The organism is Oceanobacillus alkalisoli (assembly GCF_022213125.1).
Lineage (GTDB): Bacteria > Bacillota > Bacilli > Bacillales > Amphibacillaceae > Oceanobacillus > Oceanobacillus alkalisoli.
Map to the genome: position 1 here is coordinate 57,672 of NZ_JAKNRA010000008.1, position 57,671 is coordinate 115,342.

At 40.8% G+C, this 57,671-nt stretch carries 51 protein-coding genes, 1 pseudogene and 2 riboswitches (1 of these 54 only partly in view); of the genes and pseudogenes, 4 read left to right on the forward strand and 48 right to left on the reverse strand.

Going from position 1 to position 57,671, the window contains the following annotated elements:
* Positions 1-116 precede the first annotated feature (116 nt).
* The 31 genes from L3V42_RS11185 to L3V42_RS11335 form a co-directional block, all read right to left on the reverse strand.
* Positions 117-464, reverse strand: a complete 348-nt coding sequence (locus L3V42_RS11185; protein ID WP_235764052.1) for a hypothetical protein — start codon at positions 462-464, stop codon at positions 117-119.
* Between the two features lie 78 nt (positions 465-542).
* Positions 543-983, reverse strand: a complete 441-nt coding sequence (locus L3V42_RS11190; RefSeq protein ID WP_235764051.1) for a hypothetical protein — start codon at positions 981-983, stop codon at positions 543-545.
* Positions 984-1,194: 211 nt separating this feature from the next.
* Positions 1,195-2,454 (reverse strand): WG repeat-containing protein, encoded by a 1,260-nt coding sequence (locus L3V42_RS11195; RefSeq protein WP_238472003.1) that lies wholly within the window; start codon positions 2,452-2,454, stop codon positions 1,195-1,197.
* 182 nt (positions 2,455-2,636) lie between these two features.
* Positions 2,637-3,497, reverse strand: a complete 861-nt coding sequence (locus tag L3V42_RS11200; RefSeq protein ID WP_238472004.1) for a hypothetical protein — start codon at positions 3,495-3,497, stop codon at positions 2,637-2,639.
* 121 nt (positions 3,498-3,618) lie between these two features.
* Positions 3,619-4,581: a helix-turn-helix transcriptional regulator gene (locus L3V42_RS11205; protein ID WP_235764048.1), complete on the reverse strand. Its 963-nt coding sequence runs from the start codon at positions 4,579-4,581 to the stop codon at positions 3,619-3,621.
* 316 nt (positions 4,582-4,897) lie between these two features.
* Positions 4,898-5,449 (reverse strand): HD domain-containing protein, encoded by a 552-nt coding sequence (locus L3V42_RS11210; RefSeq protein ID WP_238472005.1) that lies wholly within the window; start codon positions 5,447-5,449, stop codon positions 4,898-4,900.
* Between the two features lie 1,118 nt (positions 5,450-6,567).
* Complete coding sequence (gene rlmD, locus L3V42_RS11215; protein ID WP_238472006.1) at positions 6,568-7,935, reverse strand: 23S rRNA (uracil(1939)-C(5))-methyltransferase RlmD; 1,368 nt, start codon at positions 7,933-7,935, stop codon at positions 6,568-6,570.
* Between the two features lies 1 nt (position 7,936).
* Complete coding sequence (locus tag L3V42_RS11220) at positions 7,937-8,860, reverse strand: diacylglycerol kinase (RefSeq protein ID WP_235764045.1); 924 nt, start codon at positions 8,858-8,860, stop codon at positions 7,937-7,939.
* 474 nt (positions 8,861-9,334) lie between these two features.
* Complete coding sequence (gene gatB, locus L3V42_RS11225; RefSeq protein ID WP_238472007.1) at positions 9,335-10,765, reverse strand: Asp-tRNA(Asn)/Glu-tRNA(Gln) amidotransferase subunit GatB; 1,431 nt, start codon at positions 10,763-10,765, stop codon at positions 9,335-9,337.
* Positions 10,762-12,228: an Asp-tRNA(Asn)/Glu-tRNA(Gln) amidotransferase subunit GatA gene (gene gatA, locus L3V42_RS11230; RefSeq protein ID WP_238472008.1), complete on the reverse strand. Its 1,467-nt coding sequence runs from the start codon at positions 12,226-12,228 to the stop codon at positions 10,762-10,764. Before gatA ends, gatB begins: the two co-directional genes overlap by 4 nt.
* A 25-nt stretch (positions 12,229-12,253) precedes the next feature.
* Positions 12,254-12,553 (reverse strand): Asp-tRNA(Asn)/Glu-tRNA(Gln) amidotransferase subunit GatC, encoded by a 300-nt coding sequence (gatC, locus tag L3V42_RS11235; protein WP_235764042.1) that lies wholly within the window; start codon positions 12,551-12,553, stop codon positions 12,254-12,256.
* A 243-nt stretch (positions 12,554-12,796) separates the two neighbouring features.
* A complete protein-coding gene (locus L3V42_RS11240) occupies positions 12,797-12,934 on the reverse strand; it encodes a hypothetical protein (protein ID WP_235764041.1) in 138 nt (45 codons plus the stop codon).
* Between the two features lie 14 nt (positions 12,935-12,948).
* Positions 12,949-14,217: a helix-turn-helix domain-containing protein gene (locus tag L3V42_RS11245; protein WP_238472009.1), complete on the reverse strand. Its 1,269-nt coding sequence runs from the start codon at positions 14,215-14,217 to the stop codon at positions 12,949-12,951.
* Between the two features lie 207 nt (positions 14,218-14,424).
* Entirely contained in the window at positions 14,425-15,972 is a 1,548-nt protein-coding gene (gene pruA / locus L3V42_RS11250) for an L-glutamate gamma-semialdehyde dehydrogenase (RefSeq protein WP_238472010.1), read from the reverse strand.
* 380 nt (positions 15,973-16,352) lie between these two features.
* Positions 16,353-17,483: a CamS family sex pheromone protein gene (locus tag L3V42_RS11255; RefSeq protein WP_238472011.1), complete on the reverse strand. Its 1,131-nt coding sequence runs from the start codon at positions 17,481-17,483 to the stop codon at positions 16,353-16,355.
* Positions 17,484-17,500: 17 nt separating this feature from the next.
* The gene (gene ligA / locus L3V42_RS11260) at positions 17,501-19,504 is read right to left on the reverse strand and encodes an NAD-dependent DNA ligase LigA (RefSeq protein ID WP_238472012.1); all 2,004 of its coding nucleotides are present in this window, start codon (positions 19,502-19,504) and stop codon (positions 17,501-17,503) included.
* A gap of 14 nt (positions 19,505-19,518) precedes the next feature.
* Complete coding sequence (gene pcrA / locus L3V42_RS11265) at positions 19,519-21,735, reverse strand: DNA helicase PcrA (protein WP_238472013.1); 2,217 nt, start codon at positions 21,733-21,735, stop codon at positions 19,519-19,521.
* A gap of 12 nt (positions 21,736-21,747) precedes the next feature.
* A complete protein-coding gene (gene pcrB / locus L3V42_RS11270; protein WP_255771136.1) occupies positions 21,748-22,449 on the reverse strand; it encodes a heptaprenylglyceryl phosphate synthase in 702 nt (233 codons plus the stop codon).
* A 147-nt stretch (positions 22,450-22,596) separates the two neighbouring features.
* Positions 22,597-22,896 (reverse strand): YerC/YecD family TrpR-related protein, encoded by a 300-nt coding sequence (locus L3V42_RS11275; protein ID WP_235764035.1) that lies wholly within the window; start codon positions 22,894-22,896, stop codon positions 22,597-22,599.
* A gap of 48 nt (positions 22,897-22,944) precedes the next feature.
* Positions 22,945-23,997, reverse strand: a complete 1,053-nt coding sequence (locus tag L3V42_RS11280) for a DUF3048 domain-containing protein (protein WP_369412888.1) — start codon at positions 23,995-23,997, stop codon at positions 22,945-22,947.
* Positions 23,998-24,593: 596 nt separating this feature from the next.
* Entirely contained in the window at positions 24,594-25,841 is a 1,248-nt protein-coding gene (purD, locus tag L3V42_RS11285; RefSeq protein ID WP_238472014.1) for a phosphoribosylamine--glycine ligase, read from the reverse strand.
* A gap of 29 nt (positions 25,842-25,870) precedes the next feature.
* Positions 25,871-27,403 carry a bifunctional phosphoribosylaminoimidazolecarboxamide formyltransferase/IMP cyclohydrolase gene (gene purH / locus L3V42_RS11290; protein ID WP_238472015.1) on the reverse strand — a complete coding sequence of 511 codons (1,533 nt, stop codon included), beginning with the start codon at positions 27,401-27,403 and terminating at the stop codon, positions 25,871-25,873.
* Between the two features lie 9 nt (positions 27,404-27,412).
* Positions 27,413-27,976: a phosphoribosylglycinamide formyltransferase gene (gene purN / locus L3V42_RS11295; protein WP_235762128.1), complete on the reverse strand. Its 564-nt coding sequence runs from the start codon at positions 27,974-27,976 to the stop codon at positions 27,413-27,415.
* Positions 27,973-28,992: a phosphoribosylformylglycinamidine cyclo-ligase gene (purM, locus tag L3V42_RS11300; RefSeq protein ID WP_238472016.1), complete on the reverse strand. Its 1,020-nt coding sequence runs from the start codon at positions 28,990-28,992 to the stop codon at positions 27,973-27,975. The genes purN and purM overlap by 4 nt, the downstream gene beginning before the upstream one ends.
* A gap of 307 nt (positions 28,993-29,299) precedes the next feature.
* Entirely contained in the window at positions 29,300-30,667 is a 1,368-nt protein-coding gene (gene purF / locus L3V42_RS11305) for an amidophosphoribosyltransferase (RefSeq protein ID WP_238472017.1), read from the reverse strand.
* A gap of 15 nt (positions 30,668-30,682) precedes the next feature.
* Positions 30,683-32,905, reverse strand: coding sequence for a phosphoribosylformylglycinamidine synthase subunit PurL (gene purL, locus L3V42_RS11310; RefSeq protein WP_238472018.1), 2,223 nt, complete (start codon positions 32,903-32,905; stop codon positions 30,683-30,685).
* A 25-nt stretch (positions 32,906-32,930) separates the two neighbouring features.
* Positions 32,931-34,061, reverse strand: a complete 1,131-nt coding sequence (gene purK / locus L3V42_RS11315) for a 5-(carboxyamino)imidazole ribonucleotide synthase (RefSeq protein WP_238472019.1) — start codon at positions 34,059-34,061, stop codon at positions 32,931-32,933.
* Positions 34,048-34,539, reverse strand: a complete 492-nt coding sequence (gene purE, locus L3V42_RS11320; RefSeq protein WP_235762133.1) for a 5-(carboxyamino)imidazole ribonucleotide mutase — start codon at positions 34,537-34,539, stop codon at positions 34,048-34,050. The genes purK and purE overlap by 14 nt, the downstream gene beginning before the upstream one ends.
* Before the next feature lie 105 nt (positions 34,540-34,644).
* Positions 34,645-34,747, reverse strand: a riboswitch (purine riboswitch).
* 554 nt (positions 34,748-35,301) lie between these two features.
* Positions 35,302-35,892, reverse strand: coding sequence for a DUF2179 domain-containing protein (locus L3V42_RS11325; protein WP_238472020.1), 591 nt, complete (start codon positions 35,890-35,892; stop codon positions 35,302-35,304).
* 36 nt (positions 35,893-35,928) lie between these two features.
* Positions 35,929-36,213 carry a DUF3219 family protein gene (locus L3V42_RS11330; RefSeq protein WP_235762135.1) on the reverse strand — a complete coding sequence of 95 codons (285 nt, stop codon included), beginning with the start codon at positions 36,211-36,213 and terminating at the stop codon, positions 35,929-35,931.
* A gap of 17 nt (positions 36,214-36,230) precedes the next feature.
* Positions 36,231-36,941 (reverse strand): MOSC domain-containing protein, encoded by a 711-nt coding sequence (locus tag L3V42_RS11335; RefSeq protein ID WP_238472021.1) that lies wholly within the window; start codon positions 36,939-36,941, stop codon positions 36,231-36,233.
* Between the two features lie 87 nt (positions 36,942-37,028).
* Here L3V42_RS11335 and msrA point away from each other — a divergent pair, with 87 nt between their 5' ends.
* Positions 37,029-37,565: a peptide-methionine (S)-S-oxide reductase MsrA gene (msrA, locus tag L3V42_RS11340; RefSeq protein WP_238472022.1), complete on the forward strand. Its 537-nt coding sequence runs from the start codon at positions 37,029-37,031 to the stop codon at positions 37,563-37,565.
* Positions 37,566-37,592: 27 nt separating this feature from the next.
* Here msrA and L3V42_RS11345 read toward each other — a convergent pair whose 3' ends face one another.
* From L3V42_RS11345 to L3V42_RS11360, 4 genes are all read right to left on the reverse strand, one after another.
* A complete protein-coding gene (locus tag L3V42_RS11345; protein WP_238472023.1) occupies positions 37,593-38,318 on the reverse strand; it encodes a gamma-glutamyl-gamma-aminobutyrate hydrolase family protein in 726 nt (241 codons plus the stop codon).
* A 224-nt stretch (positions 38,319-38,542) separates the two neighbouring features.
* A complete protein-coding gene (locus L3V42_RS11350; protein WP_238472024.1) occupies positions 38,543-39,847 on the reverse strand; it encodes an NCS2 family permease in 1,305 nt (434 codons plus the stop codon).
* Between the two features lie 212 nt (positions 39,848-40,059).
* A riboswitch (purine riboswitch) is annotated at positions 40,060-40,160 on the reverse strand.
* A gap of 237 nt (positions 40,161-40,397) precedes the next feature.
* Positions 40,398-41,336: a glycine betaine ABC transporter substrate-binding protein gene (locus tag L3V42_RS11355; RefSeq protein ID WP_238472025.1), complete on the reverse strand. Its 939-nt coding sequence runs from the start codon at positions 41,334-41,336 to the stop codon at positions 40,398-40,400.
* Between the two features lie 195 nt (positions 41,337-41,531).
* Complete coding sequence (locus L3V42_RS11360) at positions 41,532-42,335, reverse strand: ABC transporter ATP-binding protein (protein ID WP_238472026.1); 804 nt, start codon at positions 42,333-42,335, stop codon at positions 41,532-41,534.
* 271 nt (positions 42,336-42,606) lie between these two features.
* Between L3V42_RS11360 and L3V42_RS11365 the strand changes: the two are divergent.
* Positions 42,607-43,071: pseudogene (locus tag L3V42_RS11365) on the forward strand (DMT family transporter).
* 488 nt (positions 43,072-43,559) lie between these two features.
* Here the strand turns inward: L3V42_RS11365 and L3V42_RS11370 are convergent.
* On the reverse strand, positions 43,560-43,865 hold the full coding sequence (locus L3V42_RS11370) for a type II toxin-antitoxin system RelE/ParE family toxin (protein ID WP_238472027.1): 306 nt from the start codon (positions 43,863-43,865) through the stop codon (positions 43,560-43,562).
* Positions 43,858-44,142, reverse strand: a complete 285-nt coding sequence (locus L3V42_RS18320) for a type II toxin-antitoxin system Phd/YefM family antitoxin (protein ID WP_235762143.1) — start codon at positions 44,140-44,142, stop codon at positions 43,858-43,860. Before L3V42_RS18320 ends, L3V42_RS11370 begins: the two co-directional genes overlap by 8 nt.
* A 215-nt stretch (positions 44,143-44,357) precedes the next feature.
* Here L3V42_RS18320 and L3V42_RS11385 point away from each other — a divergent pair, with 215 nt between their 5' ends.
* Together L3V42_RS11385 and L3V42_RS11390 are read left to right on the forward strand one after the other, a co-directional pair.
* The gene (locus tag L3V42_RS11385; RefSeq protein WP_238472028.1) at positions 44,358-45,236 is read left to right on the forward strand and encodes a fumarylacetoacetate hydrolase family protein; all 879 of its coding nucleotides are present in this window, start codon (positions 44,358-44,360) and stop codon (positions 45,234-45,236) included.
* A gap of 20 nt (positions 45,237-45,256) precedes the next feature.
* The gene (locus L3V42_RS11390; protein ID WP_238472057.1) at positions 45,257-45,952 is read left to right on the forward strand and encodes an HAD family hydrolase; all 696 of its coding nucleotides are present in this window, start codon (positions 45,257-45,259) and stop codon (positions 45,950-45,952) included.
* A gap of 173 nt (positions 45,953-46,125) precedes the next feature.
* Here L3V42_RS11390 and L3V42_RS11395 read toward each other — a convergent pair whose 3' ends face one another.
* The 11 genes from L3V42_RS11395 to L3V42_RS11445 all read right to left on the reverse strand — a co-directional run.
* Positions 46,126-47,313: a NupC/NupG family nucleoside CNT transporter gene (locus L3V42_RS11395; RefSeq protein ID WP_238472029.1), complete on the reverse strand. Its 1,188-nt coding sequence runs from the start codon at positions 47,311-47,313 to the stop codon at positions 46,126-46,128.
* A 170-nt stretch (positions 47,314-47,483) separates the two neighbouring features.
* A complete protein-coding gene (locus L3V42_RS11400; RefSeq protein WP_310739798.1) occupies positions 47,484-48,203 on the reverse strand; it encodes a GntR family transcriptional regulator in 720 nt (239 codons plus the stop codon).
* Between the two features lie 505 nt (positions 48,204-48,708).
* Complete coding sequence (locus tag L3V42_RS11405) at positions 48,709-50,004, reverse strand: NCS2 family permease (RefSeq protein ID WP_235762146.1); 1,296 nt, start codon at positions 50,002-50,004, stop codon at positions 48,709-48,711.
* 56 nt (positions 50,005-50,060) lie between these two features.
* Positions 50,061-50,711, reverse strand: a complete 651-nt coding sequence (deoC, locus tag L3V42_RS11410) for a deoxyribose-phosphate aldolase (protein WP_238472030.1) — start codon at positions 50,709-50,711, stop codon at positions 50,061-50,063.
* A 77-nt stretch (positions 50,712-50,788) separates the two neighbouring features.
* Positions 50,789-51,613: a purine-nucleoside phosphorylase gene (locus L3V42_RS11415; protein ID WP_235762148.1), complete on the reverse strand. Its 825-nt coding sequence runs from the start codon at positions 51,611-51,613 to the stop codon at positions 50,789-50,791.
* An 11-nt stretch (positions 51,614-51,624) separates the two neighbouring features.
* Positions 51,625-52,806, reverse strand: a complete 1,182-nt coding sequence (gene deoB, locus L3V42_RS11420; RefSeq protein ID WP_238472031.1) for a phosphopentomutase — start codon at positions 52,804-52,806, stop codon at positions 51,625-51,627.
* Positions 52,807-52,850: 44 nt separating this feature from the next.
* Positions 52,851-54,155 carry a pyrimidine-nucleoside phosphorylase gene (locus L3V42_RS11425; RefSeq protein WP_238472032.1) on the reverse strand — a complete coding sequence of 435 codons (1,305 nt, stop codon included), beginning with the start codon at positions 54,153-54,155 and terminating at the stop codon, positions 52,851-52,853.
* 249 nt (positions 54,156-54,404) lie between these two features.
* A complete protein-coding gene (locus L3V42_RS11430; protein WP_238472033.1) occupies positions 54,405-54,596 on the reverse strand; it encodes a hypothetical protein in 192 nt (63 codons plus the stop codon).
* A 13-nt stretch (positions 54,597-54,609) separates the two neighbouring features.
* Positions 54,610-55,809 carry a CynX/NimT family MFS transporter gene (locus L3V42_RS11435; protein ID WP_238472034.1) on the reverse strand — a complete coding sequence of 400 codons (1,200 nt, stop codon included), beginning with the start codon at positions 55,807-55,809 and terminating at the stop codon, positions 54,610-54,612.
* Positions 55,810-55,848: 39 nt separating this feature from the next.
* Positions 55,849-56,976 carry a trans-sulfuration enzyme family protein gene (locus L3V42_RS11440; protein WP_238472035.1) on the reverse strand — a complete coding sequence of 376 codons (1,128 nt, stop codon included), beginning with the start codon at positions 56,974-56,976 and terminating at the stop codon, positions 55,849-55,851.
* Positions 56,977-57,455: 479 nt separating this feature from the next.
* Positions 57,456-57,671, reverse strand: the 3' portion of a protein-coding gene (locus tag L3V42_RS11445) for a QueT transporter family protein (RefSeq protein ID WP_235762154.1). Its footprint extends 291 nt past the window's final position; 216 of the gene's 507 nt are visible here — the last part of the coding sequence; its start codon lies beyond the right edge, outside the window — the gene reads right to left on this strand; the stop codon is at positions 57,456-57,458.

A 57,671-nucleotide genomic window follows, 5' to 3' on the forward strand; every position in this document is an offset into this window, starting at 1 on the left:
TCATAACCTCCTTAAGTAATAGCGCTTATATATAAAACGGGATAATTTATGGGTAATTATGACTTTCTGGGAATTTTCCCCCTACCTTTGAGGTCCGATACTTCATTGCACCCACCTCAAAGTTTATAATATCTTCCACTCTTCTCTTCCTCTTCAATAATGCTCATCAATTTTTCTTTGTATGCTGGTTTCAGGATATATTTAATGAAGTGTTCTAAGTCTACAACTTCTGCAGCTAACTCTCTCATCACCTTATTCGCGGCATCTCGATACTCACCAGATAATCCTGTATGTAACATGAATTCTCCCAAGTCGTTTTCATAGATATTAGAACTAAGTGTAATCTCCACTTTCTTTTTTCCATCCATTATGAACAATACTGGTTCAATACTCATATTTCCTGGATATATGATCACTTCAATATCTTCTACCTGTCCGAATTTACAGAAGTAGAAGTTTGACATCTCTATCATCTCCGTGTTGTTTACTTCACTTCTTGCCTGATACCTCTTTTCTTACTGAACCAATTTTATAGAATCATATTAAACCTGATTTTTTAAGTAATCATATATCTCTTCAGCCGGCCACATACATTCTTCTATGGTAAACTCTGTATTAAAGGACCGAGTAAATTCCTTAGCTATAATATCTGCAATTTCTTTCTTTGACATGTCATGCTCGATTTTTTCTGCTATTCTGCTAGATTCTCCATCATATTCATCATATGGTGCGTCAACGCCTGGACATAAAACATATGGATCAAAGCCGTCAATCGCCATTTTCACCTTTGCTTCTAAGGATACCTTTTCAACAAAAGGGCCACCATAAGGCATACGTGATGATGACAGGAATTCTTTGTATTCTTCACGATCCATTTCATCGATCATCTCTCCTGCTTTACGCTCTGCTTCCTCAACATCTTCTACCTCTACTACGATTTTTTTCTCCAATCTCATCCTTACTAATACTTCAACTTTTTTCATAGTCATTCCTCCCGCTATGTAAATGTCAAGCTTTTTCTTCATATCCTAAAGATAAAGCTAGAGTATTCTATGATCTCCTTTTGAATAAAAGGAGATTTTCTTATTTATCTTAACTTCTCTACACATTTGATTATATAATAAGTAATGGGTCATATTTGGCGCATAAGAATCTTATTCCTATATTTTTAAGTTAATTTTCTTACATAACTTTTCAATCAATCCGATCATAATTATATTTTCCTAGTTTTCCATCATTCAGGGCATCATCCAATGTATTTTCAACATCTGCAGATTTTAGATGTGGTTGAAGGGGCCATAATAACTTAACATAATTATCATGTACATCTAATACTCTTACATCAGCTCTTAGTTCTTCATTTATAAATTTATATATCCCTTTCTTATCCATACTATTAAAGTATATTTCAACCTCATGTAGTTTTTCTGCGTAATAATCTTCCTCATCTGCTTTGACTTTACAACTTCTTGTACACTCATCTTTCCCTCGTTTTTCACTGATATCTCTTATTTCTTCTTTTTTCTCTGCTAATGCTAGTCCATTCTTAAATCTACTTACGTTAGAGAATCTGTAACTCAGTAGTTGGTTGATAAATTCTATTAATTTGTTGTCTATTATTTCATCCCGGTCATTTATGTAAAAATCGACTAAATTGTTCTCTGCCAATGGATGATATGATTTTACAGCTGCTACATTAAATTCCGAAAATTCCGATACTCCTTTGTATATATTGGCTATTATCTCATTACCTTCATCATCTATGTATCCCCATAAACCATTCCGCAAAAATGGATGTAACTTTGAATTTGGTGAAATGATAACCTTGTCATAGTTCAACCCTGTGATAATTTCTCCCTGGGAATTTATCAATGCCTCTTTTTCATTCACTCTAAATTTAGTAATCTTACTATCTCCCTTAAATTCCGCTAATTCACATCCATGTTTCAAGATAAGTACCGGCATACTTGTTGCATCCATCAGACCATACCTTCCATCAAATTCCTGCGTTTTGGCAAGTCCAGACGCAGCAAATCCACTTGCATATTTGAATGTGTGGTCGACTGCTTTATTTCCATCTTCGTGTATGAATATATACTCTCCATTTCTCGATACTGCTGCAAATCCAAATCTAAAGGTAGATCCAGATTCATAGATTGGATGTATGACAAAGTTATCGTGCTTGTCAATATACCCTCCTAAGCCATTTTGACGTAGAACAAAAGCTAATCCATTCTCAGAAAATGGAAAGACTTTTTTATACTTTAAAGGGATGACCAATTTACCAGTCTCATCTATATAGCCATATTTACCATCCCTTCCCACTTGGCATAGACCATTACTTGGATAATATATTGTATCAACTTCTATTTCTGGTTCGATTACTATTTTTCCTGCTGTATTGATGATACATACTTTTCCATGTTTAGCTTTTAACATGTTGTCTTTATCCATAAGTTTACTCTCTCCTAGTCTATCGTAGATTCGTATGATCATGGTCCCTCTATAGCATTCAGTACAATGAAACACCCTGAATTCACAGATTCATGAAGAATTCAGGGCTTTTTATATATCCTTCTATTTTATGTATGATTCTAGTAATACTAGCAAGGAGAAATGATCCCCTTCAATTTCAATTAACGTTCTTCAGTTGTGAAAGCTTCTTTCAGCTCTTCTGCTAATGCTGTAGATTTTGGTGTTCCTGAATAATGGCTTATATTTACGATCCTGAACTCCTTATCCAAGCCACTTCTTCTCAAGAAATCATTAACAATATTTTGCGTTGGATTTTTCCCCATGACTATTAACGTGTGCGTTTTACCACCTAATAGGTCTAGCTCATTCTTTAGGATTTCACCGAATAATTTACAGAAGTTGTTATAGAACTCTTCTCCTTGAGTTTTGTCGTAATTTAATTTATCTATTGCTTTATTCATTGCTTTTTTAATATCAGGTCCATAACTCGTTGGGAATCCTTTTATAAAGTCTGTCATATAAGTTCCACTCACTGCCTGATTATAGAACTCTTTATCGTCTTCATTTTGCATCAGAGCATTTTTATATTTTATTGGACTTGGAATCGGTTGACGTCTTTCACCTGACTTAATACTGCGTACTTGAAACATTTCAAAGTGCTCTAATGTTTCAGTACCTTCGGCCGCTTTTAAGTCGATGCCCTTTGCTCCAGCATTCACACCTAACAAGACAAACCCTGATCTTAATGTGGCGCCTTCAGCTTGTAGCTTATCCCAATCTTGTAACACCTCTATATTTGCTGCGGCCTCCTCATGAGCTTTCTTTTTCGTTTGGTCGATCCAATAGGCAAAGCTACTATAGTTAGCAAAGCTACCACCTTCTTCTGGCTCTAAGGATAATACCTTTTGAAAGGGAATTGCCTTGATTTCACTTTCTGTTAAGTATTTTCTTGCAATCGTTGCGAAGTTTAATCCAGTTTCTTTTAATGCTTGATATTGTTCTTTTGTAATTATGTTGTTCATATTATGATCCCCTTTTATATATATTTTTACTTTCATACATCATTTATTCTTAATCGTCTTAACTACCTTACATTATTCACTATACATAAAGTTATGTGTCAAATAACTCCCATAAGAGATATTATTCATATTTTTTCAAGATATCTTTAAGTCCTTGCTTCAATTTTCCTCTTAAACTAAGAGGTTCTACAATTTCTACTAAATGACCATATTGTAATGCCCAGTAATAAGTTGCATTTTCATTTGCTCTCACACGTATCATTATTTCATTTTCGTCCTTTTCACTGATTGTATAATCCGTTCCATACCAATCGATGAAAATACCGATATGTTCTTTCTTCATTTTTATTTTTATTGGCACACTTTCACCGCTAAACATATAGATATGTTCATTCATATATTTAGCTAAATCAAAGTTTTGCCTTTCTCCAATAATGTTTCTTAGTGGATTGATAGGCTTTACTAATATTTCTACTTCTGATATTCTATCTATTCGCCTGCTCTCTAATCGATCTCCTCTCCCCGCATAACAGATGACATAATATCTAGAATTAGAGTTGACGATATAATACGGATGAATGATTTCTGTGCGAACATTTTCTAATTCTGCATGTTCATTAAATCGGCATACCGTAATTTTAATCTGTTTCCTCTTTTCAATTGCTTCGTCGATCTCGTCTAATACAGGATACAGATTCTCGTTACTTGTTCTACTAAGGCTTTGTACATAATGTATATTGCGATTCTTATTTTTTAAACTTACAGGGGATAGAGATTTTAATTTTTCTATGATGGCTTTTGCTTCTTCTGCTCGTATGTATGGGGCAAATAATATACTATCGATGAGGATTCTTAATTCATCATCCTTGAATTTATTCTTCTTGTAAATTCCTCGCTCTCCCTCAATATATCCACAATATCTCAGGGAAGCAATACGTTTACCAAGGGTTTTTCTCGTTACTTCTATATTATAATTTCTTTCTAATAGATTTAATATATCTTGTTGATAGATCTTTTTGTCCTCATTAGCATATTCAGACAATATTTCCAATATATACAGTACTAACAAATCTTTATCATACATATTCTGTAATACTCCCTTCTACTTATAGTTTTGTGGACGACTTAATGAATTTCATAATACGTATTCAATGCATCACCATCACCATATGTAGTTGAGTTGGTTCGTTCCCAACTACATATGGTGATGGGAAAGCCGACTTTGGTAATTATGAAATTCATTCGACTATATAATCATAAGACATTTAAGAAGATATATCTAGGTTTTATTACCCGGTCGATTAGTAGTGAATACTTAAAATCCAGTGGCAATATAGATAGACATACTATTATAGTAGGATCCTTCCAGTTGGGTGTTGTTACTGTGAAGCTTCACAAGTTTATCTAATTTCAAAAACTTTTTTAATGAGGTCTTTATATTCTCTATATTCTTTTGTTCCTCTAACTTGATATAATGATTCTGCAATGGATTTGTAATACCAATGTTGTAATTCTCTCCCGGCATTAAATTTTTCCCAAAGTTTTTCTTTTTCAATTTCATAGTCTTTGGATATAGATCTCATATTTGACAATTTATCAGCAAGTGTAGCAATTTCAATGTCTTTTGATTTATTTGTCTTTAAGCGGTTTAGTGTATTTTGTTTTCTATCCATCCATTTTTTAGACTTATCTTCACTCTGACTTCGAACTAAATTTGCAATGTTTTCATTAAATACTTCTTTAAGTGTTTCATAAGATACATAGGCATCCTCTATCGTGTCATGTAGTATTGAAGCGGACACTACATCACTATCAACTCTACCATTTTCGTTCGTCAAATTTGCTGCAATTGTTCCTGCCTCAAGACAGTGCAATATATATGGGATGTCTGTTCCCTTTCTCGTTTGATTCACGTGACAAGCTGTAGCAAACTGAATTGCTCGATTGATCATATACCCATCTCCTTTTTAATTTGAAGTCAGTTTATTGAAATCTGACTACATATTATAGACTACCACATTCTATGGGTAACTTTATACACATAATATTTTTCTTTCTTGTTGTACAAGGAGAAATTGCTCATAAGTTACTTATAATTAATTAATCAATTCTATATTCTAATAGCAACATACAAGATAGCTCTATTTTAGTAGAATAAAAAACCTTCCCTCACTTGGTTTGTTAGACTATTTAATTGTTCCGTGCTGTTTGAGTTGACTCGACAATATATCCCTTGTCGTTTCTCACTTTAAATAGTTCTTGGTGGAATGAAATGGACTTTTCTACTTTCAGATATCTTCTTATCCTCCAGGAATCATATTGTAAATAATACATTTAGACTAATTATAATAGATGCACTTTCGCAATGTTAATTTGTCTAAATCTAACATGATTTCCTCCATCTATCTATCTTGTCAATTCCCCTACTGAAAATCTATTCTATCAAGTCAACCCATATTTTAGGCATTTAAACCCCAACAACAAAAGGGGTTCCACCCGTTTACTTACTTAAATAACCGTAGGAGAAACCCTGTAAACTTTATTCTATCAATACTTCAACTCTTCTTATTCATCTTACTGTACAACCATAATAAACCCCTGCTTTTTTCCGCCCCTCCAACCCGCATTCCACCGTTTGAGTTATAATAAAGTTTTGCTACGGAACCCCTATTTTCACACTTTCTCGGTTCAAAAATGACCGTTTTTCGGGCCTTTTTCGGCTGTTTTTCATAGTTTTTGGAGAGTTATAATATAGTTTTGGGAATGGATTGAAGAAAAGTAATGGACATAAGAGATGAAGAACAAAGAGGAATTATTGGATAAGTATTGATTTGTTATTGAATTAGTATTGAATCGGATATTGGACAAAGCTAGTAATATCAATGGTTAGGTACAGAACTGTATTGAAAAGTTATTGGAAAAAGACATGAAAAAACTCGGGCTCCTGGTGAGGAAAACCCGAATTTTTGATGAGTTTTAAATTGAAAAAGCAAATGTTTATTCTTACAGAATTGGTGGTGAAGTTAGCAAGAGTTTATTATGACTGCCAATTGTTTTTTTAATTAGACACTTACCTAGACATCAATGCTACGCACTCCACATGCGGCGTATTCGGAAACATATCAACCGGCTGCACTTCAATTGTACGATACCCACCATCTTCTAATATTCGAAGATCCCGCGCTAATGTCGAAGGATTACAAGATACATACACAATCCGCTTCGGTTCCATTTCGATCATCGCTTCAAGAAACTCCGGTGCACAGCCTTTTCGTGGCGGATCCACAACAATCACATCTGGATCTAAACCTTCACGTTTCCATTCCGGCATAACCTTCTCTGCTTGTCCAACGACAAATTCTACGTTATCCATGTCGTTTAGTTTTGCGTTTGCTTTTGCATCCTGAATTGCTTCCGGAACAACTTCCACTCCATATACTTTCTTTGCCTTTTGTGCTAAGAATAATGAAATCGTACCGATACCACAATATGCATCAATCACGACATCATTCTCATCGATCTTGGCATATTCCAAAGCTTTATCATAAAGTACTTTAGTTTGTACAGGATTCACTTGATAAAATGATTTTGCTGAAATGGCAAACGTCAGGTCGCCAATTTTATCATGGATATATTCTTCTCCCCATAACACTTTCGTTTTCTTACCAAGAATAAGGTTCGTGCGTTGCTCGTTAATATTTTGCACGATGGATTTGATATTGGGAAATTTCTCCGTCAGTTCCTGAATCAACATTTCTTTACCCGGAAGTTTATTTGATTTGGTGACTAAAACAAGCATTATTTCTTTTGTTGCATAACCGGTCCGGAGCATGATATGGCGCAAGACTCCGCGGTGGTTTTCCTCGTCATATGCTTCGATCCCAATCCGGTTTGCGATATTTTTCACTTCCGGAAGAATCTCATTAATTTCCTCGGCCTGGCTGCTGCACGTATCTAAATCTTCAACGATCCGATGACTTCGCTTTTGATAATAACCGGTAATAAGTTTTCCGTCTTTTTCTCCAACCGGAATTTGCACTTTGTTTCGGTAATGAAATGGGTTGTCCATCCCGATAATTGGATGAACCAGCACATGTTCCAGATGTCCAATCTTCTTCATGACATTCTGTACTTGATTCTGCTTCATTTGCAGTTGGAGGTTATAGCTCATATGTTGCAACTGGCAACCACCACAATGCACATGACAAGTAGGATCAACCCTTTCTTCACTTGTACTCTTCAGCTCAATCAATTTACCGAACCCGAAATTTTTATTCACTTTGATTACTTTCACGACTGCTTCTTCTCCAGGTAGACCATTCGGGACAAATAATGGATAGCCCCCTACCTTCCCAACACCATTTCCTTCATGTGTCAGGTCTTCAAAAGTTAATGTTACGTATTCATTTTTCTTTACAGGAGCTTGTGATTTTGCCATGTTAATCTTCCTTTAAACCTTCAATTTGTTGGTGGATAAATATTTCGGGGACGATGATTTCAATATGCTTGTTCAAATTGACAAATTCACCTGGCAGCAGACCGCCATATTCTCCGTCAATATTCAACTGCATTTTCTCTGATGGAGTGACTTTAATCCGTTTTGATTTCGCATAAATGATATTATCGTTATTCAAATGCGCGCCCCTGAGTGCAAGGCTTGCGATATGAATGAACTCCGCTAAATTCACTTTCTTTAAAATAAGCATATCGAAATAGCCATCATCAAGTTTCGCGTCTGGTGCAAGCTTTTCAAAGCCTCCAACCGAGTTCGAATTGGATATTAGAAATAACATAATATCTTCATCGAGAACATTACCATCATACTCGATTCTTGCCCTTGCCGGTTTCAAGGACGGGAGCATTTCAATTCCTTTAATATAATAAGCAAGCTGGCCGAGGACGGTTTTCAACTTGATTGGAACATCATAGGTGAGCTCGGTTAACCGGCCGCCACCTGCGATATTGATGAAATATTGGTCATTCACTTTACCGATATCAAGATCTATTGTCTCGTCAGCAACAATTATTTCAAGTGCTTTTTTAATATCCCGGGGGATATTCAACGCCCTTGCAAAGTCATTCGTCGTACCCGCTGGAATGATGCCGAGCTTTGGACGGTATGATTGTTCTGCAATCCCATTGATAACTTCATTAATCGTCCCGTCACCTCCTGCTGCAATAAGGAGATCATATTCTCGCTCGACCGCACGCCTCGCTTCTTCCATCGCATCGTTCTCGCCTGTCGTCGCATGGGCAGATGTTTCATAGCCCGCGATTTCCAATGTTTCTAGGATGAGTGGCAATTCTTTCTTAACTGCCTCCTTCCCTGAAGTTGGATTATATATCACACGCGCTCTTTTCATTCGTATTCCTCCCTGTTTAGCATAAGGGCCACTGTCATTGTAAACTCTATTCTCCATCATAATCCTTTTTACTGAAATTTAAAAGTAGGAGCTTATATCCAGTAAATTTAAGCCTTGCATTTTTATAAAAGCCAAGTTCTAAATCAGTTATTCCTTTTTTGTCTAATAGAATACTTCTATTAGACAGTTTTACGGAACTAGTTCATTTTTTGTCCGCTAGAGTGCTCCTATGGGACAAGTTCACACGATCAGCTAAATTGTTGTCCGATAGAACGCTTCTATGAGACAAGTTCACGGCATTAGCTAAATTGTTGTCCGATAGAGACTCTCTACTAGACAGGTTTCACAGTGTCGGCTATTCTTTTATCTAATAACCCACTTTCACCAAGTATAATAGCCAGAACAACATGTAATATTTTTTATACAGAGAAAAAGGGAACCCTGTTGTTACAAGGTTCCCCGTTTATGTTCATCTTAACGTTTCTCTAATTCTTCTTTCAATATCTTGTTCACCATCGGCGGGTTCGCTTGACCTTTCGTCGCTTTCATCGTCTGACCAACGAGGAATCCGAGTGCACGGTCTTTCCCGTTCTTGAAGTCGATGATGGACTGTTCATTCTCATCAAGCACTCCATTGATAATTTCTTGCAGCTTCACAGGGTCTGAGAGTTGGACGAGACCTTTGTCTTGAACAACCTTCTCTGGGTCACCGCCTTTTTCCACAATCTCTGCAAATACTTTCTTCGCGATTTTAGAGGAAATCGTTCCATCCTCAATCAGCTTGATTAATGTTGCAAGAGATGTCGGTGTGATGGCAAGATCATGAAGCTCCTTCAAATGCTTGTTCATATAAGCGGAGACTTCACCCATGAGCCAGTTGGAAGCTTGTTTGATGTCTGCGCCTTCTGCTATTGCTGCTTCAAAGAAATCAGCCATTTCCTTTGAGCTTGTAAGTACGCCAGCATCATACGCGGAAAGTTCAAGTTCTTTTACGTAACGTTCTCTCCGTGCATCTGGAAGCTCAGGGATTTCACGCTTGATTCGCTCCATCCATGCGTCATCAACATATAAACTGACAAGGTCCGGTTCTGGGAAGTAACGATAATCGTCTGCTGCTTCTTTCACACGCATCAGAATCGTTTCTTTTGTCTTTTCGTCATAACGGCGGGTTTCTTGTTCAATTACACCACCGGAAAGCAATACCTTCTCTTGGCGTTTCTCTTCAAATTCAAGTCCTTTTTGAACAAATGAAAAGGAGTTCAAGTTTTTCAGTTCAGCCTTTGTTCCGAACTTCTCTTGACCGATTGGGCGTAAGGAAATGTTTGCATCGCAACGTAAGGAACCTTCCTCCATCTTCACATCCGAAACACCTGTGTACTGGATGATATTCTTTAATTTCTCCAGGTAAGCATATGCTTCTTCCGGTGTACGCATATCAGGCTCAGAGACAATTTCAATTAACGGGGTACCTGCACGGTTGAAGTCGACATAAGAATAGCCGTCATCTCCGTGGGTTAATTTACCAGCATCCTCTTCCATATGGATACGGGTAATTCCAATGCGTTTCTTTTTCCCGTCGACTTCGATTTCAATCCAGCCATTCCGGCCAATTGGATTTTCGTCCTGAGTGATCTGATAAGCTTTCGGGTTATCTGGATAGAAATAGTTTTTACGGTCAAATGTCATGTTTGTTGTGATTTCACAATTCAGGGCCATTGCCGCCTTCATCGCGAAATTCACCGCTTCTTCATTCAGTACAGGAAGTGTTCCCGGATAAGCCAAGTCAATCGGGTTTACGTTCGCGTTTGGCTGATTTCCGAAAGCATTGACACTTGGGCTGAAGATTTTAGATTTTGTTTTTAATTCAACGTGTACTTCTAAACCAATAATCGTTTCAAAATTCATTTAGCCGCACCTCCAATGTCGGGGCGTTGTTTATGAAAGTCTGTCGCTTGCTCGAATGCATGAGCAGCTCGGTAAACATTCGCTTCATCAAAATGTTTACCGATGATTTGCAGTCCAATCGGCAATCCTTCACTTGAGAATCCGCACGGAACAGAAATTGCCGGAACACCTGCAAGGTTTACAGGGATGGTTAAAATATCATTTGCATAAATTGTCAGCGGATCATTTATTTCTTCGCCCAATTTGAAGGCAGTTGTTGGTGCAGTCGGTCCGAGGATTACATCATATTCTTCAAAAATTTTATCGAAATCATTTTTGATTAACGTACGCACCTTTTGTGCTTTCTTATAGTAAGCATCGTAATAGCCGGAGCTAAGTGCAAACGTACCGAGCATAATTCGGCGTTTTACTTCTTCACCAAAACCTTCACTTCTAGAACGCTTGTACATATCAATCATGTCTTCTACATTTTCTGCACGCACACCATATCGGACACCGTCAAAGCGAGCAAGACTTGCGGACGCTTCTGCTGATGCGAGTATATAGTAAGTGGATAATGCGTATTTCGAATGTGGTAAGGATACCTCTTCACAAGTCGCTCCGAGGGATTCGTACTTTTCAACGGCTGCTTTAACAGCATCATTAACTTCCTGCGTGACACCCTCACCAAGATATTCTTTTGGCACAGCGATTTTAAGACCCTTAACATCGTTCGTTAAAGCATCCGTAAATTCAGGTACTTCAAGATTTGCACTTGTCGAGTCTTTCTCATCATGTCCGGCAATTACTTCCAGTACCCGGGCATTGTCCTCAACTGTACGAGTAATCGGGCCAATTTGATCCAAGGAAGAAGCAAAAGCAACCAAACCAAAACGAGAAACACGGCCATACGTCGGTTTCATTCCTACAACGCCACAAAATGCTGCAGGTTGGCGAATGGATCCACCCGTATCAGATCCTAAAGCAAACATGACTTCACCTGCCGCTACCGCAGCTGCTGAGCCACCACTGGATCCTCCAGGAACGCGGTCTGTATCCCATGGATTTTTCGTCTTTTTGTATGCGGAGTACTCTGTGCCAGAGCCCATCGCGAACTCATCCATGTTTAATTTACCGATCGTAATTGTTTTTTGTTCTTTTAACTTTTCAACAACTTCCGCATCATAGAGCGGGTCATTGAAGTTATCTAATATCTTGCTTCCACTTGTTGTGCGTAAACCTTTTGTAACAATATTATCTTTTAGTCCGATTGGAAGACCGAAAAGGCTCTTCTCCTTCGAACTCTCGTCCAATTCTTTTGCCTGTTTCATGGCATTCTCTTCATCCAGCGTAATAAAGGCCTGGATTTCATCATCTACTTCCTTGATCCGATCAAAGGAAGCTTTCACTAAATCTTGGACCGAAATCTCTTTATTATGTAGCTTCTCTTCAAGTTCCTTAATCGAGTGGTCAAATAATGACATGGGATTTCCTCCTTAATTTAAACGATTACTCAGAAAGAATAGATGGTACGCGGAATTGACCGTCTTTATGATCAGGAGCATTCTTCAGCGCTTCCTCTTGGGTAATCCAATCCGTTCTTGGTTCATCTTTCCTCATCACGTTTTCTAAATGAATCACATGGGTTGTTGGCTCAACATTTGTCGTATCTAGTTCTGTGAGCTGCTCGGCATGTTTAATGATCGACTGTAACTCCTCCGCAAGCTTTTCTGCTTCCTCATCTGTAATATGAAGCCTTGCCAAATCAGCAACATGCATGACGCGTTCTTTTGAAATATTGTCTGCCATCACTTGAACCTCCATTATCAAATTAACTCATTTATTACATTTTATTATTATATCACTAATGATGATAGCAGAGAAGTCTAACCACACGCAAGTTATCATAGAAATGTGGAGTCCCTGCGTACTAGAACTAACCAATCACTCGTTCGGTTGTTTTAGACAAAAAAATCCTGAAATGAATAATCTCATTTCAGGTAGACTGTTTTTCATTATTAGGGATAATAAAAAATGATGAAAGTACTAGTATTAATATTCGCCTATATTATTGAAGATTGGTGGATGTCGCTCCCCCCATGTTAAATCATCCGCATCTGTATTTACTGCAAGGAAGACACCAGAAACGAGAACAGCAGCTAAAGCAAGGCTTGAGAATAGCTTCTTCATTGTACATCCCTCCTTTAAATGTTGGATAACTCTTTATATGAAGCATTAGCGAGTTTATAATATTTCGTCGCATCCTTATATTTATGGATGCTTTCGTAATGCTTGGCAAGCATTGTTGCAAAGATAATCGTATTAGCATAATCCTTCCGCTTTTTCAGAAAGGGGATGAATTTATCTTTGACTAGATTCACAAATTTCGTTGCCTCATCATTAATCGAGTAATGGTATGTGCGAATCACATAATGATAAAATTCATATGCTCTGTTTTTCGGATGCTTTTTCAATAATTCCAGAGCTTCGCCAATCATTTCATTCGCTTTCCCGAGTTCTTCCATTTCATAATAAACCTTAATCAGTTCTGTCATAGCAGCGACTTTATCTTGAACATTGATTACGTTATCGTCTACTATTTCTAAATAATATTTGATTGCTTCCTTATTCTTACCTTGGGTTGCATATAAATAGCCAAGATTTTGATTTGTAAGTTGAATGAGTTCCTGATTACTGTTTAGACCGGCAAGATGTTTAGCCAGATTATAATTTTCAATCGCTTTATCATACATTTTGATGCGGCGATAGGATATTCCTAACACAATATGACTTTGAGCACACCGCATGAAATGATACTTTTTCATGAATGTGTCAAGTGCCTTGTTTGCATATTCAATCGCTTCTAATGTATGCCTTAACTTGCTGTATGTAATGGAAATCGTATAATGCAAATCCGCAATTTCATCATCTGTCACTTCGAGTTTCCGCGTTAATTCCTCGGCTTTTAAATATTTATCAAGCGCAATACCTGTTTCACCAGTTTGCGAATTATAATTCCCGCGAAATTTAAACCAATAATACAGCTCTCTAGTTTCGAACGAAGTAGACATCTTATTTAGTTTATTAATCTGATCAAGCGCTGACTTGTTCTTTCCTAAGAGGAGATGATAACGAATCTTATGGATTTCAAATAATACCATATTATCTGATAAATTTGTATCCATTAGTTCCTGCAGTTCTCCGTATGCTTCCGTAATTTCATCTTGTTGTTGGTTAAAGAATAGCATGCTAAACCATTTTTCACATTTTTCCTCGATAACATCATCCATTGTTTGACCGAGTTTTATTCCAAGTCGGTTGCATAGGAGCTGAATAATATGCGGGCTTGCTTCTGTCTTTAAATTCTCGATTTTTGACAGGTATGATACGGAAACAATTCCTTCTGCAAGCTCACCCAAGGTCATTTTTTGTTTTGTACGTTGCATTTTAATGAATGAGCCGATATCTATCATAAGTTCCCCCTGCACCTCTGCTAAAATACTATCTCTTCTCATCTTTGATATATTTATAGTATAGCATAATTTCAAAAAATTCATATTGGGAAAATTACTGTCTCTAAGTAGTGATTATCGAGGGTGGAATTTTCCTATTTTCCTCCAAAAAGAAAAAACGCCATTAAAATTACTTTTCAAGCAATTAAAATGGCATTTTTCATAGATTTATAGCATTTCTGACGTTGTCTTCCCTTGCATGTGCTGAATGAGGTAATCTGGACCGCCTGCTTTGGAATCGGTTCCGGACATATTGAATCCTCCGAATGGCTGGTAACCGACAATTGCTGCGGTACAGCCACGGTTGAAGTAGAGGTTTCCAACATGGAAATCTTCACGGGCTTGCTCCAGGTGTTCCCGATTATTTGTTATGACCGCTCCAGTTAATCCGTATTCCGTATTGTTCGCAATCTCAATTGCCTCATCAAAATCTTTCGCTTTCGTTAATGCAACAACAGGGCCGAAGATTTCTTCTTGCATGATGCGCGCTTTCGGACCAACATCGGCAAATACAGTCGGTTTAATAAACCAGCCCTTACTATCGTCCCCTTCTCCGCCAGCAACAAGTTTTCCTTCTTCTTTCCCAATTTCGATATATCCCATAATCTTATCATAAGCTGCCTGATCAATAACCGGTCCCATAAAATGACGATTGTCTGATGGGTCCCCATGCGTCAGCTCATTCGTGAGCTCAATCACCCGATCCTTCACTTGTTCATATACATCTTCATGAATGACAGCACGTGAGCATGCAGAACATTTTTGACCGGAGAAGCCAAAGGCAGATTGAACGATTGATTCTGCAGCAAGTTCTAAATCTGCTTCATTATCTACTACAATCGTATCTTTTCCACCCATTTCGATAATCGTACGCTTGAGCCAGATTTGCCCCTTTTGGACAACAGCTGCACGTTCAAAGATACGTGTACCAACTTCACGGGAACCAGTAAAGCTAACAAAACGGGTACGTGGATGTTCTACAAGATGGTCGCCCACTTCGCTTCCCGGTCCAGGAATATAGTTGACAACACCCTTAGGCATACCTGCTTCTTCTAAAACTTCCATCAGTTTATAAGCGATAATCGGTGTTGCACTTGCTGGTTTAAGTAAAACAGTATTTCCAGTTACCATAGCTGCTGTTGTCGTTCCTGCCATAATGGCGAATAAGAAATTCCAAGGCGAAATGACAAGACCTACTCCCAGAGGTATATAGTGGAACTGATTATGCTCGATTGGACGGCTGTTTACTTTTGCACCATTTTTTATTTTAAGCATTTGACGGCCATAATACTCAAGGAAATCAATCGCTTCTGCTGTATCCGCATCCGCTTCTTTCCACGGTTTTCCGCCCTCTTTAACGAGGTGGGCAGTGAATTCAAACTTACGGCGTCGTATAATTGCTGCTGCACGGAATAGAATGCCAGCGCGGAAGTTCGGATCCGACTTTCTCCACGTTTTAAACGTTTCATCAGCAACTTCCATCGCTTGATCCGCGAGTTTTTTATTCGATTTCGAAACAAAGCCTAACACTTCATCTTTATTTGCAGGGTTTACGACTTTAATTTTATCTTCTGTTATGATGCGTTCTCCACCAATAATAAGTGGGTATTCTTTACCGAAATCTGCTTCGATTTGCTTCAAAGCAGCTTCCATCTTCTCGCGGTTTTCCTCTAAAGTAAAATCTGTGAAAGGTTCGTGTTTGTATGGTACTACCATGTAAAAAACCTCCTCCGTGATTTTGTTACAATACAATATTGCATTCTACTTTACTCCCAACTATTATTGTAACGAAATTCATGAAAGCGTTCAAATAAAAACGCTTTCATTTAACTGCAATAGACTCGATCCTAGGACATAACTTCATGGTATGATTATAAATCCGAACAAATGAAGAAAGAGTATCAACCACCGCTCCGGGAATATACTTCGCGCATCCTTTGGCGGCTGGTGAGCCTCCTTGGGATTCCGCCCTCCGGGGTCTCACCGATGCCTTTCCTCCTGCTGGAGTCTTCGTATATTCCCGGAGCTAGTAAGCAGTTCTGTTCGGATTTAACTCATATTAGAATAGATATGTCTCAGCTTCAAGTCTAGTTATGTTAATGATAGATATGAATCGTCGGTTGCTCTTCTTTAGCGTTACGGTAAATAAGACTTTCCACATTGTTGCTCGAAGTGACATTGATCTCCAAATCGTAATAATTCGGGAAGATGTCTTGGACGCGGTCATAGGCATATTGGGTGAAACCAATTACTTCTGCTTTTCCGTAAAACTCGATTGGAACTTCAATCGTTAACCTTTGGAGTTCTCCATCAACATAAAAACCACTGCCAATTGCTCCGACATAATTTGGAAAGAACTCAGCTATTTTATTTCCAAAGTTATTGAAATTCTCATAGTCTGTTATATATTCACTACGCGCTTTATTAGATGGAAATAAAATATATTCTTCATCGATATCTTCCCAATTACCAATCGTGTTATCACCACTTGGTACAAGCGTTTTTGTTACATAGTTTCCAGGTACAGGAGAGTTTTGCGCTTCTTCCCGGTAAAGTGAGATTAGAATTGGCACATCAGGAACATCTTCCGATTCCCGCAGTCGTTCAACAACTGTTTCTGCAATTTCATAACCTTTTGCAAGCATCTCATTCATCGAAACATCATAATAAAAATAATCTCCGCCTTGTTCAAGTTGATAACGATAGACGGATTTCAGGGCGATTCCGATCGAAATCCCTGCCACTTGCACGGTGTTATCGTCCTCTTCACCACTTCGCAATAAATAATTTTGTTCTAAAATATGTGAGAAAATACGTGGGTTATTTTCATTCGTTTCCTTATCCCAGTCCGTCAAATTTTCCGGCCGATCCGGGTTAAGCTCATCTATCCAACTAATAACGGTCGACTCATCCAAATACCGTCCTTCTTGAAAATAATAATCTTCCGGATCAAACACATCGACGGAGTGGCGTCTCAACCCCTCCTCCATCTCATCGATATCAACGCGGTTTGCCACTTGATTCGTAATGATACCACGTGCTTCACTCGTCCGATAAGGGAGGATCATGCGATAAGCCTCTTCCCCTAAGCGGCTTCCTGGAACGATGGACGTTTCAACCTCTGTGTCTTCCTCATTCTGCAATACTTCATCTTCATCATCCAGTGACGGTGCACAGCTTGTAAGCACAAGGAGGGCACATAATAATAGAACCGTTAGCTTTTTCATTATTCTTCACTCCTTGCCTAATCATCTAACGCTTCCAGTAGCTGTTCTTCGTTCCAGATTGGTATTCCGAGCTCTTGTGCCCGGTCATATTTCGAACCTGCCGCTTCACCTGCTACGACAAGACCTGTTTTCTTGCTCACACTGCCGGTTACTTTTCCGCCAAGTGCTTCTATTTTTGCTTTCGCATCATTTCTGCTTAATTGTTCCAGTTTTCCAGTAAGGACGACTGTAATATCCATGAATGGACTAGTCATTGCCTCACTTACCTTTTTTGGTCCAGTGTACTCCATATTCACACCGAGTTCCTGTAATTCCTGGAGCATTTCGTTCACTTTATCCTCAGAAAAATATTGTTCGATGGAATCAGCCATTTTTTCTCCAATTTCATCAACCGCAACAAGTTCTTCGTACGTTGCTTGTTGCAATCGTTCCATCGTTTCAAACTCTTGGGATAGAATCTGCGCAGCCTTTTCACCGATAAAACGGATGCCGAGACCAAATAGTAATTTCTCCAACGAATTCTCTTTAGATGCCTCAATTGCATGCAGTAAGTTCGATACTGATTTTTCTCCCATACGTTCGAGTTCTAGCAGTTCTTCCCTCTCTAAACGGTAAAGATCTGGAATGGTGTGTACTAACCCTTCATTAAACAGCTGCATGACAAGCTTCTCTCCAAGCCCGTCAATATTCATCGCATTACGTGAGACGAAATGAATCATTCCTTCTATCAATTGCGCCGGACAGTTGGGATTAATACAGCGAAGGGCTACTTCTTCTTCCAAGCGAACGAGCTCTGTATCACATGCAGGACAGTGAGACGGCATCGTAAATTCTACTTCCTCGCCTGTCCGCTCTTCCTTTACTGATCGAACGACTTTCGGAATGATATCTCCCGCTTTTTTAACAACGACAGTATCTCCTATCCGAATATCTTGTTCGCGAATAAGATCCTCATTATGTAAGGATGCGCGACCTACCGTCGAACCGGCAATTCGAACGGCTTCCAAGATTCCTGTCGGGGTAACAACTCCTGTTCGTCCAACACTTAATTCAATATCAAGCAGCTTCGTCATGACTTCTTCTGCTGGGAACTTATAGGCAATCGACCATCTTGGACTCTTTGCTGTGTAGCCAAGCTCTTCTTGTTGATTTAAATCATCAACTTTTATGACGATCCCGTCAATTTCATATGGCAGATCCGGACGTTTTTCCGTCCAGTAATGAACAAATTCCATTACTTCTTCAATTGTTTCGTATTTCCTCCATTCCGGATTCGTTTTGAAACCGAGTTCCTTTAGACGATTCAATCTCGCGCTGTGGGTTGGAAGCGTATTATCTTCCCAAACACCGACAGCATATAGAAAAACATCTAAATTCCTGCTCGCAGCGATTTTCGGATCCAATTGGCGTAAAGAACCTGCTGCTGCGTTACGCGGATTCGCAAATAACTCCTGCTCCTTGTCTTCCCTTGCTTTGTTCAATCTTTCAAATGAAGGTTTTGGCATAAAGACTTCCCCGCGTACTTCAAGTGTTTCCTTTTCTTTAATCGTAAGTGGAATACTTCTTACGGTACGCAGGTTAACCGTAATATCTTCGCCGACCGTCCCGTCTCCACGGGTTGCACCACGGACAAATTTACCGTCCTCATACGTTAAGGAAACAGCCAGTCCATCAATTTTCAGTTCACAAATATAAGAGAAGTTTTCGCCAAGGGCATTCGTTACCCGTCTTGCAAAATCCCTGAGTTCTTCTTCATTGAAAGCATTGGAAAGACTTAGCATTGGCACTTGATGGCGGACCTTTTCAAAGCCTTCGATTGGTGCGCCCCCGATCCGCTGTGTAGGCGAGTCAGGTGTGATGAATTCAGGGAACTTCCCTTCTAATTCTTCGAGCTCTCTTAACTTCGCGTCGTACTCTGCATCAGGCACTGTTGGCTTGTCGAGTACGTAATATTCATAACCATATTGATTTAGCACTTCTTTTAATGCATCAATCTGTTCTTTTGCTAGTTGTTTATCCACTAGTAAAAGCACCTCTATTCTTTCGTTATCGGAGCAAATTGGGCAAGCAGGCGTTTAATGCCTGTCGGTGCCGGGAAAGCGACATCTAGCTCCACCTTATCCCCTTCCCCCTGAACACGGACAACCGTACCCGTGCCCCATTTCTTATGATTCGCTTTATCCCCTGCTTTCCATTCTTCATCTGCTGCAGTGGATGTTTGAACCATGCGCCGTGCTTTTCGTTTCAGTGGCGATGTTTCTTCTGTCCGCCTATCAAAGGAGCTTCCGAACATGCTTTTCTTCGCCTGTTCCATCCCTTCAAGCAGTTCTTCCGGGATTTCTTGGATAAAGCGGCTGATCGGATTCATATTCGTCCGACCGTACAATGTGCGCATTTTGGCGCTCGTTAAATAGAGCACTTTTTCCGCACGAGTAATTCCCACATACGCAAGCCTGCGCTCTTCTTCCATCTCTTCTTCATCAAACATGGAGCGGCTGTGCGGGAAGACATTCTCTTCCATACCAATTAAAAATACAACGGGGAATTCAAGTCCTTTTGCCGCATGGAGCGTCATTAGTGTAACTTTCTGTTCAGTCTCCTCTTCCTCATCTATCCGGTCGATATCTGCAATTAATGCGAGATCCGTGAGAAAAGCAACAAGGGTTTTATCTTCTTCTGCACTCTTTTCAAACTCTTGTGTTACCGTCTTGAATTCCTCCAAGTTCTCAAGTCTGCTTTGGGCTTCAAGCGATTGTTCCCTTTTCAGCATTTCCTCATAACCGGTACGTTCCAATACTTGCTCCACCATATCTGTTGCAGTTAAGAAATCCTGTTGCTGGGCAAAGCTTTGTATTAACTCGCCGAACTCTGCTAAGGATTGGGCGGCTCTTTTTGATACACCGGTAAAGTCTACGTCTTTTACCGCTTCAAAAAAGGAAATATCATGAATCGCCGCATATGCTCTCAGCCTCTCGACCGTAGTTGCACCAATTCCACGCTTTGGTTCATTCACAATTCGCTCAAAACTTATATCATCATCAAGATTCGTTATAAGACGTAAGTAAGCAAGCATATCTTTAATCTCTTTCCGGTCATAGAATCTTGTCCCACCAACCATCTGGTAAGATATGTTCGACTTCATAAGTGTATCCTCTACTGCCCGTGATTGGGCGTTCGTCCGGTAAAGGATCGCAATCTCATCCGGTCCGTATCCGTCTTTTATCAATCCACGAATCTCATCCGTTATAAATAATGCTTCATCTTGTTCTGTTGTTCCCTCGTAATAGGTGATTTTGCTGCCATCATCATTTTCCGTCCAGAGGTTTTTCGGTTTTCTGCCGGAGTTATTTTCAATCACATTATTGGCAGCCTGCAAGATGAATTTCGTCGAGCGATAATTCTGCTCAAGAAGAATCGTTCTTGCGCTCGGATAATCCTCTTCGAAAGTTAATATATTCCCAATATCCGCCCCGCGCCAACGATAGATCGATTGATCGGAATCCCCGACAACACAGAGATTCTGATAACGGTTCGCAAGCTGTTTCACGAGGAAGTATTGGGCATGGTTCGTATCCTGATACTCATCGACATGAATATACTGGAATCTGCGCTGATAATATTCAAGAACTTCCGGTACTCGTTTAAACAGAATAATCGTTTGCATGATCAAATCATCGAAATCAAGGGACTGGTTTTTTCGTAGCATCGTCTGGTAGCCGGAATAAACTCTTGCCACTTGCCGTTCAAAAAAGTTCCCGGCCTTCTGTTCAAATTCTGCATCTGTTATGAGTTCGTTTTTCGCCGAGCTGATTTGACCGAGCATGGCCCGCGGGTCATACTGTTTCGGGTCAAGGTCAATATTTTTAAGTACTTGCTTTACAACCGAGAGCTGATCGGCACTGTCTAAGATTGTGAAATTCCGGTTGTAGCCAATCCGGTCAATATCCCTTCTTAAAATCCGCACACACATCGAGTGGAAGGTTGATACCCACATAAACTCTGCCTCTGGTCCAACGAGACGCATGACACGCTCACGCATTTCTCTTGCAGCTTTATTCGTAAACGTAATCGCAAGCACATTTCGTGGGGCGACTCCTTTTTCTTCTAATAGATAAGCAATCCGGTGAGTAAGCACACGGGTCTTCCCACTTCCCGCTCCAGCCATAATGAGCAGAGGGCCGTCCGTATGCTTCACTGCTTCCTGTTGTTCCTTATTAAGTCCTGTCAATAATTCATTCGTTGTCCGGCTCATTTTACCACCGCCTTATTTATTCTTCACTGCATCCACAGTCTGTAATGCTTCGTTTATATTCGTATAAATGCTGTTGCCGACAATTACAACATCTGCATGTTGTTTCATCTCCGCCGCTTGCTCTTTGGTTTCAATTCCTCCACCATAAAAAAGCAGCGTATCATCCAGTATAGCACTTACTTTTTCAACAAGCTCCGTTTCTCCATATTTCCCGCTGTACTCGACATAAAATATCGGGAAATGGAATACATGCTCCGCCATATAAGCGTATGCTTGCACGTCCTCTGTATCAGGCATAAAACAATTCGTGTATGTAAATGCTTTGGCTTCTTCATTTAAAATACAGTAGCCTTCAAAGAATACCTCACTGAATTGCATCAGATCACTATATTCCTTTATCGCTTGATGCTGTACATCCATCATATATTTCTTTTCCTTGGAATTCAGGACCATTGGAATGAAATAATAATCAAATCCGGGAGTTAGTGCTTCTTCTTCCGAAACTTCAAGAATACAAGGTATCTGGTGATTTATTTTTATTCGTTCTAATAAATCGAGCACCCCGTCCAATGTAATGTTATCCGTCCCACCAATAATAACAGCATCTGTTCCAGATTCACAAACCGCATCCAAATCTTCATCAGATATTTGCTTCGCAGGATCTAATTTAAAGATATGCTTCCATTGTTTTAACACATTAGATTGATTCGTCAACCGCTCCATCCTCCATTATGTTCTTCCATTGATTTATTATAACAAAAAACAAGCTGGGAATTGAGGATTTTATTGTGGATTTTGAAAGGATTAATTATAGAGGTAATAAAGACAGCAGAAGATGCTTCTCCCCTGCTGTCTTTTTTATTAGCTTTCCTGTTCTTTCAGGCGATCGACGACTAGTTTATAGCCATCGCTGCCAAAGTTTATGCATCGGCGTACTCTTGATATGGTTGCGGTCGAAGCGTTTGTGTCCGTTTCAATCGAGCTATACGTGGAACCTTCCAAGAGCATTTTTGCTACTTGCAATCGTTGGGCGAAAGACTGAATTTCCGACATTGTAGCTAAATCATCGAAGAACTGATAACATTCTTCACGATTCTTTAATGATAACATGGCATCAAATAATTGATCCAATTGTTCTCCTCTTAATTTATCAATTTGCAATGAAAACCCTCCTGATTCTCGTTAGGGCAGACTTGCTCCAATCTATGCTTAATTGGATATCGTTACGGTTTGTTCCATACTCGGATCATTCGGCACGACATTAATCCATGTCTTGCCCGGCATGAAACCAGCCGGCTGCCCGTCTTTCATTGGAACAAGTCTACCATCATCGTTCTGCCACTCTACTTCTTGAACTCTACCATTTTGGATGAGATAGGCATCTCCTCCAGATTCAAAGTCAATATTCCTTCTACCTGCATCATCAACCACTTCATGGAACGTTTCAATAATGAACACGTTCGCGACTTCAACAGATGCTCCCGTGTTCAAGTCCACTGTTTCCTCTTCATTACTGTATCTTTTATATGTTCCCTTGCTCTCATCAAATACATATTGCACCGTTTCAAGTGGATTTTCACTATAAACAATTTCCACTTGTTCAGCTGCTTCCCCTTCGATTGCCGCAGTTTCTTCATCACTTAAAAATGGTAATGGTTCGTATTCAACTGTCATTTCATAGCCCTTACCTTCAGCCGTCTCGTTGATGGCATCCGTTAATAAATAAGAGTTATGGGGTGCTTTTCGGGAATCGTCCCGTGTAAATAACTGGCCATCATTATCATAAGTCGAACCATTTAAGAAAGGGATTCCCTGATCAATAATCATTTGATCGATAAAATCTGCTGCCCCGTGGTATACGTAAAGGGATCCGTAGCGGTTTGCCAAGTCAAAATAATATTCCCGTGCACTGCGCACCGGCCCGATTGTTTCCGGTATTTCACTTTGGAAAAGCGCAAGTAATCTTGTAATCTTTGCTTCAGCCAAAATTTCAAATACGATATCCGCCTCGGCTAGTCCCGATTGCGGCCGTGCTTGTCTATGGTTGTTCACCATCACACCGATTATGCGGTTATCAACTGGGGCATCTATATAAAGCCCGGTTAGAGGATATTGATTCTCCCCATTTCCTTGTTCAATGCTGCCCTTTTCGCCTCTGTCTGTCCCTTTTTCATCATGGTTCGAAGCACTTCCATCGTCCTTTGAGCAGGCGACTAATAGAATTCCAATGATTACGGTAATAAATATTAATTTTCTCATCATCCCACAACTTTCTATTCGCGTATTTTGGTAAATTCAACCTCATTATACGCGTTAGGGAATATGCTCGCCACCTCTTCTTGTAATCATCTATACTTTATCATACTTTATCACTTTAACACTGTAAAGCTTAACGTTTTCCCTTTGATAAGGGTATGAAGGTTTAAAGCCTTGGCAAGTTGTTCTACCGTTTGAAGAGTGATTAACTACTGAATGATGGGTGAACGTATTATTCGGGAATAAAAGATCTATTAACTGCTGATTGGACGAATAGCCGGGTGGTTCGGGTGTTTAGAAGAGCTATAAACGACCAAGTGAACCTAGTAGCGAGGTCGTTCGAGTGTTTAGAAAGGGTATAAGCGGCCGAGTGGATCAAATAGCGGGGTGACTCAGGCGTTTACAGAAGCTATTAACTACCGAATGAATCGAATAGCGAGGCGGTCAAACCTTTACATGAGTTATAACCGACCGAATGACAGAGTAGCGAAATTGTTTGGGTACTTAGGGGATTTATAAACGAATAAATAATATAGGAGCGCGATCATCATAAAAAAACTGGAACAGGGGGAGCATATCACAGATCCCTTGTCCCAGTTCGTTTATAGTTTACCAATGTCCTTACGATAGAAGAAGTCCTTTGAATCTTTGAGTGCACCCATTGATTCATAGACGAGGTCTGCCGCACCGTCTCGCGTATCCGCAACAGCTCCAACGAGAAGCACACGCCCACCATCTGAAACAAGCTGACCATTTTCCAGCGTCGTGCCGGCATGGACGGTAAATGGATTTTTTCCATCTGGCAAGGCTGGTAAAGTAATGCCTTTCGTATAGGCACCCGGGTAGCCTTCAGAGGCTACGACAACACCGAGGCAAGCTTTTTCTTCCCACACAAGCTCAGGATCCACACCATCAATCACATCCATGAATACTTGGTATAAATCATTTTTCAATAACGGCAGAACGACCTGTGTTTCCGGGTCACCGAATCTCGTATTGAATTCAATAACTCTCGGTCCCTCCTGCGTCATAATGAGACCTGCGTATAGAATCCCCGTAAAAGGACGATCCTCTGCAATCATCCCTTTTGCCGTCCGGAGTAAAATATGCTCCATCGCAAAGTCTAGATCTTTCTCTGTCACATCGTCAGCCGGAGCAAACGCCCCCATGCCTCCTGTATTCGGTCCGGCATCTCCGTCAAACGCACGCTTATGGTCGCGCGCTGTCACCATCGGGAACACCTTATCTTCTTTTACGAAAGCCATGAGAGAAAACTCTTTCCCATCAAGGAACTCTTCAATAACGACAGTCGCACCAGCTTCTGCAAAGGCTTTTGATACTAGCATTTCATCAACCGCCTGAACCGCCTCTGCTTCCGTCAGCGCAACAATAACGCCTTTTCCAGCAGCAAGACCATCTGCTTTTACCACAATCGGCGCGCCTTTTTCCTTAATATATGCTTTCGCCTCGTCCACATCATTGAAAACAGCATAATCGGCAGTCGGCACATCATATTTCTTCATAAACTCTTTTGCAAAACTTTTACTGCCTTCTAGAAGAGCTGCCGCTTCTGTCGGAGCAAAGATCTTTAAGCCAGCTTCCTGGAAGGCATCGGCAATCCCCGCGTTCAACGGATTTTCCGGACCAACGACAGTAAGGTCACATTTCTTTTCTTTTGCAAAAGCTACAAGCCCGGCAATATCCATCTCATCAATGGCCACGCATGCAGCGGTTCCTGCCATTCCCGCGTTACCCGGTGCTGCAAAAATGTTTGTAACCTGCTCGCTTTCCTTTAGCTTTGTAACAATGCTATGTTCACGGCCACCACGGCCAACAACTAATACGTTCATCGCTACTCTCCTCTATTCCCGAAATTCAATTAATGTTTGAAATGACGCATATTTGTATAAACCATGGCGATACCGTGCTCATCACAGACATCAATCGAATCCTGGTCACGTTTCGATCCGCCCGGTTGAATGATTGCTGTTATCCCTGCTTTAATCGCATTTTCCACCGTGTCCGGCATTGGGAAAAATGCGTCAGACGCAAGCACCGATCCGCTCGCCTTCTCTCCTGCTTGTTCAATTGCAATTTTCGCAGATCCTACTCGGTTCATTTGACCTGCTCCAATTCCGATTGTCTGGTTATCTTTCGCGAGCACAATCGCGTTCGACTTCACATGTTTCACTGCTTTCCAAGCAAATAGCAAATCAGCAATTTCTTGTTCTGTCGGTTGCTTTTTCGTTACAACTTTGAGCTCGTCTGCTGTAACTTGCCCAGTATCTTGATGTTGAATAAGCACACCGCCTCCAACACTTGTCAGCTTGTGGGTCACTTCTTTATTCTCTGACATATCCACTTCAAGCAAGCGAATATTTTTCTTTTCTGTCAGAATATCCAGCGCTTCTTTTGAAAAGCTTGGCGCTACAATGATTTCAAGGAATATTTCACTTAAACTTGCCGCTGTTCTTTGATCGACTTCGCGGTTAAGTGCAACAATTCCACCGAAAATCGAAATCGGATCCGCATCATACGCTAGTTCGTATGCATCATGCAGATTAGCAGCAACTCCAATTCCACACGGGTTCATATGTTTTACCGCAACTGCTGCTGCATTCTCATACTCCCCAATAATCTCAAGTGCTGCATTCGCATCCTGAATATTGTTGTAAGAAAGCTCTTTTCCGTGTAGCTGTTTCGCTCCAGCAAGACTAATCCCCGTAGCTAGCGGTGCACGGTAAAAAGCTGCTTTCTGGTGCGGATTTTCCCCGTAGCGTAAATCTTGAACTTTTTCATATGTAACGGTATAAGTTTCCGGGAACTCTTCCCCTGTTTCTCCCGCAAAATAACCCGCAATCATTGCATCATAATTTGCTGTATGACGGAAAACTTTTGCCGCTAAGTGCTGGCGAAGTTCGTTCGATGTATCGTCCTCCTGCAAAGCATCAAGCACCCGCGGATAATCTTCCGGGTCGACGACAACAAGTACATCCTCAAAATTTTTCGCAGCGGAACGAAGCATCGTCGGACCGCCGATATCGATGTTCTCAATGATTTCTTCCTTTGACACGACCGGTTTCTGTAATGTTTCTTTGAATGGGTAGAGGTTGACGACGACAATATCGATCGGCTCAATTTCGTTCTCTTCCATTTCCTTCATGTGCTCCGTGTTGGATCGTTTTCCAAGTAGCCCACCATGTACTTTCGGATGTAATGTCTTCACCCTGCCATCCATAATTTCCGGATATCCTGTCACTTTATCAATTGCGATAGCTTTTACTCCTGCACTGTTAAGCGCTTGTAACGTACCCCCAGTTGAAATAATTTCAACCTCAAGTTTTTCTAATTCCTTTGCAAAATCTGTAATATTTGTTTTATCAGAGACACTGATTAACGCTCTTTTTCCCATGAAAATCCCTCACTTCTGTATTAACTCTCTAATGACTTGCGGATATAAACGGTGCTCCACTTTTTGAATCCGTTTTTGTAATGTTTCTTTCGTATCATTTGCTAAAATTGAAACAGCTTCTTGACGGATGATCGGTCCGGTATCCATCCCTTCATCAATGAAATGGACGGTTACCCCCGTCTGCCGAACCCCTGCTTCAAAAGCCTGCCCGATTGCATCTTTCCCCGGAAAGGCGGGTAAGTAAGATGGATGAATGTTTACAATTTTCCCTTCATATGCCTGAAGAAGTGTCGGACCAATGAGCCGCATATAACCCGCCAAGAAAACCCATTCGATCCCCTTCCGTTTTAGCTGCTCTGCTATTTCCGCTTCATATGCTTCCTTGCTTTCATAATCCTTTGCAGAGAAGACAAATGTTTCAATACCGTGCTGCATTGCTTTCTTTAAAACTCCTGCTTGCTCTTGATCACTGACGAGGAGAACAATTTCACACGGAAAATCGTCCTCATCCAGCATCGCCTGGAAATTGCTCCCCGTACCAGATGCGAATACAGCTGCCTTCACCTTACTCATGAGGAAAATTGCACTCCTTCTTCACCGGTTACGTTACCGATAACAGAGGCCTCTTCTCCGGCTTCTTGTAAAATTGCAACTGCAGCTTCCGCATCCTTCTCTTCCACAACAAGCACCATGCCGACCCCCATATTAAATATACCGTACATTTCTTTCTCTGGAATAGCACCTTTTTGTTCTAAGAATGGGAAGATTTCCGGGATGTCCCAGCTGCCTTGTTTCACATCCACTCCTAAGCCGGCTGGTAGCATTCGTGGCAGGTTTTCATAAAATCCTCCACCGGTAATATGAGAAATCCCTTTAACCGTCAGCTTTTCCAGCACTTTTGCAACTGGTTTTGCATAAATTTTCGTTGGTGTTAAAAGCACTTCACCTAGTGGGTTTGAAAGACCTTCATATGTTTGAGCAAAATCAAGATCCGCGACAATTTTGCGCACTAACGAATAGCCGTTAGAGTGGATTCCGCTGGACGGGAGCCCAATGAGCACATCGCTTTCAGCAATCTGATCACCGGTAACAAGCTTTGATTTTTCCGCAATTCCGACAACAAAGCCTGCAAGGTCGTATTCCTCATCGTTGTACATTCCCGGCATTTCCGCTGTCTCCCCGCCAATCAATGCAGCTCCAGCATCAACACAACCGTTCGCAACACCAGCTACGATCTGTTCGATTTTTTCCGGATTATTCTTTCCGCATGCAATATAGTCAAGGAAAAATAATGGTTCTGCACCTTGAGCAACGATATCGTTCGCACACATCGCAACAAGATCAATTCCTACCGTATCATGCTTATCCATTTCAAAGGCAAGCTTTAATTTTGTCCCGACACCATCTGTTCCGGAAACCATAACCGGTTCATTAAAGGAAAACTTCGATAGATCAAATAATCCTGCAAATGCACCGATTCCGCCGAGCACTTCCGGGCGTGTTGTTTTCTTAATATGCTTCTTCATCCGTTCTACCGCTTCATAGCCGGCTTCCACATCGACGCCTGCTTTCTTATATACATCTGACATGATTACACTTCCTTATTCATTATTTAAGTGTGTGTTCAAAAAGGAGGATAAAAAGGATCGAGGTCGGCTAAATAAGCAACGTCTTGTTGCAACGCCGACACTAGCACATCCTGTGCGTCAAAATTCGAGGCGGCGAAAGCTCCCGGCACCGGAATGTACGTTAGTAGGTACATAAGGAGCGGAAAAACGAGCAAACTAGCTTCCACAGGAAGTGGTGAGTTCTACGTTGTCCACAGGACGTGAACGGTCTTAGTAGAACCTCCCTTTCACGAAGTGTCATTTTTACCGGACTTTTTGAACAACCTATTTAAGATGGATCTTCTCTTCTGTCTAAAATTGGCACCGGATATTCCCCAGTCATACAAGCATGGCAAATCCCTTGATGAATTGATCTTTCCCGAACGATTGCTTGCTTCATGCCTTCGACCGAGAGATACTCGATACTGTCTGCTTCAATCAGCTCAGCTATTTCCTCAAGCGAGTTGTTGGCGGCAATCAATTCTTCTCTCGTCGACATATCAATTCCATAATAACAAGGGTTCTGGATCGCAGGTGAAGCAATACGGACATGCACTTCCTTAGCCCCTGCTTCTTTTAACAACCTTACGATATGCTTAGACGTTGTTCCACGTACAATCGAATCATCGATCATGACAACCCGCTTCCCGTCGACAATTCCGCGTACCGGTGAAAGCTTCATCTTCACCCCTTGCTCCCTTAGCTCCTGGGATGGCTGAATAAATGTCCGACCGATATAACGATTTTTAATAATTCCCATTTCATACGGCAGGCCGATTTGCTCTGCATATCCAATCGCTGCCGAGATACTGGAATCCGGCACCCCTGTCACAACATCAGCTTCCACTGGTGCTTCTTTCGCGAGCTCCATCCCCATTCGTTTCCTTGAAGCATGGACGTTCACCTGATTTAAATCACTATCCGGCCTGGACAAATAGACATATTCCATCGCACAGAGACGCCGCTGTTCCCGCATGGCAAATCGTACAGACTTCAATCCTTCATCACCAATGACAAGCAATTCACCAGGCAAAACTTCCCGTTCAAAGGTCGCCCCGATGATATCAAAAGCACTCGTTTCTGAAGCTACAACATAAGCTTCCCCTAGTCTTCCAATCGATAGGGGACGGATGCCATGGGGATCGGTTGCAACATACATATAATCTTGATCCATAATTAAAAATGTATAAGCTCCTTCCAACTGCTGGAGAGCTTCGATAATCGCTGTTTCATTCGACTTTTGTTTACAACGTTTAATTAGATGGGCGAGGAGTTCTGAATCCGTTGCGGTCTGCAGAATGCTCCCGTTATCTTCCAGTTCCTCGCGCAGTTTTTCACCATTGACAATGTTGCCGCTATGGGCAATCGCTATACTCGTTGAACGTGAGTGAAAGACAAGTGGCTCGACACTATCGACCGCCCGATTTTTATCTCCGTGTTTCGAATAACGGATATGGGCGATTGCTGCTTTCCCTGTAAATTCCTGAAAATTGGCATGCTTAAATACGTCATTGACAAGTCCTAACCCCTTATGAAGCTTCAGTTCTTCTCCATCACTGACAACGACGCCTGCCCCTTCTTGTCCCCGATGCTGCTGAGCATGCAGTCCATAATAGGAAAGCTCAGCAGCATGGGTATGTCCCCAAATTCCAAACATAATGTGATTCCTCTTTTAGCTTCTAGATTTCAATAGCGCCGGGATTGCTTCTTTCCAGAGCGTATTGAGTTGGTCTACATTTTCTTTTATGATTGCTTGGCCGTTTACTTGAATTTCAAAAGTCCCGTCAGCTGTGACTGTTCCGATTTCAGTTGCGTCACGGACAATTTCTTCAAATTTTTCTTTGTTTTCTTCTTTAACAGAGAGAATAAAGCGCGACTGGGTTTCACTGAATAATGCAGCTGTCACGTCCCCTTCCAGACGGGCAGATACCCCTAATCCTTCATCCGTAAATGCTGATTCCGCAAGTGCAACAGCAAATCCACCTTCTGAAATATCGTGAGCTGATGCTACAACCCCTGCACGAATTGCTTCTAAAATCTGTTTCTGTCTTGCTGTTTCAGTCTCTAAGTTTATTTCAGGAGCTTTACCTGCGTACGCACCTTCTAAAACGTTCTGCAGTTCACTTCCGCCGAACTCTGCTTTCGTTTCCCCGATCAGATAGATTATGTCTCCTGCTGCTTGGAACGTATTTGGCGTTAAATATTTCGTATCTTCCAGTAAACCGACCATTCCGATAATTGGTGTCGGCATGATTGCTTCACCTTTTGACTCATTGTAAAGGGAGACGTTTCCGCTAATAACCGGCGTCTCGAGTGCTAGACAAGCTTCCCGGATACCATCGATACTCTGTTCCATCTGCCAGAAATTCTCAGGCTTTGTCGGGTCTCCGTAGTTTAACCCGTCCGTAATCGCAAGTGGCTTCGCACCGGTACAGATAATGTTTCGGCTGGCTTCAGCAACCGCAATTTGTCCGCCCACTTTCGGATCTAAGTAGAGATAACGGGAGTTACAGTCTGTTGTAATTGCAATTGCTTTATCCGTTCCGTCAATCTTCACAACTGCTGCATCAAGGCCCGGTCCTGCAATCGTGTTCCCTTGCGCTTCAGAATCGTACTGCTTATATGCCCATTCCTTACTTGCAATCGTCGGCTGCTGTAATAAAGTCCGAAGCATTTCACTGTGGTTCAAGTCAGCTGGAATTGCAACTTTCTGCGCTTGTAAGGCATGATATTTTTCCGGTTCTTTCGAAGGCATCTCATATACAGGTGCGTCATCTGTCAATGCCGCAACTGGGATTTCCGCATAAATTTCACCTTTATGTTTAATTCGGAAAACTTCTTCTTCAAGTACTTCACCGATGGCAACTGCTTCTACATCATGTTTCTGGAAGATGTCGAGGATTTCCTGTTCCCGGCCCTGTTCCACAACAAGCAGCATGCGCTCTTGGGATTCCGATAACATCATTTCGTACGCATCCATATTTTCTTCCCGCTGCGGGACGTGATCTAGAACGAGTTCCATTCCAGTTCCTGCTTTACTGGCCATTTCACTTGCTGAAGATGTGAGGCCCGCTGCTCCCATATCCTGGATTCCGACAAGCGCATCGGAATGAATGACTTCCAGACAAGCTTCGATCAGTTTTTTCCCCATATGCGGGTCACCGATCGCTACGGCTGACGTATGATCTTCTTCCGCCCCTACAACGTCAGAGGAGAATGTGGCACCATGAATTCCGTCCCTTCCAGTCTTTCCACCAGCATAAATGACGGTATTACCAACACCTGATGCTACTCCCTTTTGTACGTCCTGATGGTTGACTAGTCCGACGACCATCGCATTGACAAGCGGATTCTCTTCATAGCTTTCATCGAATTGAACTTCCCCGCCAACTGTTGGAACTCGAGTCGTATTTCCGTAATTCGCAATCCCGCGAACTGCTTCAGAGAATAACCATTTGGTCCGGTCCTGATCTAACTTTCCAAAACGCAAGGAATTGAGTGCAGCGATCGGCTTAGCCCCCATCGAAAATACATCACGTAAAATTCCGCCTACCCCTGTAGCCGAACCCTCGAATGGTTCAACGTAAGAAGGGCTGTTATGGCTTTCGATTTTAAAGACAACCGCCTGCTCATCACCAATATCAACAACGCCCGCCCCTTCACCAGGACCTTGAAGGATATGTTCGCCTTTTGTCGGGAATTTTTTTAATAATGGTGTTGATGTTTTGTAGCTGCAATGCTCTGACCACATAACGGAAAAAATTCCAGTTTCCGTATAATTCGGAAGTCGTTGCATTTTCTCTTTTACAAGTTGGAACTCTTCATCAGTCAGCCCCATTTCTTGATAAATTTTTTCCGTTTCAATTTGCTCGTTTGTAATTGAATTATTGCTCATTCCTTTTCCCTCCGTGTTTGGAAATTTACTGCTTCTCGTTTTGATAAGCCGCAACTTGGCGCAATACTGCCTGCTCATCTTTGGCGACAAACGTGATATGACCCATCTTCCGCTTTTCTTTCACATCAGCTTTACCATATAAATGACTATGACCGGCCGAACTTTCTTGCATATGTTCGAGTAATCCTTCGACATGTTCACCGAGCACGTTCACCATCACTGCCGGCTGTAATAGTTCGATATCCTTTAACGGGAGCCCGCAAATTGCAAGTACATGTTGATCGAACTGGGACACATTGCATGCTTCAATGCTGTAATGACCAGAGTTATGTGGTCTTGGTGCCATTTCATTTAAGTAGATATCTTCCCCGTTCACAAACATCTCGATTGCAAAGGTTCCGACGATTTCCATCTTCTCCCCGAGCAGTCTCGCCGCGTGATAGGCCTTGTCTTGAACCGCCTCACTCACTGCAGCCGGCACGGTCGTTTTATATAAAATATGGTCGCGATGCTCATTCTCAGAAATCGGGAAATACTTTATCTCACCAGTTGCAGTACGAGAGAACACGACAGAAATCTCTTTATCAAAGGAAATCCACTCTTCAATGATGCAATGCTTCTGTTCTTTAGCGAATCGGATTGCTTCTTCTTTATCCGCTTCCGTCTCGATTTTCAGCTGGCCTTTTCCGTCGTAACCGCCACGGCATGTCTTAATAACAGCCGGAAGATTCACCGTTTCTAAAGCAGCTTTAGCTTCTTCTCCATTCCTTACGATGGAAAAATCCGGTACCGGAAGACCAAGGTCTTTCATTATTGTTTTTTCTTTCTCTCTGTTCTGTGTAACTTCAAGTGCGAGGGCACCTTGAGGTAATTTACCAAGGGATTCAATATACGTCGCTGCTTCTAAATCAACATTTTCAAATTCATACGTAATGACATCACTAATTTTTGTCAGTTCTTTGATGGCATTCATGTCATCATACGCTGCCGTAATTTGTGTGTCTGCCACTTGGGCTGTCGGACAATCTGGTGTCGGGTCTAGGACAGCGATTTTATAGCCCATATAGCGGGCCGCGATTGCCATCATGCGACCGAGCTGTCCGCCGCCAATAATTCCGATTGTTTTCGGTGGTAGGATCACTTTATTTGTCTGCAAGGTCTTCCCTCATTTCCGCTACTTTTTCTTTCATTCCGTTCCGATAATCTTCTAATCTTTCCGCTGTTTCTCCATCAAATGCTCCGATAATCTGCGCCGCTAGAATTCCCGCATTCGTTGCTCCGGCTTTTCCTATCGCTACAGTCGCAGTCGGTACGCCACCAGGCATTTGCACAATCGATAGTAAGGAATCCAGTCCGTTTAGCGCTTTCGACTGAACCGGTATGCCGATAACCGGAAGATTCGTTTGCGAGGCTACCATCCCTGGTAAATGTGCCGCTCCACCCGCTCCAGCGATAATTACTTTCAGTCCGCGCTTCCGGGCATTTTTTGCATATTCAAACATATCATCCGGAGTTCGGTGTGCTGAAATCACTTCTTTTTCATACGGAATTTCTAATTCTTCAAGTACGTTGCATGTATGTTCCAACGTTTCCCAATCGGAGATACTTCCCATGATTACACCTACTAAAGCCATGAAACCCCCTACTTTCTATCAAGATTAAAAAAAGTCTATCCAATTCTCCACATATAAGAGAAGATGATAGACTTTCGAACAGATAACATTCATCATTATTTTACATAATGATCCACCTTCCCTCATAGTCCTTGGATTTACGGTCAAGGGTAGAAACTTCGGAGCCATATTCTCCATGAAATATATGAGGTTTTTTATTCACTTTTTCTGCGTTAAGCATATCAAAATAACAAACAAAAATCAACAGAAATCGAACGATAAATTAGCTTTATCTATTAACGTTCGGGTTTTGCTTATTTTCTGAGACATGGGGTCAGAGCCTTTGTCCCACTTTACTAACTTGCTCAACTTTTGGAACTCATAATTGATGGACAGTCCAAATTAATCAAGTACTCTTAGCTTGACAAGGCATGCGGCTAAAACACTGGGGTTTTATTCTCCCAATCTCCCAATGCTGCATTTATTTTGATTGAATGGGAAGTTTAATGAATTTCATAAAACGTATTTAATGTATCACCATCACCATATGTAGTTGGTTCGTTCCCAACTACATATGGTGATGGGAAAGCCGACTTTGGTAATTATGAAATTCATTCAGTTAATTAAATATTACTTTCCCATAAATCTTTTATATTATTTTTATTACACATGAACGGTTTATAATTCCCCCACTGAATGAAGTTTCACTTTACCGGAAAACAACAAACAATAAAAAAACACTATGATAGCTGCCACTTCGCAGATATCATAGTGTATATAGCCTCATTCTTCCTCTTTCTCCTTCTCATGTTCTTCCACAAGCTCTTCATGGTGCTTCTGAATCTTACTTTTCTTAACTTGTTTAACCCAGAATCCGCCATGAATTTGTTTCGGTTCATAAGAGATGATGAATGCTTTTGGATCAATCCCTTGAATAAGTTCATATAAGGATAGTTCATACTTTCTCGGCGTCAAGATTTGCATCGCCAAACGGTCCCCTTCCATCCCATAAGCATACCAGCTCGTGACACCAAACCCTTTTTCTCTAATCTGTTGGGTGAACTTAATATCTGGATTGGAGGAAGTTACATTCACAACGATATATCCAAGTGCGAGCTTTTCTTCAATCATCGATCCGATAATGACACCAAGTCCAAAACCGAGCGCATAAGCAATCAAGTTCTGGATCTCATTCAAGTTATCAAGTACCAATCCCAATCCGATGACATAGATGACAACTTCGACCATACCTACTAACGCCGCTATATATCGCTTGCCTTTTAATGTAAAAATCATCCGCACCGTAAACATGGATACATAGACGACATTGATTAGAAAAATAATTGCCACCATGATTAACGCATTTTCAAGCATCGCCATTCCCCCTCGGAAAACATCTATTCTATCGTATTATTTTTCAATTAGTTCCAATTTAAAATCCCCAACCGCATCTTGCACATATAAATCTGTAACGGAAGTCGAATAGTTATGAATCACTGCTTGAAACTCAAGATCCATCTCTGGCACCCGGACTAGAAAATCATTTTTATATAGTTCCGTCGTTACATCATGATAGGCGTCACTATGGACTTTAAAGTCAAATGCGATAAATTTCCGTACCTTATCTTTATCTTCCCTCATATCTTCTTTAACATTCTGGGCATCTAGTTTCAATTCATTCAACAATATCTCCATATCTTACCACTCCCAACCTATTCCTTATTCGGGCCAAAAACACGTCGCTCAATTCCCGATTCTTGTCCGCGCAGTCGCTTTCTTAAACGATTCCCCCAGTTCTCAGCCAGCAACTCGCAAGTTGAAAGTTCATCAGCAAGTCTTAAATCATCTTTATTAAAATGCATCACTTCATTGGCAGCTTGAACAGACCACTGCGGATAAGGGCGCTCCATCAAGTCGATGGGACTATCCGCTTCAACATTCCCTTCTTCAAGCACACGAAAATACCAGCCTGTCCTTCCTGTGTTCTGAATTTGAAGAGCAAGATCTAGAATTTGAAAACGGCGCGCGGGTCTCCAGCATGGCTGCCTTGGCTGTGAAACTTGAATGACCGCATCCCCGACCTTGTACGTATCACCAATGCATACACTGAACTCATCCATTTCAAGCACTGCAAAGTTTTCCCCCATGCCACCCATCACGAGTGCTTCATGGTCATATTTCTCCTGCCAATACGTATAATGCTTGATCGGGTAGCAAAAAACAGCCTTCTCCGGTCCGCCATGGTTCTTCTTATCACCAACTTCATCCCCAATGAAACCAGTTTCACTAAGCCAGGTCGGCTCTTTTGTTTCTCCTTTAAATATCCCTGTCTCCCATGGTCTTTCCAACGGATTTTCCGCATTTTCTTTACCTACCCGTTTCACTTTCCCGATAAACAATTTATGTAGATGTGGCTCTTCCATTGTTTCACCTGCTTTTCCATGATATTATTAATTTTATTCTATATGAAAGAATGTTAGAAAGAAACCGAAAGACTTGGAGGCAAAGATATGGCTAATGAAAAAGCAATATTTGCAGGAGGCTGCTTCTGGTGCATGGTAAAACCGTTTGACTCGTGGGATGGTGTTCATGAAGTTGTCTCCGGTTATACGGGTGGACAAATAGATAATCCAACCTATGAACAAGTAAAAACAGGGGAAACTGGCCATTATGAAGCAGTTGAAATCACATTCGACCCTGAGAAAATAAGCTATGACACCATTCTTGATTTATATTGGAAGCAAATCGACCCAACGGATTCAGGTGGCCAATTCCATGATCGCGGCAGCCAATACCGGGCAGCAATTTTTCACACGACTCCTGAGCAACAAAAAAAAGCTGAAGCATCAAAAGAAAAGCTAGCGGCAAGCGGAATCTTTAAGAAACCAATTGTCACTGAAATCCTTCCGGCGGCTCATTTTTATCCAGCAGAAGAATACCATCAAGATTTCTATATGAAAGAAAAAGAAGCATACGAAAAAGACCGGGCCGAATCTGGACGAGATGAATTTATCGAAACACACTGGAACATTGCAACTAAAAATTAAAGCCAAGGCTTGGGAATTTCATTTTTCTCAAGCCTTTGCTCCTTCTCCTTTTCCCTCTTCACACACTGCAACAAATCCACGAAATATTTTTTTCGACACGACATCTTTCATATGTTCCGGATGCCACTGAACGCCTAATGCAAAGCGATGAACCGTACTTTCCACTACTTCAGCAACACCGTCACGCGCTTTCCCACTAATGATAAAATGTTTACCAGGCTTACGATTGGCCTGATGATGATAGCTATTCACCCGAATCGTTTTCTCTCCGGCCAAGCGATGAATCAAAGAGCCTTTCATTAATTCGACCGTATGAATCGGCGCATAATTGCCAGCTTTTTGACTATGTTGGATCAACTCACTCTTTAGCTGCCTGTGAATATCCTGATACATATCTCCGTCAGCTGCAAGGTTCAACATTTGCGCGCCCTTACACACTCCAAGTATCGGTTTATCTTTCGCTAATATTTCCCGCGTAATTTTCATTTCAAATGCATCGCGCTCTGGGATAAACGGACCAAGATGCAAATGTGGCTCCTCATCAAAATAAATCGGATCAACATCATCCCCACCGGTTAAAAACAGTCCGTCAATCCGTTCTATCACTTCATCTATCATAGCTGAATTTGTTAAATAAGATAGCACAAGAGGGATACCTCCCGCTTGTTCAATTGCGAGCATATTATTCTTCGTTATTTTATAATGTTTCTCATTTAATTCCATTCCAGGCACTACACCAATTAAAGGTTTCATCATCGCTCCCCCCTACATTATATTGTATCATCTTTCATTCGTAATTATTACATATCCAAAAAAAGCCGAACCTGCTGGAGGTCCGACCTTTCTCAATAGAATGAATTTCATAATTACCAAACTCGGCTCCTCCGCCACCATATGTAGTTGGGGAACAAGCCAACTCAACTACATATGGTGATGGTGAAGCATTAAATACGTATTATGAAATTCATTAAATACTATTAACTTAGGAAAATAAAATATAAAATAAAGGTAACGAATAATCCGTACATGATCGGGTGAATTTCTTTCGCTTTTCCCTTCACAATCATCGTAATCGGATAGAATATGAAACCAATCGCAATACCTGTTGCAATACTATAGGTGAGAGACATCATCAGCACAATAAAGAAGGAAGGAACAGCAACTTCAAACCGGTCCCACTCAATATTCTTAAGCTGTGACGCCATCATGACTCCGACAATGACTAATGCGGGAGCAGTAACTGCACTTGTTACGATTGCAAGGAGCGGAGAGAAGAATAAAGCCAACAGGAAAAGTCCTGCTGTTACGACAGATGTAAAACCAGTTCGTCCACCCGCACCAACACCGGCTGTAGATTCCACGTAAGACGTCGTTGTTGATGTCCCGACAACCGCACCCACGACTGTTGCTGCTGAGTCTGCAAGTAAAGCTCTACCCGCACGCGGAAGTTTATTGTCTTTCACTAGTCCAGCTTGTGTTGCAACTGCAACTAATGTGCCCGCTGTGTCAAAGAAATCAACGAATAAGAACGTTAAAATAACGATAAGCATTTCAATTGTGAAGATATCGCCGAAATTAATGAATGCTTGACCAAATGTAGGTGCTAAGCTCGGCACACTCCCAACAATGTCACCAATCCCTTGTGGGACAGGTATTAAACCGAAGATCATCCCAACAATTGCCGTCAGAATCATTCCGTAAAAAATTCCCGCTTTAACACCTCTTGTAAGTAAAACAACGGCCGCAATCAGACCGAAAATCGTAAGCAGCACATTCGGATCCCTTAAGTTTCCTAGACCAACGAGGGGCGCTTCATTCGCAACCACAATTCCGGCACTTGATAAACCGATAAAAGCAATGTATAAGCCAATACCTGCACCTACCGCAAGTTTTAAGTTTGCAGGGATTGCATTAATAATAATTTCTCTTAAACCAGATAAAGATAAGAAGATAAAAATGACTCCAGATACGAGAACTCCTGCTAGAGCAGTTTCCCAAGGTATTCCATATTGTAAAACAACGGTATATGCGAAGAATGCGTTCAGACCCATTCCCGGTGCAAGCGCGACAGGATATTTCCCAAGCACACCCATTGTTAGTGTCCCTACTGCAGCGGCGACTGCTGTTGCAGTAAACACAGCTCCTTCAGGCATTCCTGCAGCTGAAAGCGTTGCTGGGTTCACAAAAAGAATATAAGCCATTGCCAGGAATGTTGTCAGTCCGGCAATGGATTCTGTTTTGTAGCTTGTGCCGAGCTCTTCAAACTGAAAATACTTTTTCATTCCATTTTTCCTCCTAAATTGAAAAATGCGTTGCGAACGGAAATCTAGCTCGAACTATCCCCTTCTCCTTTAATAAATAATGAGTCTAATAGAGTAAAACTTCATTCAGTGGGAGGTATTACAGACCGTTAATGCGTAATAAAAACAAAAAAACGCTCGGATAAGGAGCGTCTACCAAAACAACAAGAATAGAATAATGATAGCCAATGGAAGCTTCATTAAACATCCTGCGTAGTCAAACCGTTTACGGTGGTTTGGTAGAAACTTTGGGCCATATTCCCGAAATTATACGCAATTGCATTTAATTATAAAACCATTCTACTCTCACTGTCACTCTTTGTCAACAGAACCCGAATGTTATTTTAGATTCAGAGATTAACATTCGTATTTGTCGTAATTTGGTGTGAAACAGAAAACTTGGCATTCGCCAAGTCTTTAGGCGAATGCCTTAGTTGCACTTATGCAGTAAGAAAGGATTTATACTTTCTTATCTGCCAAAAAAAGACCAGGACGACATAAAATAGCCAGTCCTGATCTTTTAAACGTTAGATTAGTTATTAGGGCTTAGATCCTCAATAGAGTCGACATCCATATACTTTGGTACAACAAGACCAATTTTTGCGCCGACTAGGTTCGCTCCCATATCTACAATATCATCTTTATATGATTCATGGAATTCACTGTGCGTGAGAGGTAACCATGCCGCTAATGTAGCATCTGCATCTCCTGTTGCCAGGGATTCGAATACAATGGCAACATCCACTTCCGTTACCTCTACCTCAAAACCTTTCTGTTCCATAGCTGCTTTTAAAACTCCTGAAGATGCACGTTCAGAATCCCACGGTGTGGATACGAGCGAAACTTCTACACCACCCGCATCTTCCACGCCTTCAGACCAAGCTGAAACTCTATCTGCGTTATCTTCTACCCATTGTGCAGCAATTTGATCGATATCCTCACCGGTTTCTTCCGCTTTATACATAATTTCTTCCATATCTTCCACATTCCATTCAAACTGATCAATCATCTTGTAAGCTTCTGGTTGGTCTTCTTCAAACCCGAGTCTACTCATCGAATGAATACTCTCTTCTCCACCATAAACTTCTAGCGGATCTTCCAAGTATTTCATATCTGGGTGTGCCGCAAACATCCAATGCGGGTTCCATCCGGTAATAACAATCGGCTCTTCATTGCGGATTGCATTATCCAGTTCTGTCATCATTGCACCGGTTGATGATAATGCTACATTCCAGCCTTGCAGATTATCATATTCTTCAATCGCAGCCTCTGTCGTAACAGAGATACCTGCTCCTGGTTCAATACCTGTAATCGTGTAATCGACCGCTTCTCCATAATCAACATCCCCGTTACTGTCTGCAGTACCATCATCTGTACCCGCACCTTCCTCTGAATCACCACATGCTGCAAGCAGCAATGTGATTAGAATCCCTAAAATTAAACCTGCATGTTTCAACTTCTTGAAATCCAAATTAACACCCCTTAAGTTAGTTTCGTTTCTCCTATTTAAAATTTGTTTACTACGAGAAACAACGTACAAGTTAAAAGCTTACCGTTACTTGCCAACATACTCAAATCGCAAATTCCGGCAAAAACATATATTTTAAAGGATGAAACGGATTCATCGTAACCTCATACAACCAAAACATTCATTTATGCGGGATTACTAATTCACTCCATGCTCTTTGATTTTCGGAATGGTCAACCATGGACGCTCATCTTCCCAGCGAACCGTGACAGGAATTTTAAATGTTTCTGATAATAATTCATCGGTAAGCACTTCTTGTTTTGGCCCAGCTGCAACAATTTCACCATCACGGACAAGCAAAACATGAGAAATTGCTTCCACTATTTCTTCAATATGATGTGTCACATAAAGTAAATGACAATCCCTCTTATTAATATCATTCATGAGATCCAGCACTTCTTCCCTCGATAATACATCAAGCCCGGAACATGGCTCATCTAAAATTAAAATCTCAGGATCAGCCATCAATGCCCGAGCGATTAACACACGTCTCTGTTCTCCTTGGGATAGATCTTGATAGTGTTTCCCGCTAACGTAACTTAAACGCAAAGTGGACAGTAATTCATCCGCTTTTTCCCAGTCCTTTCGCTGCACTTCTTCATATAATCCGATAGAAGCAAACTTCCCGCTTACGACGATATTTTCGACTTTTTCCCTGTTCAAGCTTTGGGAAAATTGCCCAAGTGAATTACTGACATAACCGATTCGTTTCCTTAATTCAGGGATATTCGTCTTACCAAATTCATTTCCAAGAACGGAAACGGCTCCTGCTGTCGGATAATCATATCCTGTTACAACATTTAATATTGAAGTCTTCCCTGAACCATTCAATCCTAAAATACACCAATGTTCGCCTGGATTCACTTTCCAATTGATATTCTTCAATATTTCTTGTCTATTTCTTCTCCAAATCACATGTTGCAAATGGATAATGCTTTCCATTTTCCAATCCCTCCTGCATTTCGTTAAATTCAAATTTAATACTCCATATTGTAGGATATTTCTGAAAACAACTCAATGAATAAATAAGATGAGAAATAGAAATGTATACGAATTGACAAAAGACAGCTGACGACATACCCTATACCCAATATTGTGATCGACCACCACGGCTGGCTTGGTGCGCCCACAATTAAATTTAATCGTAATCGGTTCATCGCTATTATTTTATTAGCTGGCTCCTTATTTCTAATTGTATAGGAAGGTGAATAGAATGACCGTTTTACTACCTTTAATAGGCGGTATATTTGTAAGTCTGCAAGCTGCACTTAATGGATATTTAAGCAAAAAAATAGGATCGATAGAAAGTACATACCTCTCCTTTTTCACCTGAAGTATTTTCTTAAGCATTGTCCTTATTGTTCTAGGCGAAGGAAACATATTCAAGCTCACGGAAGCACCTCCCTGGCAATGGATCTGCGCCATATTCGGTCTCATCTTTGTTTTTGTATTGGCTTTTTCGTCTCCCAAAATCGGCGTTACAGCTACGACCACGACAATCGTTATCGGCCAGTTGGCAGCGAGTATGATGATTGATCATTTCAGTTGGTTTGCCAGTGATCTCACCCCATTCAGCATGAAGCGTTTAGCAGGAATCATCTTAATGATTGGTGCACTTTATTTTATCTTTAAAGAACAGGATGATGAGACCAAACAAGTCTCGAAAAAAGCTATCTAATATAAATAGGGTTGCCTACTATATTCGTAAGACAACCCTTATCTATTCCCTACTTATTTAAAATTTCATTGATGACATGCAATTCTTCTTCTGTTAAACGAGTATCGCCTGCATTTCTTCACTTTCCATAACGATCAATTGATCTTTCATCCAAAATGGACTTGTTGATGAAGTGAGCATGATTCTTGCTCCTATCGCAAATGCTCATCCAAAGGTAATCGCTTCTTTGTTGCGAAGGAGCCATATTCCAGTATTAAACCAACCGCTTTTAAACTCGAATCCGTTATAGAGCTGGAGCGTGGTACATTATGGATCAGGTATTCGGTGAAAAAAGATGAATAGTCAGCAGGATGTCTAGGGATAGAAGTGGCCTAAAAGTTTAGGAAGAGCCCAAAAAGTTGCTGGATGATTAGTGTGAGATAAAAGAAGATATCTGTAAATCCCCTTTATTCATAGGATTTCCAGGTCTTTTCCGCTTAAACCAACAATTACTTTATTACTTTTGTCAAATCCATTTTTGCATATACAACTCTGTGAATTTCAACCGTTTCTTCAGTAACTGTATAAAAAACGGCGTAATTCTTAACTAATAAAATCCTATATTCGTTTTCCATTTCTCTTACAGGCTGATATACCTTACAGGAATAAGGAAATTGTTTGAGCCTAAATATAGATTCATCTAAAGTATCCAGTAAATCGAGAGCAGCCTGTGGAGCTTGAAGATGATCAGAAATATAATTAATTATATATTCTATATCACCTAATGCAAGGGGCAAATATTTCAAATCATACATCTTCGCTAACCTTTTTAGCAAGTTTAGACCTTAAATCTGAAAACACTTCTTCATGTGGATATCGTTTTTCCGTTGACTTAGCTTGTAACTCTGCCTCTCTTAACTTAAAATATACTTCACTTTCAAATATTTTTTTTTCATATGCTTCCATACTCATCACAACCATGTCTCCATAACCATGTTTTGTCAAAAAGATTGGTTCCGACGACTCGTGCACAACCCTTGAAATTTCAGAAAAATTATTTCGTAAATCCGATACTGGTCTAATATATGGCATGTTATCACCCCACCATTATTTTAGCATAATTTTATCATAATTATGCTAAATCAGCAACGGAACTTGATTAGTCGTCCTCTTTATAAAGTTTATTAATGCAAAAATTAAGTATATAATGAGGCGTTTCGCATTTCCCTCTCTTAAATTCTTACCAAAAATGTTACCATTTAATTATGAAAGTTTTACATATACCGAACAAAGGAGGAAATATAACAATGAAACTAGGCCATGTAATTAAAAACAACAAACGAGTGCTCAGCCTTAAAACAGAAGAAGGACTTTTTAATTTAAGTGGAGCCGCCATGCTAAATAGCTTGCCACTTCCACAAACGATCGATGAATTAATTCGTTCTGGAAAAGAAGGAGAAAAACAACTAGCCCGTGTTATTGCCGCTCTTGAAACAAGTAAACAATCCTTTTTCTTACATGAAGAGGATGTTTCCTTCGACTCTGTCGTTCTCAACCCGGAAAAAATCTTATGTGTCGGATTAAACTACATTTCTCATGCAGAAGAAGCAGATATGGTAATACCAGAATCTCCTGTGCTCTTCAGTAAATTTAATAATGCACTGACCGGGCATAAACAAACGATTCCCTTACCTAAATCTGCTGAAAAATATGACTATGAAGCAGAGCTTGTTATTGTAATCGGAAAAGAAGCCCGTAACGTTACGGAAGCTGAGGCACTGTCCTATGTATATGGATATAGTGTCGGAAATGACGTATCTGCTCGGGACTTGCAAATGAAGACGGGACAATGGATGCTCGGAAAAACGCTTGACGGGTTTGCTCCAATTGGGCCTTATCTCGTTACAAGTGATGCGCTTGACCCGACAAACCTGAATATTGAGTGTAAAATCAATGGTGAGGTTAGACAATCCAGCAACACGGAACAAATGATTTTCAATTGTGCAACCTTAATTAGTTATATTTCCCGATATATGACACTAAAACCAGGGGATGTTATCTTCTCTGGTACTCCAGAAGGCGTTATTTTAGGATACGCACCAGAAAATCAAACATGGCTGCAAGCCGGGGATGAAATGGAAGTAACGATTGAAAACATTGGGAGATTAATAAATAAACTTGTCTAGAATTGAAGGAGAGAATTTGAATTTATACATTAGCTTTTGATTTAGATGACACGCTCTATGACCGAGCACAACCGCTCAAGAAAGCCTTCCAAGGATTTATCCAAGACAACCGAATCGATTTTTGGAAGTTCCATGAGACATTTCAGATAAATGGTGAAATAGCTTTCGTTAAAGAGAAGAATCAAATTTGGACATTGGAACAATCGCATATTTTCCGGATTAAAGAAACACTTCAACAATTAGGATTGGAGATTAACGAGGAACAAGCGATTGTTTTTCAAAAAACGTATGAACAGTATCAGCAAGCAATTGTAGTTTATCCCTTAATTACCGAAATTTTGGATTTTCTAATTGAGAAAGAAGTTTTAAGCATCATCATAACGAATGGGCCAAAAGTCCATCAGCGTAATAAAATAAAAAATCTTGGTTTAGAAACGTATTTTACACCAGAAAAGATTTTCGTTTCCGGGGAAGAAGGCATTGCTAAACCAGACAAAGGAATCTTTCAACTGGCGGAAGAGAGATTCCAACTTGATAAAGCAACAACTTGGTATATTGGAGACAGTTATCCGAATGATATTATTGGCGCTCGGGAAGCAGGCTGGAATTCGATTTGGTTTAACCCAAGAAATGAAAAACGAGAGGATAATATCGCAACGAGTACGGTTTCCTCTACTCCAGAGCTTTTCGATTTAATAAAAAGAATGTTTGAGTAAAAAATAATCCCTCATGCACTTTAGCAGGTAAGTGAGGGATTATTTTCCTAAGCTACCTAGCCCCTCTTGACGGGGTTCAGTTTACGTTATGAAGAAAAGAAAATAAAAATCAGCTGGAAGTCATCTTTTTACCGATGATTTCTAGCTGATTTAGAATATTTTATCTAATACAATTATAGGAAAAGACCTGCAATTGTAGCTGAAAGAATCGAAACAAGAATAGAACCAAATAGAAGCTTCATACCGAATCCGGAAACAACACTTGCCTTTTCCCCGTCAATCCCTTTCACTGTTCCAGCAATAATTCCAATGGATGAGAAGTTAGCAAAGCTCGTTAGGAAAACACTGACGATCCCAATCGTTTTCTCAGACATAGTTTCCATTAATGGCTGGAATTCAAGCATCGCAACGAATTCATTTGTAACAATCTTCGTTCCCATAATGGAACCCGCTTCAATAATTTCACTTGGCGCAATTCCCATTAAGAAGGATAGCGGCGCAAGGATATATCCTAAGATTTGTTGGAGTGTAACACCTGCTAAAACAAATTGAATTAACCAGTTGACTAATTCCAATGCTGCGATAAATGCAATCAGGTTAGCGGCAACGATTAAAGCAATTTTACCACCGTCGAGTGCACCATTTCCCATTGCTTCAAATACACTCTTATCTGTACTGACATCTTGAACATCCACCACATCTTCTTCTTTCGGAACATTAATTGGAGCAATAATCGATGCAATGATTAAGCCACCAAACATATTAAGTGGTAAAGATACAAGAATATACTCTGCCGGCAAGATTTGAATATATGCTCCAACAATGGAAGCTGATACCGAACTCATTGCAGAAGCACTAACCATATAGAGTCGATTACTCGTTAAATGATGAAACTGGGTTTTAATTGCAATTAAAGCTTCTGATTGTCCGAAAAAGATACTGTTTACTCCGTTAAAGGATTCAATTTTTGGAATCCCGGTAATCTTAGATACCAAGCCACCGACCCATTTAATAATCGTTGGTAATATTTTTAAATAGTTTAAAACGGAAAGAAGTGTGGCAAAGAATACAATAAGTAATAGTACGTTGAAGAAGAAGACGCCACCTTCTTGGAGTTCAAATCCACCAAGAACGAATCCAATCCCTTCATGTCCGAATTCAATCAGCTTATTAAAGACAGCAGAAATACCATTAATAATAATGGCCCCAATTTCAGTCGCGAACATGAACCACGTAATAAGCAGCTGTAAGGCCAGCATAATTCCGATACCTTTTAAATTAATGTTCTTCTTATCATTGGAAACAAGATATGCTAAGCCAAGGATAACGGCAATCCCTACGATACCAAGGATAATGTCCATTATTTTTCCTCCTTTATTTTGCCGTTTCATTGAAACAGCTTACATAATATAAAAATTTATTCTAACTTTTGTCATTTATCTGTGCATGATTGGACGTCCTACAAGTAAACTGCTAAGTTTTGCTTCCAGAGTTCTGGAAGCATACCATGCTTATTTAAAAAGCCGCTCGTTTATATCCTTTTCCTTAATACGTTAAATGTAATTTGGTCGGAACGAAAATAGTTAATCGAATAAAGTACGGGACGGTTCAACTCATCAAAATGCACTTGTCGCAACACGAGTAGCGGCGTATGTTGGTCACAATTCATGATTTTTGATATTTCGTCGTGATAGGCGATCGTATTAATCTTAGATTCGGCGTGATTAATCACAATGCCAGCATCTCTTAATGAGTTGAAAATTGATTCTTCTCTTAGTTTATACCTTTTATGAAGAATACTATCCGGAACTTTATCAATACAATAAACCAAAGGGACTTCATCCGCTGTTCGAACACGCTTCACTAAGAATACCTGCTCGTCCTCTTCTAATTCTAGTTCTTCGACATCATCCCGATGCGGCTCAACGTAACCAGTAAACAAAATCTCTGTTCCTGGAATTTTTCCTTCTCTTTCGATCAATTCGGTAATACTGAATAGTTCTTCAATACCACCTTGAAAAACAGGTACCCGATTAACGAATGTTCCAATCCCATGTTTACGAATAACAATATTTTCTTCCTCGAGTATTCGTAATGCTTCCCGTAATGTGTTTCTTGATACACCTAGTGCCTTTGCTAACGCTGTTTCGGATGGTAACTGTTCCCCAGGCTCTAATTCACCATTATTTATCTTTTCTCTGATTTGTTCGATGACAATCAAGTAACGGGGTTTCTGATAGTGACTTTTCACGTGAGCGCTCTCCTCTCCATTTTCATATTGTATAGCATGGTCAGAACGCTTTCAATACAATTAACAAAGTCCGATAATTAAAATAAAGGGGGGAGTTGGATAACTAAAATGGCTAGCACGAGCCACGTCCGCTCTGCGCCCAGCAACTATCAAACTTCACACTCCTCCAATCGATAAAGAAGACTTAGCCGTTCGGTCTTTGTGAGGCTTAGTCGCACTAATACCCTTGTGGTGAAAGTCAACATCGGCTCATAACGAAAGGAGGGCCGTTTAAATTCGGGCTAAAGCCCAACTCACGTCTCCCCCTAAAGGGGCATGTTTCCTTTATCTTCCTTCTGGTAAAAAGGAGGTTCGATTAAGTTCGCCCCTTCCTGGGGCAACATCGAACTACCTCCCATCCTGGAGGCACAGTTTGTACGTTGCTGCGACTACAGGATGTGCTAGTGCAGGTGTTGCGAAGACGATCGCGTTTTTAACCTGCAAGGGCGCTTCCGCCTTTGTTCCATTATATCGCCTGTAATACAAAATTAATAATGAACAACAGGGTAATGATGTATAACGGCATGGATACTTCTTTGCGTTTCCCTACAGCAATTTTTGCTATTGGATAGGCAATGAATCCAAATGCGATTCCATCTGCGATACTGTATGTGAATGGGATCATCATTATAATGATGAATGCTGGAAATGCATCTGACAAATCTTTAAAGTTGATGTTTTTAATATTGAGCACCATCAGCCCACCAATAATAATGAGAATTGGCGATATCGCTGTACTTGGAATTAACTTGATAACCGGGATAAAAAGGGATGCCACAAGAAACAGTAGGCCGGTAACTATAGAAGTAATACCCGTCCTACCACCTGCCGCAATCCCAGCGGTCCCTTCAACTGTGGACACAGTCGGACTCGTACCAAATAGTCCACTCAACATAGACGATATGGAGATCGAACGAATCGCCGGCGTATATTGTTCATCCCTTTTTGCTTGTTTCAGTTGGCCACCTACGAGACCAATATTTTCAAACACAAGGACCATCGTCAGGGAAAATACAGCAATCCAAAATGTAAGGGACCTGATTCCATCAAAAGACATCGCATTGAAAACACCTGCGTAATCAGCTAAGGATAAATCAGCCCCCTCTGCCTGATTAAAATCAATCAGACCAAACATCCAAGCAATCATTGTACCGACAAAGATGGTGATGAGAAAATGTCCCGGCATGCTACGGAGAAATAATCCAAGCGCTATAATAAATGTAAGCACAAATGCCAACACTTCGAGGCTCCCGATATCACCAAGCGCAATGATGGAATGTTCACCGTGCACTATAATATGGCTCTTCTCTAAACCAATAAGTGCAAGGAACAGTCCTAAACCAACCGTAATAGCCTCTTTTAACGTCCCTGGAATCGACTGAGCAAGTATCGTCGCTAATCGTGTAAATGATATGAGAACAAAAACAAGCCCTGCTACAAATACAACCGCCAATGCTTCTTGCCACGTTAACCCCATGGCATGGACGAACGTATACGTGAACATCGCGTTCAAACCCATACCCGGCACGAGAATTAGAGGTACATTCGCACCAAACCCGACAATGAAACAGCCGAACATCGACGTTAAAATCGTCGCCCAGACCGCACCTTCAATCGGAATCCCAGCATCCGAAAGTATCGTCGCATTCACCACAATAATGTAAACAATCGCAAAGAATGAAATCAGACCTGCCAGAATCTCAGTTTTTACGTTTGATCCTTTATCATAAACTCCAGTTATTCGATTTAATCTTTCTTTCAATCTGTCTACTTCCTTTTTAAAATCCCTCGACCCGCCCAGTCTGTTCTTCTATTCGCTTATTCCGTGACTATTTTAATTCCGGAACTTGCACCGATTCGACTAGCACCGGCTTCAATCATTGCGTGTGCATCTTCTTTATCACGCACACCACCGGAGGCTTTCACGCCAATATCCGGTCCCACTGTTTCACGCATGAGTTTCACATCTTCCAAGGTTGCTCCTCCAGTAGAAAATCCAGTTGAAGTTTTTACGTAATCTGCGCCTGCTTTAACAGAAAGCTCGCAAGCACGAACCTTTTCTTCGTCTGTAAGGAGACTCGTTTCAATAATTACTTTGACTAGCGCTTTACCTTTTGCGGCATTTACAACCGAATGGATGTCATTTTCTACTGCTTTATCGTTTCCTGCTTTTAATTCGCCGATATTAATAACCATATCTACTTCGGTCGCTCCATCTGCAATTGCATCTTTAGTTTCAAATGCTTTTGTTTCCGGTGTACTGGCACCTAATGGGAAGCCGATAACCGTGCAGACTTCAACATCTGATCCTTCTAATTGCTTCGCTGCCTCTTTCACCCAAGTTGGATTGACACACACTGAGTAAAAGTTATACTCCCTAGCTTCCTTACAAAGTGTTACGATCTGATCCTTCACGGAATCTGCTTTCAGTAATGTATGGTCAATCATTTTTGCTAGATTGTTCGTCATCTCTTCCACCTCTTCTTAAATTTTCGTACCTTAATGAATTTCATAATACGTATTTAATGCTTTGGTAATTATGAAATTCATTCACCTGGTAATTTGTTCACGATTCCTTTAACGAGTTTAAGGAAATCCTCTCTCACTTTTTCAGTCGTTTCAATTACTTCTTCATGAGATAAAGGTTGATCTAAGATACCTGCAGCCATATTTGAAATACAGGATAACCCAAGTACTTTCATTCCACTATGTTGGGCTACAATTACTTCTGGAACCGTCGACATCCCTACCGCGTCTCCGCCTACTTTTTGCAGCATGCGAATTTCTGCTGGTGTTTCATAACTCGGTCCACTGTTCCAGACGTAAACGCCCTTTTGCAGGTTAATGTCTAAATCCCGGGCGACCTGCTCTGCCAGTTGTTGATAATCAGAGGCATAAGCAGTAGACATATCCGGGAAACGAACTCCTAAGTCTTCATCATTCGGACCAATTAGCGGATTTATTCCAACATTATTAATGTGATCGGTAATCAGCATTAAATCGCCCGCTTCAAAATCTGCATTCACCCCACCTGCAGCGTTCGTGACAATGACTTTATCGATACCGATCTGCTTCATCACGCGCACAGGGAATGTCACTTCATCTAACCCATAACCTTCATAAAAATGGAAACGCCCTTGCATGGCGAGCACCGTTTTCCCTTCGAGTTCGCCAATGACAAGCTGCCCGGCATGACCTACTACCGTCGAGACCGGAAACCCTGGAATATCTGCGTATGAGATATTCACTGGATCTTTAATCTCATCTGCGAGAACACCAAGGCCAGATCCGAGAATGAGCCCAATCTCCGGGCGTTTTGTTAATTTTTCTTCAATAACATGTACCGCTTTTACAATCGATTCTTTATTCATGTCTCTCCACCTCACTTTATATCGTCTAAAAAGCTCTTCCCATATTCAGGGCTTTTAACTTGGAAGTTATCCGCAACTGTCTCACCAATATCAGCAAACGTCTCCCGTACTTGTAATTCTTTTCCTGCTGTTATTCCTTTATGGTAAACGATTAACGGGACATACTCCCGCGTATGGTCTGTTCCATGATGAACAGGATCATTGCCATGGTCTGCTGTAATGATCAGTAAATCATCTTCCCTTAATTTATCAAAGACTTCCGGAAGTCGCGCGTCATATTCTTCCAATGCCTCACCATATCCTTGAGGGTCGCGGCGATGACCGAACTTCGCATCAAAGTCAACCAAGTTCAAAAAGCTCAAGCCAGTAAAGTCCATATCCATCGTTTCGAGTAATTTATCCATACCATCCATATTAGAGACAGTCCGGATCGATTCGGTTACACCTTCTCCATCAAAAATGTCAGAAATTTTACCAATCGCCAGCACGTCATAATTCGCATCTTTCAATTCGCTCATGACTGTTCGTCCGAATGGTTTTAAAGCATAGTCATGACGGTTTGCTGTCCGCTCGAAGCTGCCTGCTTCACCGATGAATGGACGGGCAATCACACGACCGACCATATACTCCGGATCATTTAGCACCTCACGAGCATACTTACAGATTTCATATAACTCTTCCAGCGGGACAATGTCTTCATGTGCCGCGATTTGCAACACAGAGTCTGCTGATGTGTAGACGATCAGCGCCCCTGTTTCCATATGTTCTTTCCCTAGTTCTTCAATGATTTCCGTTCCTGACGCTGGTTTATTTGCAATCACTTTCCGACCGGATTTCTCTTCTATCTTTTGAATGATTTCATCTGGGAAACCGTCCGGAAACGTTCGGAACGGGGTATCAATGTAAAGGCCCATAATCTCCCAGTGTCCCGTCATCGTATCTTTTCCAGCAGATGCTTCTTCCATTTTTGTGTAATGGGCAAGTGGATTTTCTGCAGGTTCAATACCTTTAAAAGAACGGATGTTACCTAACCCTAATTTCGCCATATTCGGCATATGAATTCCATTCATATGCTCGGCAATATGACCGAGAGTGTCCGCTCCTACATCATTATATTTTTCAGCATCCGGCGCTTCTCCGATACCAACGGAATCCATCACAACTATAAATACCCGCTTAAATGCATGTTTCATTATCGGTCACTCCTTTATGTTTATCTGTTGGTTAACTCCATTTTTTATTCGTAAATGATATCATAAATTAGCTGGTTCTTTTCAACCTTTTCTTTTGAAACGGAATAAGAATCGTAAATCTTCTCCATTACTTCCGCTACATCTTCCTGGTTACTATGAATCGTTACAAGGGACTCACCTTTCTTCACTTCATCACCGATCTTTTTATTCAATACCAGACCAACTGCTAAGTCGATTTCGGATTCCTTCGTTAAGCGTCCTGCTCCAAGTAAACTTGCTGCAATCCCAATTTCGTTTGCAATGATTTCCGAGACAAATCCATCTTCCTTCGCTTCCGCTTCAAAAGTGTAAGAGCTTTTAGGTAGTTTTTCCGGTTCATCGACAATCGATGCATCCCCGCCTTGTGCCGCAATCATTGTTTTAAATGTTTCAATCGCTTTTCCGGACTTGATTGCTTCTTCAAGCATTTCTTTCGCTTGTTCGATGGAATCTGCTTTCTTCCCGAGATAAACCATACGGCTACCGAGCTCAAGACAGAGTTCATGTAAATCAACTGGTCCTTCTCCTCTTAAAGTATCAATCGCTTCTTTGACTTCAAGCGCATTACCAACTGCAAAACCTAACGGCTGGTTCATATCTGAAATAACACCGATCGTTTCTCTTCCAGCACCATTTCCGATTTGCACCATCGCATGAGCCAATTCCTTGGAATCTTCCAATGTCTTCATGAAAGCACCAGAGCCTGTCTTCACATCCAAGACAATTGCATCTGCACCGGAAGCGATTTTCTTACTCATAATCGAACTTGCGATTAAGGGAATTGCATTTACCGTAGCCGTTACATCCCGCAAGCTATAAATTTTTTTATCAGCAGGTGTTAAGTTACCGCTTTGGCCGACAACGGCGACTTTGTTTTTATTCGCAAGTTCAATGAACGTTTTCGGGTCGATTTCAACCTGAAATCCTGCAATGGATTCCAGCTTATCAACCGTGCCACCGGTATGACCAAGACCACGACCAGACATTTTCGGAACCGGGACACCTACAGCAGCTACAAGAGGGGCAAGAATTAATGTTGTTGTATCTCCTACCCCTCCAGTAGAGTGCTTATCGACTTTCACACCATCAATTTCTGATAGATCAACTTGATCTCCAGATTCAACCATCGCTTTCGTTAAATTTACCCGCTCTTCTGTTGTCATATCCTGGAAATAAACAGCCATTAAGAATGCTGACATTTGATAATCTGGGACTTCACCATTCGTATACCCTTCAATTACAAAGTTAATTTCCTCTTTTGTTAATTCATAACCATCACGTTTCTTTTCAAGAACATCCACCATTCTCACTTTAAAGCACCTTCCTTTTCATTATATAGATGATTTTTCAATTGCTCCATTCCATTCATATAATCCACATGAACAACATCACTTAAGAAAACCCTTTCAGTTGTCCTACAACCCAAGTATATGATTGGACGTCCTACAAGTCAACTGTTAAATTAATCAAAAAATTATACTGCTTTCCGAGCTTAAAATAGCTTCTATTATAGAGTACCCGGAATTTGTTTTTTTAAATAGAAATAGCTTGAGTGTCATTTAACATGACCTCAAGCTATGCTTCTCCTTGCTGCTTAGACTATGCTGTTCTCCTGTTGTGCTGAATTCTAGTACAGATTTAACTCTTTGTCCATCAAGATTTCTAATATGGTTGATCGTTCCTTCCAAATCTAATGATTCATCTTCAAAAAAAGCTGTCGGTACGGCAATATGGACTTGTTCTTTCAGCATCCTGTTACCTCCATTAATAACTGTCAATAACGATATCCCGGCCTGCGAGCACTCCCGTTATCACAATAATTATTCCAATCGCCATTAGTATGATAATCGGCGCCGTCCAGCTGCCCGTTACATCATAAAATCCGCCGAATGCAATTGGCCCGGTCGCTGCGATAAGATAGCCAATCGATTGGGCCATCCCGGATAAATCAGAAGCTTCGTAACCATTTTTAGTTCGTAATGTAAAGAACATCATCGATAAGCTATAGCCACTTCCACATCCAACTCCGATTAGTAGAGCGGAAATAATAAGAATACTAAGATTGCTGCTAAATAATCCTGCTGAACCAAGGAAGAAAACGATCCCCGTAAACGCTCCTAATAATTTTTGATTCTTCATCCGGTCTGCGAGCACCGGGATGATAAAGTTCACTGGAATAAGGCCTAACAACATCACCGAAATCATCAAGCCTGCCTGGCTGAGCGAAAATCCGTGAGACTGCAAAATATCAGGCAGCCAGGTTAGCGGGGTAAGGTACATCAATGATTGAAAACCCATGAAAATCGTTACATACCAAGCAGTAGCAGAAGTCCACATTTTTGCTTTCTTCTGTTCAAGCTTTAATTCAGGTTGAGGCTGTGGATTTCTTACTTGCGGATACCAAAAAATGATAGCAATCAGGATTAATGTGACCCATATTCCTAATGAAACTCTCCAGCCAAAACCTTCAATATTCGATAAAGGTACACTAACTCCAGAAGCTAGTGCACCAAATATATTCATGAATATCGTATAAAGACCGGTCATTAAGCCTACTTTAAATGGAAAGCGCATTTTTATTAAACCTGGAAGCAACACATTTCCAAATGCAATCGTAATACCAATCAACGCGGTTCCAATAAATAATGTACTGATTCCATTAGCAGACCGCACAACAATCCCAAGACCTAATAGCATCATCGCTAAAAATATCGTCTTCTCCATGCCGATCCGGTTCGCTAATTTAGGTACAAAAGGAGAAACAAATGCAAATGCGAGCAGTGGCAATGTTGAAATGGAACCCATAATCGAACTACTCACTTCTAAATTATCGCGGATAACGGGTACAAGGGAGCCAATTGATGTGATCGGGACACGCAAGTTAGAAGCAAATAGCATAATTCCTGCAACTAATAAAAAACTAATCTTCGCATTTCTTTCTATTTTCTCTGAATCTAGACCCATGTATTGCTGCCTCCATACTACCTACGATTCTTCACGTAATTATTCTAATGCCTGTGTTAAATCTTCTTTCAGATCTTCTATATTTTCGATTCCAACAGACACACGCAATAAATTCAGGGGAGCCATTGTTCTATCTTTTTCAACAGAGGCACGATGTTCAATGAGACTGTGTGTCCCACCTAAACTTGTTGCACGGGTGAATATTTTCACCTTCGCAGCGACTCCCATTGCTTCTTCCTCTCCGCCTTTTACTTGGAATGATAACATCCCACCGAATGAACTCATTTGTTTCACAGCTACCTTATGCCCTGCATGACTAGGAAGACCAGGGTAATGGACTGCTTCAACTTTCGGATGTGCCTCAAGAAACTTCGATAGTTCTAGAGCATTCGCACAGTGTACATTCATCCGGGGTGATAAGGACTGCACACCGCGCAGAGCGAGCCAGCAATCAAATGGCGAAGGGACAGCACCTTTTTCATGCTGCCAAGCACGTAAATTTTTTAAATAAGGGCTATCAGATTTAGCTACTATCGCGCCAACCATTAAATCACTATGACCGCCAATATATTTCGTAACGGAATGAAGGGAAAAGTCTACTCCAAACGTCAGCGGACGCTGTAGTGCTGGAGTCGGCCATGTATTATCAACGACCGTGTAAGCCCCTCTTTTTTGTGCAATTTTCGTAATTGCTTCGATATCGACTATTTTCACAAGTGGGTTAGATGGTGTCTCCATCCAGACGAGACCAGTTGGTGCAGAGTGAATTTCCTTTTCCACTTCTGCAAGATCCGTCATATCAACGACGACTATATTAAATCTCCTTCCAATATCCGTCTCCGATATGAGTGCCCGAATACCAAAATACATATCATCCGGCATCACAATCCGGCGTGGTAAATCTTCTGGGAGTGCTTCGATTAAAGAAGAAATTGCCGCCATCCCAGAAGCATAAGTGACACAATCATAGCCATTTTCAAGCGAAGTCAGGCACTCTTCCAGCGCACGCCGATTCGGATTATCACCGCGGCTATACATGAAATCATTTGTATACGAGCCATCTGCAGCTCGTTCATATGTAGTAGATAAGTGAAGCGGACTTGTAACTGCCCCTGTCAACGGGTCAATTCCTCGCCCTACATGAATTGCTTTTGTTTCAAAACGCATATTCTTTCCCTACTTTCAAAATTTTTGTCGTCTATTGATATAATACTATATTAATTGTAGATATTTTTAAAGGTTCAGTTATTAAGTCGTATAAATGTCGTCTGAATAACGTCTTTCTAATAAACAAAGGCGCAAGGATATAAGAGCGACTAAGCCTCACAAAGACCGAATGGCCGAGTCTTCTTTATCGATTGGAGGAGTGTGAAGTTTGGGACTGTAGATTGCTCGTGCCATCAAAAGATTTGCTAGTTGCTGTGCACAGAGTGGACGTGGCTAACCCTGAATATCTAAGTTATCCACAACATTTTTACAGTTTCCTATATATTAATGAATTTCATAATACGTATTTAATGCATCACCATCACCATATGTAGTTGATTCGTTCCCAACTACATATGGTGATGGGAAAGCCGACTTTGGTAATTATGAAATTCATTCATATAACTAAAGCCGCAGCATAAAAACTGCGGCCTTCTGTGCTAACGAGCCAGTCTATTATGATTCATCAGTTGATCAAATTTCAGCCGTTTATTTAGAGCATAAATAATCGGAATCGCTACAGCTAAAACAATGAACTCACTGACAGCTGTTGTAAACCATGTAATGGCGAATGGAAATTCAAGTGCCAGATTTAGCTCGAAGGCAATAATAAACATATTAAAGGAGAAAACAGCTGTATTTGCAGCGAGTAATAT

Excerpts from the sequence above, each read along its gene's own strand:
- L3V42_RS11185 (WP_235764052.1), bottom strand. The coding sequence starts at position 464 with ATGTCAAACTTCTACTTCTGTAAATTCGGACAGGTAGAAGATATTGAA.
- L3V42_RS11190 (WP_235764051.1), bottom strand. The coding sequence starts at position 983 with ATGAAAAAAGTTGAAGTATTAGTAAGGATGAGATTGGAGAAAAAAATC.
- L3V42_RS11195 (WP_238472003.1), bottom strand. The coding sequence starts at position 2,454 with ATGGATAAAGACAACATGTTAAAAGCTAAACATGGAAAAGTATGTATC.
- L3V42_RS11200 (WP_238472004.1), bottom strand. The coding sequence starts at position 3,497 with ATGAACAACATAATTACAAAAGAACAATATCAAGCATTAAAAGAAACT.
- L3V42_RS11205 (WP_235764048.1), bottom strand. The coding sequence starts at position 4,581 with ATGTATGATAAAGATTTGTTAGTACTGTATATATTGGAAATATTGTCT.
- L3V42_RS11210 (WP_238472005.1), bottom strand. The coding sequence starts at position 5,449 with ATGATCAATCGAGCAATTCAGTTTGCTACAGCTTGTCACGTGAATCAA.
- rlmD (WP_238472006.1), bottom strand. The coding sequence starts at position 7,935 with ATGGCAAAATCACAAGCTCCTGTAAAGAAAAATGAATACGTAACATTA.
- L3V42_RS11220 (WP_235764045.1), bottom strand. The coding sequence starts at position 8,860 with ATGAAAAGAGCGCGTGTGATATATAATCCAACTTCAGGGAAGGAGGCA.
- gatB (WP_238472007.1), bottom strand. The coding sequence starts at position 10,765 with ATGAATTTTGAAACGATTATTGGTTTAGAAGTACACGTTGAATTAAAA.
- gatA (WP_238472008.1), bottom strand. The coding sequence starts at position 12,228 with ATGTCATTATTTGACCACTCGATTAAGGAACTTGAAGAGAAGCTACAT.
- gatC (WP_235764042.1), bottom strand. The coding sequence starts at position 12,553 with ATGGCAGACAATATTTCAAAAGAACGCGTCATGCATGTTGCTGATTTG.
- L3V42_RS11240 (WP_235764041.1), bottom strand. The coding sequence starts at position 12,934 with ATGAAGAAGCTATTCTCAAGCCTTGCTTTAGCTGCTGTTCTCGTTTCT.
- L3V42_RS11245 (WP_238472009.1), bottom strand. The coding sequence starts at position 14,217 with ATGATAGATATCGGCTCATTCATTAAAATGCAACGTACAAAACAAAAA.
- pruA (WP_238472010.1), bottom strand. The coding sequence starts at position 15,972 with ATGGTAGTACCATACAAACACGAACCTTTCACAGATTTTACTTTAGAG.
- L3V42_RS11255 (WP_238472011.1), bottom strand. The coding sequence starts at position 17,483 with ATGAAAAAGCTAACGGTTCTATTATTATGTGCCCTCCTTGTGCTTACA.
- pcrA (WP_238472013.1), bottom strand. The coding sequence starts at position 21,735 with ATGAGCCGGACAACGAATGAATTATTGACAGGACTTAATAAGGAACAA.
- L3V42_RS11280 (WP_369412888.1), bottom strand. The coding sequence starts at position 23,997 with ATGATGAGAAAATTAATATTTATTACCGTAATCATTGGAATTCTATTA.
- purD (WP_238472014.1), bottom strand. The coding sequence starts at position 25,841 with ATGAACGTATTAGTTGTTGGCCGTGGTGGCCGTGAACATAGCATTGTT.
- purH (WP_238472015.1), bottom strand. The coding sequence starts at position 27,403 with ATGGGAAAAAGAGCGTTAATCAGTGTCTCTGATAAAACAAATATTACA.
- purN (WP_235762128.1), bottom strand. The coding sequence starts at position 27,976 with ATGAGTAAGGTGAAGGCAGCTGTATTCGCATCTGGTACGGGGAGCAAT.
- purM (WP_238472016.1), bottom strand. The coding sequence starts at position 28,992 with ATGTCAGATGTATATAAGAAAGCAGGCGTCGATGTGGAAGCCGGCTAT.
- purF (WP_238472017.1), bottom strand. The coding sequence starts at position 30,667 with ATGTTTGGAATTTGGGGACATACCCATGCTGCTGAGCTTTCCTATTAT.
- purL (WP_238472018.1), bottom strand. The coding sequence starts at position 32,905 with ATGAGCAATAATTCAATTACAAACGAGCAAATTGAAACGGAAAAAATT.
- purE (WP_235762133.1), bottom strand. The coding sequence starts at position 34,539 with ATGGCTTTAGTAGGTGTAATCATGGGAAGTATCTCCGATTGGGAAACG.
- L3V42_RS11325 (WP_238472020.1), bottom strand. The coding sequence starts at position 35,892 with ATGCTTGAAAATGCGTTAATCATGGTGGCAATTATTTTTCTAATCAAT.
- L3V42_RS11330 (WP_235762135.1), bottom strand. The coding sequence starts at position 36,213 with ATGGAGATATTGTTGAATGAATTGAAACTAGATGCCCAGAATGTTAAA.
- L3V42_RS11335 (WP_238472021.1), bottom strand. The coding sequence starts at position 36,941 with ATGGAAGAGCCACATCTACATAAATTGTTTATCGGGAAAGTGAAACGG.
- msrA (WP_238472022.1), top strand. The coding sequence starts at position 37,029 with ATGGCTAATGAAAAAGCAATATTTGCAGGAGGCTGCTTCTGGTGCATG.
- L3V42_RS11345 (WP_238472023.1), bottom strand. The coding sequence starts at position 38,318 with ATGAAACCTTTAATTGGTGTAGTGCCTGGAATGGAATTAAATGAGAAA.
- L3V42_RS11350 (WP_238472024.1), bottom strand. The coding sequence starts at position 39,847 with ATGAAAAAGTATTTTCAGTTTGAAGAGCTCGGCACAAGCTACAAAACA.
- L3V42_RS11360 (WP_238472026.1), bottom strand. The coding sequence starts at position 42,335 with ATGGAAAGCATTATCCATTTGCAACATGTGATTTGGAGAAGAAATAGA.
- L3V42_RS11370 (WP_238472027.1), bottom strand. The coding sequence starts at position 43,865 with ATGTATGATTTGAAATATTTGCCCCTTGCATTAGGTGATATAGAATAT.
- L3V42_RS18320 (WP_235762143.1), bottom strand. The coding sequence starts at position 44,142 with ATGCCATATATTAGACCAGTATCGGATTTACGAAATAATTTTTCTGAA.
- L3V42_RS11385 (WP_238472028.1), top strand. The coding sequence starts at position 44,358 with ATGAAACTAGGCCATGTAATTAAAAACAACAAACGAGTGCTCAGCCTT.
- L3V42_RS11395 (WP_238472029.1), bottom strand. The coding sequence starts at position 47,313 with ATGGACATTATCCTTGGTATCGTAGGGATTGCCGTTATCCTTGGCTTA.
- deoC (WP_238472030.1), bottom strand. The coding sequence starts at position 50,711 with ATGACGAACAATCTAGCAAAAATGATTGACCATACATTACTGAAAGCA.
- L3V42_RS11415 (WP_235762148.1), bottom strand. The coding sequence starts at position 51,613 with ATGAATAAAGAATCGATTGTAAAAGCGGTACATGTTATTGAAGAAAAA.
- deoB (WP_238472031.1), bottom strand. The coding sequence starts at position 52,806 with ATGAAACATGCATTTAAGCGGGTATTTATAGTTGTGATGGATTCCGTT.
- L3V42_RS11430 (WP_238472033.1), bottom strand. The coding sequence starts at position 54,596 with ATGCTGAAAGAACAAGTCCATATTGCCGTACCGACAGCTTTTTTTGAA.
- L3V42_RS11435 (WP_238472034.1), bottom strand. The coding sequence starts at position 55,809 with ATGGGTCTAGATTCAGAGAAAATAGAAAGAAATGCGAAGATTAGTTTT.
- L3V42_RS11440 (WP_238472035.1), bottom strand. The coding sequence starts at position 56,976 with ATGCGTTTTGAAACAAAAGCAATTCATGTAGGGCGAGGAATTGACCCG.